Annotated in this window: 56 protein-coding genes and 2 pseudogenes (1 of these 58 running past the window's edge); 43 read left to right on the top strand and 15 right to left on the bottom strand. The window is 45.0% G+C overall.

What is annotated here, in order from left to right:
* From RID09_RS30655 to RID09_RS30630, 6 genes are all read left to right on the top strand, one after another.
* Nucleotides 1–2,680 carry the 3' portion of a hypothetical protein gene (locus tag RID09_RS30655; protein ID WP_446339683.1) on the top strand. Its footprint begins 2,042 nt before the window's first position, so the window shows 2,680 of its 4,722 coding nt (coding positions 2,043–4,722); its start codon lies off the left edge, out of view; the stop codon is at nt 2,678–2,680.
* Nucleotides 2,681–2,842: 162 nt separating this feature from the next.
* Nucleotides 2,843–3,103 carry a hypothetical protein gene (locus RID09_RS30650; protein ID WP_446339682.1) on the top strand — a complete coding sequence of 87 codons (261 nt, stop codon included), beginning with the start codon at nt 2,843–2,845 and terminating at the stop codon, nt 3,101–3,103.
* Between the two features lie 85 nt (nt 3,104–3,188).
* Nucleotides 3,189–3,656: a YbjN domain-containing protein gene (locus RID09_RS30645; RefSeq protein ID WP_446339681.1), complete on the top strand. Its 468-nt coding sequence runs from the start codon at nt 3,189–3,191 to the stop codon at nt 3,654–3,656.
* 351 nt (nt 3,657–4,007) lie between these two features.
* Nucleotides 4,008–4,268 (top strand): hypothetical protein, encoded by a 261-nt coding sequence (locus RID09_RS30640; RefSeq protein WP_446339680.1) that lies wholly within the window; start codon nt 4,008–4,010, stop codon nt 4,266–4,268.
* Nucleotides 4,261–4,680 (top strand): hypothetical protein, encoded by a 420-nt coding sequence (locus tag RID09_RS30635; protein ID WP_446339679.1) that lies wholly within the window; start codon nt 4,261–4,263, stop codon nt 4,678–4,680. The genes RID09_RS30640 and RID09_RS30635 overlap by 8 nt, the downstream gene beginning before the upstream one ends.
* A 354-nt stretch (nt 4,681–5,034) precedes the next feature.
* A complete protein-coding gene (locus RID09_RS30630) occupies nt 5,035–10,278 on the top strand; it encodes a CHAT domain-containing protein (RefSeq protein ID WP_446339678.1) in 5,244 nt (1,747 codons plus the stop codon).
* Between the two features lie 249 nt (nt 10,279–10,527).
* On the opposite strand, the gene RID09_RS30625 is transcribed toward RID09_RS30630, so the two are convergent.
* Nucleotides 10,528–11,049, bottom strand: coding sequence for a hypothetical protein (locus RID09_RS30625; protein WP_446339677.1), 522 nt, complete (start codon nt 11,047–11,049; stop codon nt 10,528–10,530).
* Between the two features lie 283 nt (nt 11,050–11,332).
* Here RID09_RS30625 and RID09_RS30620 point away from each other — a divergent pair, with 283 nt between their 5' ends.
* The 7 genes from RID09_RS30620 to RID09_RS30590 all read left to right on the top strand — a co-directional run bounded on the left by RID09_RS30620 (nt 11,333) and on the right by RID09_RS30590 (nt 17,371).
* A complete protein-coding gene (locus tag RID09_RS30620) occupies nt 11,333–11,797 on the top strand; it encodes a hypothetical protein (protein WP_446339676.1) in 465 nt (154 codons plus the stop codon).
* Between the two features lie 175 nt (nt 11,798–11,972).
* The gene (locus RID09_RS30615) at nt 11,973–12,983 is read left to right on the top strand and encodes a hypothetical protein (RefSeq protein ID WP_446339675.1); all 1,011 of its coding nucleotides are present in this window, start codon (nt 11,973–11,975) and stop codon (nt 12,981–12,983) included.
* 69 nt (nt 12,984–13,052) lie between these two features.
* A complete protein-coding gene (locus RID09_RS30610; RefSeq protein ID WP_446339674.1) occupies nt 13,053–13,283 on the top strand; it encodes a hypothetical protein in 231 nt (76 codons plus the stop codon).
* Nucleotides 13,284–13,470: 187 nt separating this feature from the next.
* A complete protein-coding gene (locus RID09_RS30605) occupies nt 13,471–14,733 on the top strand; it encodes an RNA-guided endonuclease InsQ/TnpB family protein (protein ID WP_446339673.1) in 1,263 nt (420 codons plus the stop codon).
* Nucleotides 14,734–14,747: 14 nt separating this feature from the next.
* Nucleotides 14,748–16,340, top strand: coding sequence for a polyamine aminopropyltransferase (locus RID09_RS30600; RefSeq protein ID WP_446339672.1), 1,593 nt, complete (start codon nt 14,748–14,750; stop codon nt 16,338–16,340).
* A gap of 28 nt (nt 16,341–16,368) precedes the next feature.
* Nucleotides 16,369–16,959: a DUF4178 domain-containing protein gene (locus RID09_RS30595; RefSeq protein WP_446339694.1), complete on the top strand. Its 591-nt coding sequence runs from the start codon at nt 16,369–16,371 to the stop codon at nt 16,957–16,959.
* Between the two features lie 208 nt (nt 16,960–17,167).
* Nucleotides 17,168–17,371, top strand: a complete 204-nt coding sequence (locus RID09_RS30590) for a DUF2949 domain-containing protein (RefSeq protein WP_446339671.1) — start codon at nt 17,168–17,170, stop codon at nt 17,369–17,371.
* A gap of 102 nt (nt 17,372–17,473) precedes the next feature.
* On the opposite strand, the gene RID09_RS30585 is transcribed toward RID09_RS30590, so the two are convergent.
* From RID09_RS30585 to RID09_RS30575, 3 genes and pseudogenes are all read right to left on the bottom strand, one after another.
* Complete coding sequence (locus RID09_RS30585) at nt 17,474–17,677, bottom strand: hypothetical protein (protein ID WP_446339670.1); 204 nt, start codon at nt 17,675–17,677, stop codon at nt 17,474–17,476.
* Nucleotides 17,678–17,679: 2 nt separating this feature from the next.
* Nucleotides 17,680–17,970, bottom strand: a pseudogene (locus tag RID09_RS30580) (Uma2 family endonuclease); the annotation flags it as partial.
* Nucleotides 17,971–18,094: 124 nt separating this feature from the next.
* Complete coding sequence (locus RID09_RS30575) at nt 18,095–18,565, bottom strand: hypothetical protein (RefSeq protein ID WP_446339669.1); 471 nt, start codon at nt 18,563–18,565, stop codon at nt 18,095–18,097.
* A 120-nt stretch (nt 18,566–18,685) separates the two neighbouring features.
* Between RID09_RS30575 and RID09_RS30570 the strand changes: the two genes are divergently transcribed.
* The 4 genes from RID09_RS30570 to RID09_RS30555 all read left to right on the top strand — a co-directional run bounded on the left by RID09_RS30570 (nt 18,686) and on the right by RID09_RS30555 (nt 22,128).
* Nucleotides 18,686–18,898 carry a helix-turn-helix domain-containing protein gene (locus tag RID09_RS30570; RefSeq protein ID WP_446339693.1) on the top strand — a complete coding sequence of 71 codons (213 nt, stop codon included), beginning with the start codon at nt 18,686–18,688 and terminating at the stop codon, nt 18,896–18,898.
* Nucleotides 18,899–19,029: 131 nt separating this feature from the next.
* The gene (locus RID09_RS30565) at nt 19,030–20,055 is read left to right on the top strand and encodes a serine/threonine protein kinase (RefSeq protein ID WP_446339668.1); all 1,026 of its coding nucleotides are present in this window, start codon (nt 19,030–19,032) and stop codon (nt 20,053–20,055) included.
* Nucleotides 20,056–20,393: 338 nt separating this feature from the next.
* On the top strand, nt 20,394–20,669 hold the full coding sequence (locus RID09_RS30560; RefSeq protein ID WP_446339667.1) for a hypothetical protein: 276 nt from the start codon (nt 20,394–20,396) through the stop codon (nt 20,667–20,669).
* A gap of 364 nt (nt 20,670–21,033) precedes the next feature.
* Nucleotides 21,034–22,128, top strand: a complete 1,095-nt coding sequence (locus RID09_RS30555) for a DUF362 domain-containing protein (RefSeq protein ID WP_446339666.1) — start codon at nt 21,034–21,036, stop codon at nt 22,126–22,128.
* Here RID09_RS30555 and tsaD read toward each other — a convergent pair.
* Nucleotides 22,125–23,183: a tRNA (adenosine(37)-N6)-threonylcarbamoyltransferase complex transferase subunit TsaD gene (tsaD, locus tag RID09_RS30550; RefSeq protein WP_446339665.1), complete on the bottom strand. Its 1,059-nt coding sequence runs from the start codon at nt 23,181–23,183 to the stop codon at nt 22,125–22,127. The two genes, RID09_RS30555 and tsaD, sit on opposite strands and share 4 nt — an antisense overlap.
* 153 nt (nt 23,184–23,336) lie before the next feature.
* Between tsaD and RID09_RS30545 the strand changes: the two genes are divergently transcribed.
* The 3 genes from RID09_RS30545 to purH all read left to right on the top strand — a co-directional run bounded on the left by RID09_RS30545 (nt 23,337) and on the right by purH (nt 26,070).
* Nucleotides 23,337–23,831, top strand: a complete 495-nt coding sequence (locus RID09_RS30545; protein WP_446339664.1) for a Photosystem I reaction center subunit III — start codon at nt 23,337–23,339, stop codon at nt 23,829–23,831.
* 146 nt (nt 23,832–23,977) lie between these two features.
* The gene (gene psaJ, locus RID09_RS30540; RefSeq protein ID WP_446339663.1) at nt 23,978–24,106 is read left to right on the top strand and encodes a photosystem I reaction center subunit IX; all 129 of its coding nucleotides are present in this window, start codon (nt 23,978–23,980) and stop codon (nt 24,104–24,106) included.
* A gap of 401 nt (nt 24,107–24,507) precedes the next feature.
* Nucleotides 24,508–26,070 (top strand): bifunctional phosphoribosylaminoimidazolecarboxamide formyltransferase/IMP cyclohydrolase, encoded by a 1,563-nt coding sequence (purH, locus tag RID09_RS30535; RefSeq protein WP_446339662.1) that lies wholly within the window; start codon nt 24,508–24,510, stop codon nt 26,068–26,070.
* Nucleotides 26,071–26,439: 369 nt separating this feature from the next.
* Here purH and RID09_RS30530 read toward each other — a convergent pair whose 3' ends face one another.
* The 3 genes from RID09_RS30530 to psbN all read right to left on the bottom strand — a co-directional run bounded on the left by RID09_RS30530 (nt 26,440) and on the right by psbN (nt 27,808).
* A complete protein-coding gene (locus RID09_RS30530) occupies nt 26,440–27,072 on the bottom strand; it encodes a hypothetical protein (protein WP_446339661.1) in 633 nt (210 codons plus the stop codon).
* A 219-nt stretch (nt 27,073–27,291) separates the two neighbouring features.
* Nucleotides 27,292–27,522, bottom strand: coding sequence for a DNA-directed RNA polymerase subunit omega (locus tag RID09_RS30525; protein WP_446339660.1), 231 nt, complete (start codon nt 27,520–27,522; stop codon nt 27,292–27,294).
* A gap of 154 nt (nt 27,523–27,676) precedes the next feature.
* The gene (gene psbN, locus RID09_RS30520; protein ID WP_446339659.1) at nt 27,677–27,808 is read right to left on the bottom strand and encodes a photosystem II reaction center protein PsbN; all 132 of its coding nucleotides are present in this window, start codon (nt 27,806–27,808) and stop codon (nt 27,677–27,679) included.
* Between the two features lie 84 nt (nt 27,809–27,892).
* Between psbN and psbH the strand changes: the two genes are divergently transcribed.
* Together psbH and RID09_RS30510 are read left to right on the top strand one after the other, a co-directional pair.
* Nucleotides 27,893–28,096 (top strand): photosystem II reaction center phosphoprotein PsbH, encoded by a 204-nt coding sequence (psbH, locus tag RID09_RS30515; RefSeq protein ID WP_446339658.1) that lies wholly within the window; start codon nt 27,893–27,895, stop codon nt 28,094–28,096.
* Nucleotides 28,097–28,345: 249 nt separating this feature from the next.
* Entirely contained in the window at nt 28,346–28,633 is a 288-nt protein-coding gene (locus RID09_RS30510) for a TatA/E family twin arginine-targeting protein translocase (RefSeq protein WP_446339657.1), read from the top strand.
* Between the two features lie 340 nt (nt 28,634–28,973).
* On the opposite strand, the gene RID09_RS30505 is transcribed toward RID09_RS30510, so the two are convergent.
* Nucleotides 28,974–29,702 (bottom strand): response regulator transcription factor, encoded by a 729-nt coding sequence (locus RID09_RS30505; protein ID WP_446339656.1) that lies wholly within the window; start codon nt 29,700–29,702, stop codon nt 28,974–28,976.
* A gap of 485 nt (nt 29,703–30,187) precedes the next feature.
* On the opposite strand from RID09_RS30505, the gene RID09_RS30500 reads away from it, so the two are divergent.
* Both RID09_RS30500 and RID09_RS30495 read left to right on the top strand, forming a co-directional pair.
* The gene (locus RID09_RS30500; RefSeq protein ID WP_446339655.1) at nt 30,188–30,409 is read left to right on the top strand and encodes a hypothetical protein; all 222 of its coding nucleotides are present in this window, start codon (nt 30,188–30,190) and stop codon (nt 30,407–30,409) included.
* Nucleotides 30,410–30,522: 113 nt separating this feature from the next.
* Nucleotides 30,523–31,149 carry a CPP1-like family protein gene (locus RID09_RS30495; RefSeq protein WP_446339654.1) on the top strand — a complete coding sequence of 209 codons (627 nt, stop codon included), beginning with the start codon at nt 30,523–30,525 and terminating at the stop codon, nt 31,147–31,149.
* 89 nt (nt 31,150–31,238) lie between these two features.
* Here RID09_RS30495 and hppD read toward each other — a convergent pair whose 3' ends face one another.
* Nucleotides 31,239–32,378 (bottom strand): 4-hydroxyphenylpyruvate dioxygenase, encoded by a 1,140-nt coding sequence (gene hppD / locus RID09_RS30490; RefSeq protein WP_446339653.1) that lies wholly within the window; start codon nt 32,376–32,378, stop codon nt 31,239–31,241.
* Between the two features lie 175 nt (nt 32,379–32,553).
* Nucleotides 32,554–33,270, bottom strand: a complete 717-nt coding sequence (locus tag RID09_RS30485) for an SDR family oxidoreductase (RefSeq protein ID WP_446339652.1) — start codon at nt 33,268–33,270, stop codon at nt 32,554–32,556.
* 89 nt (nt 33,271–33,359) lie between these two features.
* Here RID09_RS30485 and crtI point away from each other — a divergent pair.
* The 9 genes and pseudogenes from crtI to RID09_RS30440 all read left to right on the top strand — a co-directional run bounded on the left by crtI (nt 33,360) and on the right by RID09_RS30440 (nt 42,492).
* Nucleotides 33,360–34,593 (top strand): annotated as a pseudogene (crtI, locus tag RID09_RS30480) (phytoene desaturase family protein).
* A gap of 273 nt (nt 34,594–34,866) precedes the next feature.
* A complete protein-coding gene (locus RID09_RS30475) occupies nt 34,867–35,685 on the top strand; it encodes a pentapeptide repeat-containing protein (protein ID WP_446339651.1) in 819 nt (272 codons plus the stop codon).
* Between the two features lie 460 nt (nt 35,686–36,145).
* The gene (locus RID09_RS30470; RefSeq protein WP_446339650.1) at nt 36,146–36,955 is read left to right on the top strand and encodes a DUF1838 domain-containing protein; all 810 of its coding nucleotides are present in this window, start codon (nt 36,146–36,148) and stop codon (nt 36,953–36,955) included.
* Nucleotides 36,956–37,058: 103 nt separating this feature from the next.
* Nucleotides 37,059–38,924 (top strand): ABC transporter ATP-binding protein, encoded by a 1,866-nt coding sequence (locus RID09_RS30465; RefSeq protein WP_446339649.1) that lies wholly within the window; start codon nt 37,059–37,061, stop codon nt 38,922–38,924.
* A 57-nt stretch (nt 38,925–38,981) separates the two neighbouring features.
* A complete protein-coding gene (locus RID09_RS30460; protein ID WP_446339648.1) occupies nt 38,982–39,581 on the top strand; it encodes a DUF4352 domain-containing protein in 600 nt (199 codons plus the stop codon).
* Nucleotides 39,582–39,607: 26 nt separating this feature from the next.
* The gene (locus RID09_RS30455) at nt 39,608–40,141 is read left to right on the top strand and encodes a hypothetical protein (RefSeq protein ID WP_446339647.1); all 534 of its coding nucleotides are present in this window, start codon (nt 39,608–39,610) and stop codon (nt 40,139–40,141) included.
* Nucleotides 40,119–40,697 carry a PIN domain-containing protein gene (locus RID09_RS30450; protein WP_446339646.1) on the top strand — a complete coding sequence of 193 codons (579 nt, stop codon included), beginning with the start codon at nt 40,119–40,121 and terminating at the stop codon, nt 40,695–40,697. Before RID09_RS30455 ends, RID09_RS30450 begins: the two co-directional genes overlap by 23 nt.
* Before the next feature lie 473 nt (nt 40,698–41,170).
* Nucleotides 41,171–41,863, top strand: coding sequence for a hypothetical protein (locus RID09_RS30445; RefSeq protein WP_446339645.1), 693 nt, complete (start codon nt 41,171–41,173; stop codon nt 41,861–41,863).
* 62 nt (nt 41,864–41,925) lie between these two features.
* Nucleotides 41,926–42,492, top strand: coding sequence for a hypothetical protein (locus RID09_RS30440; RefSeq protein ID WP_446339644.1), 567 nt, complete (start codon nt 41,926–41,928; stop codon nt 42,490–42,492).
* Between the two features lie 168 nt (nt 42,493–42,660).
* Here the strand turns inward: RID09_RS30440 and RID09_RS30435 are convergent, their stop codons facing one another.
* Nucleotides 42,661–44,238 carry a 4Fe-4S binding protein gene (locus RID09_RS30435; RefSeq protein ID WP_446339643.1) on the bottom strand — a complete coding sequence of 526 codons (1,578 nt, stop codon included), beginning with the start codon at nt 44,236–44,238 and terminating at the stop codon, nt 42,661–42,663.
* Nucleotides 44,239–45,440: 1,202 nt separating this feature from the next.
* A complete protein-coding gene (locus RID09_RS30430; RefSeq protein WP_446339642.1) occupies nt 45,441–46,190 on the bottom strand; it encodes a DUF561 domain-containing protein in 750 nt (249 codons plus the stop codon).
* 200 nt (nt 46,191–46,390) lie between these two features.
* Between RID09_RS30430 and RID09_RS30425 the strand changes: the two genes are divergently transcribed.
* From RID09_RS30425 to RID09_RS30410, 4 genes are all read left to right on the top strand, one after another.
* A complete protein-coding gene (locus RID09_RS30425) occupies nt 46,391–47,482 on the top strand; it encodes a protein kinase domain-containing protein (protein ID WP_446339641.1) in 1,092 nt (363 codons plus the stop codon).
* A 6-nt stretch (nt 47,483–47,488) separates the two neighbouring features.
* Nucleotides 47,489–47,899 (top strand): acyl-CoA thioesterase, encoded by a 411-nt coding sequence (locus RID09_RS30420; RefSeq protein ID WP_446339640.1) that lies wholly within the window; start codon nt 47,489–47,491, stop codon nt 47,897–47,899.
* A complete protein-coding gene (locus RID09_RS30415) occupies nt 47,896–48,045 on the top strand; it encodes a hypothetical protein (protein ID WP_446339639.1) in 150 nt (49 codons plus the stop codon). The genes RID09_RS30420 and RID09_RS30415 overlap by 4 nt, the downstream gene beginning before the upstream one ends.
* 645 nt (nt 48,046–48,690) lie before the next feature.
* A complete protein-coding gene (locus tag RID09_RS30410) occupies nt 48,691–48,879 on the top strand; it encodes a hypothetical protein (protein WP_446339638.1) in 189 nt (62 codons plus the stop codon).
* Nucleotides 48,880–49,045: 166 nt separating this feature from the next.
* On the opposite strand, the gene RID09_RS30405 is transcribed toward RID09_RS30410, so the two are convergent.
* Nucleotides 49,046–50,716 carry a dynamin family protein gene (locus RID09_RS30405; RefSeq protein ID WP_446339637.1) on the bottom strand — a complete coding sequence of 557 codons (1,671 nt, stop codon included), beginning with the start codon at nt 50,714–50,716 and terminating at the stop codon, nt 49,046–49,048.
* 266 nt (nt 50,717–50,982) lie between these two features.
* Here RID09_RS30405 and ahr point away from each other — a divergent pair, with 266 nt between their 5' ends.
* On the top strand, nt 50,983–51,984 hold the full coding sequence (gene ahr / locus RID09_RS30400; RefSeq protein WP_446339636.1) for an NADPH-dependent aldehyde reductase Ahr: 1,002 nt from the start codon (nt 50,983–50,985) through the stop codon (nt 51,982–51,984).
* Nucleotides 51,985–52,305: 321 nt separating this feature from the next.
* Here ahr and RID09_RS30395 read toward each other — a convergent pair whose 3' ends face one another.
* A complete protein-coding gene (locus RID09_RS30395; RefSeq protein WP_446339635.1) occupies nt 52,306–53,040 on the bottom strand; it encodes a LuxR C-terminal-related transcriptional regulator in 735 nt (244 codons plus the stop codon).
* 369 nt (nt 53,041–53,409) lie between these two features.
* On the opposite strand from RID09_RS30395, the gene RID09_RS30390 reads away from it, so the two are divergent.
* From RID09_RS30390 to RID09_RS30370, 5 genes are all read left to right on the top strand, one after another.
* Complete coding sequence (locus tag RID09_RS30390; RefSeq protein ID WP_446339634.1) at nt 53,410–53,649, top strand: hypothetical protein; 240 nt, start codon at nt 53,410–53,412, stop codon at nt 53,647–53,649.
* A gap of 118 nt (nt 53,650–53,767) precedes the next feature.
* The gene (locus tag RID09_RS30385; RefSeq protein WP_446339633.1) at nt 53,768–54,889 is read left to right on the top strand and encodes a DUF1611 domain-containing protein; all 1,122 of its coding nucleotides are present in this window, start codon (nt 53,768–53,770) and stop codon (nt 54,887–54,889) included.
* Nucleotides 54,890–54,912: 23 nt separating this feature from the next.
* Nucleotides 54,913–56,034: an alanine/ornithine racemase family PLP-dependent enzyme gene (locus RID09_RS30380; protein WP_446339632.1), complete on the top strand. Its 1,122-nt coding sequence runs from the start codon at nt 54,913–54,915 to the stop codon at nt 56,032–56,034.
* 188 nt (nt 56,035–56,222) lie between these two features.
* On the top strand, nt 56,223–56,864 hold the full coding sequence (locus tag RID09_RS30375; RefSeq protein ID WP_446339631.1) for a DUF3386 domain-containing protein: 642 nt from the start codon (nt 56,223–56,225) through the stop codon (nt 56,862–56,864).
* A gap of 228 nt (nt 56,865–57,092) precedes the next feature.
* Nucleotides 57,093–57,494 (top strand): SDR family NAD(P)-dependent oxidoreductase, encoded by a 402-nt coding sequence (locus tag RID09_RS30370; RefSeq protein ID WP_446339630.1) that lies wholly within the window; start codon nt 57,093–57,095, stop codon nt 57,492–57,494.
* Nucleotides 57,495–57,671: the final 177 nt, after the last annotated feature.

Below are 57,671 nucleotides of genomic sequence, written 5' to 3'. Positions count from 1 at the left end.
TAATGTAACCGTTAAGCCAGTTGATGAACAACAAGTAAAATCCGGTCAAGTTGTTCAAGGTGATTTACTGGAAAATCCCTTTGATTGGGCAAAAGGTATTTTTGATTCCCTTAAAGGTGATGCTGCTGGGAAGAAGAGTGAGGTACAAAGTGAGTACGATAATAAGCAATCTCAAGTTGATGCGACAAAACAAGAGCAAGGGAATCAGTTAGATAATGACAAGCAAACCAAGGGTAGTGAGCTGGATGCAGACAAGGATACCAAAGGTAATGAGCTAGATACCGACAAAGATACCAAAGGCAATGAGTTAGAAGCTGATAAAAACACGAAAGGAAATGAATTAGATAGCGCTAAAAACGCTAAAGGGAATGAATTAGAAGCCGATAAACAAGCTAAAGCCGCTGAACTCGAAGCTGATAAACAAGCTAAAGGGAATGAATTAGAAGCCGACAAACAAGCTAAAGCCGCTGAACTCGAAGCTGATAAACAAACCAAAGGAACTGAACTTCAGTCAGAAGTCAAAGCCAAAGGAACTGAAGTCGAAGCCGAGAGTCAAGCTAAAGGCACAGAACTCCAAACCGATGCCCAAACTCAAGCTTCTGAGTTACAAGGGGAAGAAACTGGCTTAAAACAAGAAACGACGGCTAAAGAGCAACAAGTCGAAACGGAAGTTGCTGATAAAGTTACTAATTTAGAAAATAAAGCCGTTGAAGGCAAAGGTGAACTTGAGAGTAATTGGACTGAGCTAGAAAATAGTGCCAAAACGGAAATGACTGCTGTAGAAACAGAAGCCCAGCAGTTTTCCCAGACATACATGGCGAAAGCTCAAAACTTTATCGCTAAACTTAATGGAGCTTCCGCCGGAGCAAAACAATCAGAAGCACAAGGGAATAGTCAAGCTCTACAAGCTAAAGTTGATGACACTTCCGCCGGAGTCAAACCAGCAGCAGGACAAGAAAACGGTCAAGCTTTACAAGCCGAATGGCAAGCTCTCAAAACAGAAGTTGAATCCACTTGGTCTGGTATTGAAAGCAAAGTAGCTCCAGTCACGCAAAGAGTTGAACAGGGATGGCAAGGAATTAGCCAAAAAGCCCAGGATGTTAGTACACAACTGCAACAACAGGGAGAACAAGTTAAGACATCGGTTGACCAGTCTGTTACCAGTGCCGGGGATTATCTAAATGAGAAATGGACAACCCTAACAGGTAAAGCCTCAGAAGGCTGGACAAGCTTCCAGGGGAAAGTTGGGGAAGCTAAATCTTGGGTGGGAGAAAAGGTTAATAATGCCACCAGTTTTGCCACTGAAAAAGCTGGAGCCGCAACGAATTGGTTATCGGAAAAAGCCAATAGTGCGGGGACATGGATTGATGAGAAAACCGGAGGAGCCTTTAGTTGGCTGGGAGAAAAGGTTAATGGTGCTAGTTCTTGGATAGGTGAAAAAGCCAACAGCGCCACGTCTTGGATGGGTGAAAAAGTCAGTAGCGCCGAAATATTTGTGGCTGATAAGGCGAATAACGCAACATCTTGGCTGACTGAAAAAGGAACCAGTGCATTTAACTGGGTGCAAGAAAAAGGTGAGACGGCTAAAAATTGGCTCACCGAAAAGGGAAACAGTGCGGTTAACGCCGTTGGGGAAAAAGCAGGTTCTTTTGTTAGTGGGTTAGAGGCAAAAGGACAAAGTGCTGTTTCAACTATTCAGTCTAAAGGCAGCTCGATTTTAGAATGGCTCGGTGGTCAAGTCAGTTCGCTGGTTTCCGGTGTTCAAGGCAAAGCTACTAATGTTGTTTCGTGGTTGGGGGATAAGGTTTCTGGTGCGAAGAATTGGGTACAACAAAAGAGTTCGGGTGCATTCAGTTGGTTATCAGACAAGGCTGCGGGTGCTGGGAATTTTGTTAAGGATACAGGGTCTCAAGGTTTAAATTTGCTACAACAGACAGGTGCGGCTGTTGGTAGTTTTGTCAAGGAGAAAGGGTCTCAAGGTTTAAATTTGCTACAACAGACAGGTGCGGCTGTTGGTAGTTTTGTCAAAGATAAAGGCTCTCAAGGCTTAAATTTGCTACAACAGACAGGTGTGGCTGTTGGTAACTTTGTCAAGGATACAGGGGGTCAAGCTTGGAATGGCATCCAACAACTAGGAGAGTTAGGGAGTGATGTTCTCCAATGGGCTGGTGACGAGATTAAAGCGGGTTGGGAATGGACGAAGAATAAGGTCGGTGAAGTTGGTAATTGGGCTAGTGAGAAAGCATCACAAGGTTTAGCTTGGGCTGGAGAACAAGTCAGTCAAGGTTGGAATTGGGTACAGGAGCGGTGGAGTGATCTAAGTCAATGGATCAGTGAAAGCTATTCAGCTATCAGTGAAATTCCTTCAGCTATCAACATTTTTAAAAATAACTATTTTGATATGCGTGAGGCAAATTGGATTGGTGCAGATAAGTATTTCCATTGCAAGGCAAATTGTGAAGCAGCCCAGCTAGGCTCTTATGGTGAGAGTACGGCGGAATTTATAAGCGATATTAGAGAGGAGTTTGATCAAAAGTGGAAGGGAGACTCACCTGAAGCCAGCGAGGAAGATCAGAAAGCTAACAACTATGGTCGGGAACAAGGCAGTAGTGAACCTGACGGATCGTGTAAAAATATGTGTGAAAAGTATCGTCCAGAAAACTTACCTGATGAATATTGATAATTATGAAAATTTGGGTTGTAATTGGGATTGTTGTAGTTTTTATAATAGTGTTGGCATTTGTACAATGGACTAGAAATTTTTTTGCTATCGATGATTGTCTAGATCAAGGAGGTCGTTGGAATAAAGCAACCCTAAAATGCGAATTATACTGAACACACCATGGAAAACATCAACATTCAAAATTCAACAGACCAAAACCAAATCTCCACTCCTCCTAAAACCCTACAACAAGAATACCAAGAAGCCTTGTTAAAATCTGGTATTCAAGCCGCTAAACTACTCAATGAGTTAATCGAGTTAAAATTAATGCCAGATCCCCGCGCTAAAGAAATGGTGGATGTCGCTTTAGAGGTGATAAAAATAATTCATTCAGCCCCTGAAGAAATTGTTAACTTTAAAGAAAACAATGAGCAGCCTTAAGGATTATCTGTAAACTAAGTAAATTAGCAATCCATCAACCCTTGTATTAGTCTTTTGGCGATACGATGACAGGAAAACTCCCAATGTGACACCTGAAGACATTCCCTCAACACAACCCATTTTTGACGCCATCGTCAATTTCTTCACAGAAGACAATTGGCACTATGCCCAGCTAGCAAAACAATCAGCCTTACGCCTAGCATTTAAGGGCAAAAATGACCAATACAACTGTTATGCTCAAGCGCTAGAATCACAGCAGCAGTTTATCTTCTACTGCTTATGCCCAATTAAAATTCCCAAGTCTAAGCGTCGAGCGGTAGGAGAGTTTCTATCCAGAGCCAACTATGGCATGATTATCGGCAATTTTGAGTTAAATTTCGATGATGGGGAGATTCGTTACAAGACTAGCACCAATGTCAAAAATCACTCTCTTGATTTAGACACTATCAAACAGTTGGTTTACACCAATGTGAAAATGATGGATGAATACCTCCCTGGCATCATCGCTGTCAAGAGTGGAGTGTCGCCAGCCGATGCGATTTCTGACGTTTGAAGGGGAAATTCCAACCTCATAAGAATGGCATTGAATTAAGCTGTTCGGCATTTAAACCATAATGTCAAGAATGGCAAAATCGTTGTAGTGCGAGCATCTTGCTCGCTACCCATTCCCAATTTAAATGCGTGACAGATTAAGACAAATGGCACTTTAGAGTTTGTAGTAAGTGCTGTCTTCACTTCTGGCACGCTTCGTGCCTACTACGAACCCAGCTTAAGTCAGCGACATTCAGCTTAAGATTGGTGGGCAATGCCCACCCTACGGTATATCAAACTAAGATATGTCAATATCGCTCTTTGGTTACTTTCAACTAGACTAGAACTGTATTGAACCTCTCAGATAAGCAATATGTCTCTTAGCGAACTTTTACCCACTGTTAGTCAACTCTCTCATCAAGATAAACTTCGACTTATCCACTTTCTGCTTCTTGCCGTTGCTAAAGAGGAAGGATGCAGCCTAGAACCTGTAGGCAATAGTGATTCAGCTAATGCACTTTTGAATCAATTGGCATCAACAGAAGCCGTTGTCTGGTCTCCTCAAGCAGATCAGGCAAGTGTTCAAGCCTTGTCGGATCTTTTGGTGGCGGCGCGGAGAGAAACTAATGCTTAATGGTCAACGATTCCCGTTCATTGAGCGCATAAATAGCCTTGGACTTTCGAGTGTCATGCCATATTTGCCTATCACTCTTGTCAATGGAAGCTGCACTGTCGAGGTAATGGCACTTGTAGATACGGGTGCAAGTGTCAATGTTCTACCTTACGAGATTGGTGTACAGTTAGGGGCAGTCTGGGAAGAGCAAACTGTTCCGATTCAGTTAAGTGGAAATTTAGCTGATCACGAAGCACGAGGCTTGGTGGTATCGGGTATCGTTGTGCCGTTTTCGCCTGTCTTATTGGCATTTGCTTGGACTCAATCAAGAGATGCGCCTGTAATCCTGGGACATACAAACTTTTTGGCGGAATTTAATGTGTGTTTTTATCGCCATGAGTTAGCTTTTGAGGTTTGTCCAATAGACAAATGAACACAACAGATGTTCAAGTTTTGGGGCGCAAGCCTTCATTGGTGTCAACTTAAGGTGAAGAGCCAGGAGAGCGGGGGGTGTAGGGGCGGGTTTTACAGATAACTTATGACACCCAACTGATAACTTGACTAAACCCGCCCTTCTCCCATAGCCGGGGAGCGGAAACCCCATAGCTGAAAATTAGAATGGGTAAGGGTTATGGCTTAAGTTGACACGGGCGCACGTCGGTGCGCCCCTACAATTCCAATCCACCAATTAAGGTGTGCCACGCCACTACGGTGAAAAGGCGCAGTCTATTTACAGCCGCCAAGTATTTATGCTTAAATACTCTTAGATATGCATCTGCTATACCCCATGAATATTTTTACTCAAGGACAGGGGCGGCTGTTGGCAGGATTAGCATTAACCGTTACGTTTGCTGCTATAGAACCTGCTTACTCCCAACCCATTACCCCCGCCGCCGATGGTACAGAAACCACGGTTACTTCTGAGGGGAACCGCTACGATATCCAAGGGGGTAAGGTTTCCGGGGATGGGGTGAATCTGTTTCATAGTTTTGAGCAGTTTGGACTCGATACAAACCAAATTGCTAACTTTTTGTCTAATCCAGAGATTCAGAATATTTTAGGGCGGGTGGTGAATGGTGAACCGTCGCTGATTAATGGGTTGATTCAGGTAACAGGGGGACAATCTAATCTATTTTTAATGAATCCGGCGGGGATTATTTTTGGTGAAAATGCTCGACTGAATGTTACGGGTGATTTTACCGCAACCACAGCGACGGGGATTGGTTTTGAGGGGGGATGGTTTGAGGCGTTTGGTAGCAATAGTTACAGCAATTTAGTCAGCAATCCGAATGGATTTAAGTTTGAGACGTTGCAGCCCGGAGCGATTATTAATGCAGGTGATTTAGAGGTATCCGAGGGACAGAATCTTTCGCTGATTGGTGGTGAGGTGCTGAGTACAGGGAGTTTGACAGCACCAGAGGGTAATATTTCGGTGATGACAGTACCGGGAACGAGTCGGGTACGGTTGACTCAGGAGGGACAACTGCTGAGTTTGGAGGTTGAATTACCGACGGATAATCAGGGGAATTTGTTGGCGATTGAACCGTTAATGTTACCGGAATTGTTGACGAATGAGGGTGTGGTTGAAGCGACGGGAATCACGGCGGCTGATGTGGAAGCTGAAGCTGGAGATATTGTTGTTAATCAGGTAACAGCATACACAGCAACGTTATCGGCTGAAGGGGATTTAACCTTAGTTCCGATTGGGGAAGGCGTTGCACCCTCTTTGGTAACAACCGGGGATTTAAATCTATTGGCGAAGGATACGGTATGGGTAAGAGATAACCAAACCAGTCCTTTTTTAGCCCAAGCGGGGGGAAATCTTTATATTCAGGGGAATAATGGAATTGATATTCTGGCGCTGAACCATCCAGAAACCCCGTTTGTGAGTGGGGGAAATATGAGTTTAGTCAGTGATGGGATTATTTCTGGCGATGCTCACTTTACCAGTGGTGGTGATTTTTCACTGCTCAATTTAGCTGGAGAACCTGGAACATTTAGAAGTATCAATGACCCCATTATTCGGGCAATTGGGGATGTTGAATTCGGTGATTATGAAGGTGTAGCACTAAAAGTCGAAGCGACAGGGAGTATTAGAGGTGGAGATATTACAATCACTGGACCTGACCTCAATATTCCAGGGGATGATCCAGATGCAAACATTTTAACCACTAGCCGCGCTCTAATTTTAAGAGCAGGAGTGGATACAATCAATCCTTTGAATTTTCCCCTTACAGGTGTACCAACATTAGGAACAAACTTCGATACACCAGCTACATCATTACTACCAGTAGGAAGTATTCAGGTCGGAAACATTAGTACGGTTTCGGGAACTGACGGTGTAGATAGTGGTCCGGTAACTTTGAACGCTTTAGGCAATATTATTACAGGTGATGTATTTTCTCGCACGTCAGGAGGTGTGTTCAATAGTCAAAACAATGCTGGTGATATTACTCTGATCAGTAGAGGAGGCTCAATAGATACTAGTGCTGGTTTAATAGATGCTGGAGCCAGTCTTGGTTCGGGTGGGACAATCACTATAATGGCTCAAAAAGATATTATTACTGCTACCCTCTTTTCTTATGTAATAAATTCAGATGGTGGCAACGCTGGCAATATTAGCATGACAAGTACAGAGGGTTCTATCAATACCAGTGCTGGTCAGATACTTGCTACTACTCCTGCTGATAAGGGTGGTCAAGTTTCCCTCATAGCTCCCGGTGATATCATTACTGCTAGAATAAGTGCTAGCGGCAATCAGAGTGCCGGAAATATCAACCTTACAAGCACCGCAGGCAGTATCGACACTAGCGCTGGAGATCTATCTGCATCCTCTGATAATGGTGATGGTGGCTCTGTAACGTTAGAGGCTGGAGGTGACATTTTCACAGATAGTATTTCTGCTATAGCAGCCAACCTGAATGGTGATGGTGGTGAAATTAGCCTAACCGCAGGTGGTAGCATTACTTTTACAGGAGATGGTGGTGTGGTTTCCGCTAACTCCAGCGCTGCCAATGGTAACGGTGGTAATATTACTCTGGAAGCAGATGGAAATATTGAAGTAATTGATATCTTTGCCATTTCCGACAGTGGTAATGGTGGTAATATCACTATTCAGGCTGGTGGAAATCTGAAATCAGATGACATACAATCGTTTGGCGCTATAGATGGTGGGGATGTCAATCTTACTATTGGCGGTACATTTGACGCCTTGGATAATGATCCTGTAAACAACACTATAGGTGGAATACTGTCTTGCTCCAGCTTAAATGATCAGTGTGTTCAAGGGAATGGCACGGGAGGTACTATTACCGTTAACGTTACTGATAATATCATCATCGGTTATGTTGATTCATCGGGTCAATTAGGCGGTGGAGATATTAACTTGACTAGCCGTGATGGAAGTATTGATACCAATGCTGGCGATTTAAATGATGGCAGAATAATAACTACTTCAGATAATGGTACAGGAGGTGCGATCGCAGTTAAAGCGGCTGGTGATATTACAACTTCTGATATTATCTCAATGGGCGCACAGAGCGGGGGAGATATTAATATCAGCGGTAACAGTATTGATACTAGCGCCGGAACCCTTAACTCATCCTCAGAAAATGGCGCGAGTGGCGCAATTATTCTTGACGCGGCTGACGAGATTAACGCCAGTGAAATTGATTCGAGTTCTACCAATGGGAGTGGCGGTAAAATTGACCTCTCGGCTGGAAATCGTATCAATATTAGTGACGCGATACGATTCGGTTCAACTGATAACGGTGGCGATAGTCTAACTCTGAATACTCCGGGAGAAATCACCCTCCCCGAAACCCTTTCTATCGGCGGTGCGGATATTATCGCGGGAAATATTAATCCTCTGAGTAATCTTGTTTTCTCCTCAGATGACAGTATCAACACCGAGGGAGGAAGTCTTTCCTTCACCTTCGCCGATAGTTTCAGCTTAAATAACGCCATCTCCACCACAGGCGGGAATTTCAGCCTAACGGGAAGAGGCGTGATCGCACTCCAATCTCCCATAGATACCGATGGCGGTACGATTACTATAACCGGAAATACCATCGACGCGATCGCAGCCACTCTCGATTCCTCTTCTACCACTGGCGCAGGGGGTACGATTTCCCTGATGGCGGAGAATAACCTATTGGCGGGAACCCTCGACGCTGCAAGTAATATCAGTAGTGGCGGTAATATTAGCCTGGAAAGTCAAACAGGTGCAGTGGAAAGCGGCGACTTAATCGCGACGGGAGAAACAGGGGGTGGAGACGTTACAGTTACAGCACGCGATCGCATCATTACCCAAGAAATCGATACCAGTTCAATATCAGGAAATGGCGGAAATGTCAAGTTAGACCCCGAAAATGGGATTCAAGTTACCCTAATTAACGCCCAAGGGGGTACAGAAGGAACAGGCGGAACCGTTGACATTACCACAGAACAATTCTTCCAAGCTACTGGCACATTTACCGACCAAAATAACATCATTGCCAGCATTTCTACGGCGGGTGGTGCTGGTGAGGGGACAATTATTATTCGCCACGATGGTGGAGCCAGAGGAATTTCCTTTGATGTCGGTGATGCTACGATAAACGGTACGGCGGGAGCCTTAACAACCAGCGCCAATAACTCAATCTTACCCTTCCAATCTTTTTTAGGTCCCTATAGCCAAGGCGCTATTTCAATTATTACCGCTCCAGACTTCCTGCAACAATTACAACGGGTATTGCCCGAAGCTGATCCTCCCTCATCCCTAACAGTTAGACTCTTAAGCCGAGGTTTCCCTTTAGAAGAATTATTTACCCGTGAATTTGAGAAATATCTAGGATTCTTCAATCCTGCCATTAATACATTAGAGCAAATTCGGATAACCTTGAGCGATATTGAATCCGCCACAGGTCAAAAACCCGCTCTGATTTATACCGTATTTTACCCCACCAGAATTACGCCAGATTCCGGTTCTTTAACCAATCCCATTCCCCAAGATAATGACCAATTGCAACTGGTTGTAGTTACACCAACCGGGGAACCGATTTTTATGCCGATTCCCGGTGCAACTCGCGCTACTGTTTTAGCTGAAGCCCAAAAATTACGCCGTGCGATTACTAATCCAATTACACGTAGTACCGACCGTTATTTAGCCCCAGCCCAACAACTGTATCAATGGATAATTGCCCCAATTGAAGACCAATTACAAACCCAAGGAATTCAGAATCTCAGCTTTATCATGGATGGAGGATTGCGTTCCATTCCCTTACTGGCTCTCCACGATGGCGAACAATTCCTAATTGAAAAATACAGTGCGGGTTTAATGCCCAGTATCAGCTTAACCGATACTCGCTATCGCGATATTAATGACTTCCAAGTTTTGGCAATGGGGGCGTCTGAATTTACCGACGCCAACCCCTTAAAAGCTGTCCCGGTTGAATTAGCCGCAATTACCCAAGAAATATGGCAAGGAGAATCCTTCCTCAACCAAGAGTTTACTCTGGAGAACCTAAAAACCCAACGTCAATTACAACCCTTTGGAATTGTCCACTTAGCCACTCATGGTGAATTTAAATCGGGACGCATGGAAAATTCTTATATTCAGCTATGGGATACTAAACTACGCCTCGACCAACTGCGTGAGTTAAAGTTGTATGAACCCACAGTAGAATTATTAGTCCTGAGTGCTTGTCGCACCGCTGTGGGGGATGAGGAAGCTGAGTTAGGCTTTGCCGGGTTAGCGGTACAAGCTGGGGTAAAATCGGCACTGGGAAGTCTCTGGTATGTCAGTGATGAAGCAACGTTGGGACTAATGACCGAATTTTACCGTCAGTTAGAGACAGCACCGATTAAATCAGAAGCGCTGCGACAGGCGCAACTTTTGATGATTCGGGGAGAGGTGCGGTTAGAAGAGGGGAAATTATTGGGGAGTGGGGAAAGTATTACGTTACCTCCAGAGTTAGCACAAATAGGAGATAAAGATTTGTCTCATCCCTATTTTTGGTCAGCATTTACGATGATTGGTAGTCCATGGTAAATCTTACTTTTCACGGGAGCTGGAAAACCTCTCTCCAAACCTCTCTCCATCCCCCCTTACCCCCCTTTGAAAGGGGGTAAGAGAGAGAAGGCTTTGAATTCTCCCCCTTCCCTGCGAGGGAAGGGGGCTGGGGGGTTAGGTCTAATGTTGATTTTTCTAAATGGCGTGAAAAGTCAGATGGTAAATAAGTAGGGGCTGCTGAATAAGTCTTGTGGGAGGGTAGGGAGCTCTTGAAGCTGGGGGAGGATTTTACACTCCCCACCAGATAAGTCCACCCACTAATACGGCAATAACAACCAGAGCCACCCAGATAAATTGATTATCTTTGGTATTAACCGTACTCAGATCGATCGCATCCGATTCAATTTGTCTTTTCAAACTGGGATTGCTTCTAGTCACCCCGCTACCCCGACGATCTATGGGATCACTTTCAGAAATAGCACCTAAATCGGGAATCTTGGTCATCCATTCCTCAGGTCGCTTGAGCTGGGGGGCTTGTAGGATGTAGAGTAAGCTGGTAGACTGTTTGCGAATATCCAGGTCAGGATGCTTTGTCAGTTGCTGACCTAACGCGATCGCGTCAGTTTGTTGTCCGGCTGCATCATAAGCTGTAACAAGCCACATTTGCGCCTCTCCCCCTAAACGAGAATTGCGGTTAATCAAAGCGCAGGCTTTTTCGAGGTGCTTCACCGCAGCGCGATAGTCACCCCGCTCAAAGGTAGCTTTTCCAGTTTGGTATTCGATGCGGAATTGTTCTTTGTCATTGGTCATTGGTCATTGATCAAAAACTTGACATCATCGAGACACTGATTCGTGCCATTGGGTGAAGTTAGATCTGGCTCTAGGCTTATACCTTGAAATTACACGAAAACCTGAAGGAATTAAAGCGCTAAGGAACTAACAAGTCAATCCGACCTTCACTTAAGCTGGGACTGACAGCCGGATTCAGTGGGATAGTTACACTGGTAAGGGAACAGGATCGCCGGATACAAGATAAATTTTTGCGCTTCACTGAATCGCTTAATGGCTACGTAACATATTTTGAGGTGAAACGATGCTGAAATTTTCTCTCCTACAACGCCGTTGGCTGAACATCATGCTCACGCCTTTAACCGTGGGAGTGGCTTGGATGATAGTGGGGGATAGCGCAGTAGAGGCTAGACCGATTCAGTCATCGCGCTGTACTTCGGTGATTTACGGTAGCCCCATTCCATCACCAATACCCATGAATCGGGTCACAGGTCAACCTTGTGCCTTTTCCTCTGAAGGTTCATCCTATAGCAACTATCGCGATCGCGACTATACTCGGTATCAAGAGCCGATTCGGGGAACCATTCGTGATTCTACGCTAATTAACCCCACAATTATCAATTCGACTATTTCGGATTCTATCTTGGTTGATCCTGTGATTATTGATACAACTCGGTCTGCCAGACACCGATCTCGCTCAGGTAGAGTCCGCATCCACAGCTCAGATGTGATTGATCGCTCTTCGGGAATCCGAATTCGTATTCGTTGACGCCTCCCGCAGACTCTAGCCTGTGGAATTGCTCGGGTAATCCTAACGTAACGATAAAATTAGAATTAATACCGGGTTATTCGATAGACAGTTTCTCGGATCAAACACAGAGAGAATAATGGACTGAGACAACTTGTTTCAGTTCCCTGGAAAATTTGAATTGAACTTCAAGCCAATGCCAGTCACTACCCAAACTCAGCGAACCGGTCGTTTTGTCGATCTCTGGTCTTACATTGCTCTGGGAACAGCAGGGTTAGTGCTACTAGCGTTTGTTGTGGCTCAGTTTTTCCATAAAAGGTTGATGTCACAGACAGTATACGTTGAGCCAGAGGAATCAGTCCAACTGGAGTCGATACAACTCCAGCCTCAGCTTATCGGTGCTTTGCGAATTGATGTGGAGGCTTGGCTGTCAACGAATCAGTGGGTGATCTACGAAATTCAAATTCTTGACCAAAATGGGCAAGTGATCGCCTCAGCGATGAAAGAAGCCTGGAGTGAGTCGGGGACGTGGTACGAAGATGGTGAATCGGGTAGTTGGTATGAGTCGGATTTGCAGGGAGGACTCGACGTTCAGGCAAAGAAAAATGAGAAAATAACCGTGGCAATTGCTGTGTTGGACTATGGCAATACCTCTGGACAAGAACTCGAACAACCCGTGGGATTTAAGGTGAGAGTGGAAAATGGGGTTGTTGATACGCGCTATTTGTGGTCAGGTTTAATTGGTTCGACAATTCTAGGGATTATGGCGATCATTGCCACACCCTTTTCTGGGAAAGTCGCGATCGCGAAAACAATTCAAGATAGCGATCCCAGTGGACGCGCTACGGTAGGAGGGGCTGATCAGCTGGTGCGGGTCAAGATCAATGTGAAATCTGACGAAACCTCACCGCGACAGCTAAACGCACGTCTGGTGATTAATGATGCTTATGGAGAACAAGTTTATGCCGGTGCTTTGCCTATCCCTCTAAGCTTTAAAGAAGAAGATGGCAAGGTGGAATCGGCGAAGGGTCAAGTCCAATGTTTTTTCACCTTAGAACCTCGCAGTTCCTACGGTTTTCATCTGGATGTGATGCCAGATGCACCCGTGGATCAGACGACGCTGACAGTGCGCGATCGCAACCGCACTCTCGTTCCCGTTGAGGTTGTTCACATTCGCCCATCTCCTTTAACGGTATCTGATCAGTAGGTAGGTCAGTCGAAATAAAACTCCCTCCAACCCTTACTAATGACTCTGTTCATCCTAGGAGTTTAACCGATGTTAACTAAGATTTTTGCTGGGGCTGCGATCGCGATCGCCCTCTTGACAATTACGGCAGGTTATACACAGCGTTCTGCCCTCGTCCTGCGAGCCGATAAACAGGACAACTATTGGCCCCGACATGGAACAGGATTATCGGGCGGTTATCGCGGTGGAACATGGATTCTTTTACCCAATCGCTCGTCTTATGGAGGGTTTCGTGGCGGCGGTCCGAGTGCAGGAAAATAGGGCTTTCTTAATCCTGCGCTAGGGTAGGGGCTCTTTCATTGCCGTGCCCTTATGGTTATGGTTGATCCGCTTTGAACGTAATTGCGGCATTCCCCGACTTCAACGACAGTAAGTTGGGGAAGGATAGCAGACAAACTAGGAATTAAATATTCCGCAGGTTGTCAAATTTTTATGGTAAAATATAGGCATGAAAATACGTAGAGCAACCTATAGAATTTATCCAAATAAGGCTCAATGTAACAAGCTTCATTGGGCTAGAAAAATGCACTGTGAACTCTATAACGCGGCAATTGCTAACCGGAGGACGCAGTACAAGCGCTTTGGTCATTCTGTTGATTATTTTGAGCAACAGAATTGTTTGCCTGAATTTAAAGAAGTTTGGATTGAGTATGCCGAATTAGGTTCTCATACGTTGCAAGCTACATTAAAGCGGGTTGATTTTAGCTATAAACGATTTTTCAAAGGATTGGGTAAGTACCCCAGGTTCAAAGCAAAGCGGCGGTATAGTGGCTGGACATATCCAGACAAAGCAGGTTGGAAAGTTTTGTCTAATGGTAACAACGGTTACTTGGAACTGAGAGACCTTGGTTTAAAGATTCAAATGCGGGGTCAAGCTAGAACTTGGGGAACTCCAACAACCTGTACAATCTTTTTTAGGAACGGTAAGTGGTATGCGTCAATTACCGTGCAGTGCAATCCGACTCGCCAAACAGGTACAGGTTCAATTGGAATAGACTTAGGTTGCCAAGACGCGGTAACGCTTTCAACTAGCGAGAAAATTGCTAAACCAGATTTTATTAAGGAAGGATACAAGAAAGTTAAGGTAGCCTCAAAGCGGTTAAGACGCAAGAGACAACCTAATAGGAACAAAAAAGTTTTGGGTTCAAGACGATGGAAAAAAGAACGAAAACGGATTTCTAAACTTCAGAGCAAGATATTCCGACAACGAGAAGATTGGCTGCACAAAACAACCAGCGAGATAATTAGCAGTAATAGCCTAATTGCTGGAGAGCAGTTAAACGTCAATGGTATGACCCGAAAAGCAAAGAAGGGCAAGCGCAAGAAACAAAAAGCCGGGTTAAATCGGTCTATTCTCGACGTTGGGTTTGGCATAATCGGTGATTTGTTAACCTACAAAGCTGCTGAAGCTGGTGGGTTTTATGTCGAGTCACCAACTAGAACGCTCAAACCAACTCAACGGTGTGCTAAATGTTGGGAATTAACGCCTAAGACTTTGGCTGATAGAGTTCATGTTTGCTCTAATCCCGACTGTAATCATGTTGAGGATAGAGATATTAATGCCGCTCAAGTCAACGAAATTTGGGCAAGGGGCTTGGAACGAGCCTCTTTAGACGTGGAGTCGCCTAGCTCTACTGATTGCGGAAGCATGAAGCAGCTAGGGGCGAAGAAACGTCAGAAACGACGACTTCAACGAAGTAAGTCGTCGTAGTTCATTAAAAATCCATGGCACAGCAAAACGTTTCCACAGACAACTCTAATGTTGAACCCGTAACTCAACCCCCAGTTGCATCATTAAATCGCCATCAACGTCGGCTACTCTTAGCGGCGGCGGCGGTATCCTCTAGCTGTGGGCTGGCGGTTGAACTGTTGCTCGGAACCCTGGCTAGCTATTTAGTGGGCAATCAGGCGCTGTCTTTTGGAGTAGCTATCGGCGGCTTTTTGGCAGCCATGGGGATTGGCTCTTACTTAAGTCAATTTATCGCGCCCAAGTCCCCGCCGTGGCTCCAACAACGCCAACTGATTGTGGCATTTCTTCAGGTTGAACTGCTAATGGCTCCCCTGACGGCATTATTACCCTTAGGATTATTTGCCCTATTTGTCGTCAACGGTTTCCTCTGGTTGGGATTATTTCTGGTAACTGTGTTGCTGGGAATTTTGGCAGGTTTAGAAGTCCCCCTGCTGACACGAGTGCTGGAACTAGAGGAGGGAGTGCGGGAAGCGCTGGCTGGGGTTTTGGCGCTGGATTATGTGGGAGCGTTGTTAGGTTCGTTACTGTTTCCAGTATTGCTCCTACCCTTAATTGGCTTATTTCCCGCCGCCTTTGTGCTGGGCGCATTACCCGCCTTTATGGTGTTTGCCATTGGACAGCAGTTTCCTCGGCTGCGCCGTTGGGGATATCTAGGTTTAGGTTTAGGTGTCTTGCTGACGCTATCCGCACCCGCCGCGATTCCCATCAGTAATCGGTTGGAAAATACCCTGTATCAAGCCCCCGTAATTACCCGAATTCAATCCCCCTATCAACGGATTGTCTTGACGCGCCGGGGACAAGATTTGCGACTATTTTTAGATGGGGATTTACAACTATCTACCTTGGATGAATACCGCTACCATGAAGCATTAGTACATCCGGCAATGAGTGCGAGTCAGAACAGGCGTCATGTGCTAGTCATGGGTGCAGGGGATGGGATGGCGGTGCGGGAAGTGTTGAAGTGGCAAGACGTGGAACGAGTGGTGCTGATTGAGTTAGACGCTGAAGTAGTCAAATTAGCCAAGTCTCATCCCCAGTTGGTGCGGTTAAATGGGGGGGCGTTAACTGATCCTCGTGTTCAGGTGATTAACGCCGATGCCTTTGTTACAGCACCTGCCTTAAATGAAACCTTTGATATTATTATTGCGGATTTTCCTGACCCTGACCGAGAAGTGCTTGCCAAGCTCTATGCGGAAGGGTTTTACCAGCGTTTATTACCGCGATTGGCAGAGAATGGCGTTTTTGTCACCCAAGCATCGAGTCCTTTTTTTGCTCCAAATGTTCTAAGCTGTATTGTGGCAACGCTATCGGATGTGGGATTATCGACTCATCCTTATGTGGTGGACGTTCCCAGTTTTGGACCCTGGGGTTTTGTCTTGGCGTCGCGGCACTCGATTCAAGCGGATAAGCTGACATTATCGGTGTCAACTCGTTATCTGACTGAGCCGATTTTGCACCATTTATTTGAGTTACCTGGGGATGTCCAGTTAGGAAATGTGCAGGTGAATCGCCTCTCTCATCCTGTGATTGTGCGTTATCAGTCTGACCCCCGTTGGACAGCGTATTAGTAATAACTAATAAGTTATAAGTCAGATGATGGTATTTGTTTGGATTGGAATTATTGTGATTATTGCTACTGCTGCTGTTTTGCTAGTTCTTCAGCAACGGGGACTTTTATCAGGACTCGGTGAAAGTCGGCGTTTACCTCTGGAAGAACGTACCGTTTTTACCCTGGAAGTTGGTGATATTGTCCAATACATGGGGACAGATTGGGTGGTGGAAGGGCAACTGACTTATAATGTAGGCGACTATGCTTGGTATGAGTATTTATTGCAAGATGGAGAGCGTATTTGTTGGCTTTCTGTGGATGAAGATGACCGAGTAGAAGTGGCATTATTAGAACCAACGCAGCAGTTGGAGGTGAGTGGAGAACCCCCCAAGCAGCTAACCTTTGACGGTGACATCTATCGCTGTGTGGAATCTGGCGTGGCTCAAATGACGCGCACGGGTACAACGTTGCGCCGCACAGCAGAACGTTGTCGATATTTTGATTATGAAGGAGCGGATAATCAGGTTCTCTCGATTGAAGAATGGGATGGTAGGATTGAAGTCACCGTGGGAGAGCGTATTAATCCGAGAATGCTGAGTCTTCTTCCGGGGACAGGTCAACGGTTGTATGGTAGTTAAGCGTTTGTAGTCATCGATTCTTCAGTCAGGTAGGAGACTATCTCTCAACCTCTAATCAAACTCAGGCAGATCAAATGAGTTAAGTTTTATTGCAGCAAAAAAATTAACGAATTGTGACTCCTAAGAATAGCTCTAATGGGTGAGGCTTTTTGATCCCCGTTAAGTGTACCTTACTACTACCGACGCCAAGTACCCCACACCCAAAACCATGAAATCTACCGCACTCGACAAGTTTATTAACTTCTTGCGAGAGGAGTTAGCGATTCCATCGGCAGCCATTTCCTTAGCCTTACGCCATCAGGAAGAGAGTCCTAATTTATTACCGATGACGTTGTGGCAGTACGGACTCATTTCATTGGATCAATTAGACCGAATTTTTGATTGGTTGGAAACGGCACAGCTTACTCTGTAAGTCCTCTTTAGATTTTAACCTGCCTTGATACTGCTATGTTAATTAAGGATTGATTGGTGCGTCACGCTTCGCTAACGCACCCTAAAATTTGGCTGTAAATACTTATAACTGGGGATTAGGTTTTTTTAACGGCTTTGGCAATGGCACGTCTGGAGAATGCTGTGCTTGATCAAGCTTATAGCCTTCAACTTGAAGTTGTTGCACGAATTGGGTTGACTCAAAGTTGATTGGTTGTGTTGACGTTGGCAACTGTTTTTGTCCTTGACTTTGGCGTCGAAGTTGTTTTAGTTTCGCTTTTCGTCCCATGATTACTCCCTCGATAAGGACTCAACAAACATCTGATGTTCTGCTGTGGCTATCCCCTGTTGGATGATCTCCAATACCTTGGCTAAATTTCCAGCGAGTAAGGCGGATTGTTTTAACCACAAGCCAGGAAAGATTTCACCACAAATAATACCATTTTCATTGGGTTTTAGCTGGATATACTCACCCTCTTGTAACCTAAACCAATCGAATTGCTCATCGTACACTCGCCACACTAAATACTCTTGTACCTGATTGCGCCGATAAACGTTAAGTTTGTCATGTAAATCGATAGAGGCGCTCAAATTCGATGCGGGTAAGTTTATCGCCATTTTCCAGGGGAGGAAGGGTTAAAGTTGACGCGATCGCAGATTGATCTATCATGGTTTTGTTCTCCTTGAGTTGAGCCAGATTCAGCCATCAAAAGTGACGCCACCAATATTGTTCTAGCTGGTAGACTTGGCGCAAGTGTTGTAGGGCGGCTGTTGATAGCAACCCTTTGACAATGCCAACGAATTGTCCCCAAGCTAGCAACTGCGATTCACTCGTTGCTCTGTTGAACTGATATCTATAGAATGTTGTCCAAAATTCAGGGGCAATTCGAGATTTCCAGCGCTTGCGCCAACGCACCATATCTTGAGGGGTGGGAGGTTCGGCTTCCAGAATTGGCGGAAAATCGGCGTAGCTGACAAATCGGCTCAACCCTTTACCGTGAACATAAACAATATGTTGCCAGCATTCGATGCGATAAATCTCGTCGGGAGAGCGGTTAAACAGCAAGGAAACTGTCTCGACGGTGACAAATCGTGCTAAGGGGTGACGGTTGGAGGATTTGTAATTTAGTTTTGACTCTTCAAAGGTGGGCGTTTTTGTGGTATGTGTTGGTAACATAGAAATTACTTCCCATTTAATGGGACATTGGTGCGATCGCTCTTAAGTTTGCGAGACAGAAAGAGCGATCGCTTTTTCAGGTTCTCTCATTAAACGATGCAACTGCATCATTTGTCAAGGATGGGGTTAGTTAGGCTAAAGATTCGAGAACTTGCACAAGAGAAGGGATGGACGTTGAAGGAAGTGTCCGACCGTTCTGGTGTAATTTACAGTACGGTGAGAAGTTATGCCCGTCGTTCCGAGTTGTCAATGGTAGATTATACTGCCCTCTATAAGTTAGCTCGCACGTTTGATGTGATGATTGAGGATTTGGTTGAGATTTTAGAGGAGTAGAAACAAGCCGTTTTGGATCGCTGCAACCGTTGATATACCGTAGGGTGGGCATTGCCCACCAACCTGAAGTCAGTGCCATTCCTCCTAACATACTGTGTCAAAATTAACCTAAGTTTTCAGAAGGGCAAACCATGGTTTGGGCGACAGGGGATGCACTTTATAACGGTAAGTACATCTTAGAGAGACAACTAGGACAAGGGCGTTTGGGGATTACCTATCTGGTAAAGGATAGAGACGATTGTCGCTGGGTGATCAAAACCTTGAATGATGCACTCCTCAATTCCCTCACCCCACAAGAACAAAACCGACTGGAAACCAAGTTTTGTCAGGAAGCGGTAAAACTCAATGGTTGTAATCATCCTCATATTGTCAAAGTCCGAGAACTTTTTAAAGACGGGAAACGGTGGTGCATTGTCATGGATTATGTGGATGGGTTGAGTTTAGCCTACCGCGCCCAGAAAATGCTCCCAGAAGCGGAAGCCCTCAATTATATTCAGCAAATTGGTGAGGCGCTGATTGAGGTGCATGGGAATGGTTTGATTCATCGGGATGTGAAACCGGGTAATATTATTGTCCATGTTCGCGACGGAAAAGCGGAAGCTGTTTTAATTGATTTTGATTTAGCGCTGGAGTTTGACTGTGAGGTAACTTCAGTGCGGACAAAGGAAGCCTCAGACGGGTTTGCGCCAATGGAACTGTATTCCCGACTGGCTGAGAAACCGGGAGAATATACGGATGTTTATTCCTTAGCGGCGACATTGTATGAACTGTTAACCGGACACAAACCTGTGAGCGCAATTAAGCGTAAGCTAGACCGTGAGCAGTTAGAACCACCAAAAAAGTATAACGAGCAGATTAGCGATCGCACAAATCGGCTGATTCTCCAGGGTATGAAGTTAGAACCCAAGCAGCGCCCCCAGTCGATGCGAGAATGGTTAGATTCTCTGGGGTTGATCAGTGAAGCCTCTCCCCCTGCACCCACACCACCGCCTGCGAAGAGAGGATTAAGCTTAGAGCAAAAACTTGCGATCGCGGGGTTGATTGTAACGATGCTAGGTGTAATTGTGGCATTCTTCGGACCTTTGTCAGACTGGATGGATCGATTAAAACCTCAGTCACCCACCTCTCCTACTCCATCATCGACGATTTCGCCATAGACAATTCTAGAATTACCTCAAAATAGCCATGGTTTGGGCAACAGGGCAACGATTACAAGACGGTAAATATGTGATTCAAGGAGTTCTGGGACAAGGTGGTTTCGGAATCACTTATAAGGCGCGGCACGTATCCCTTAATCATCACGTTGTCATTAAAACGCCTAACGAATATCTGCAATACGAGCCAGACTACAGCGTTTTCAGACTCGATGTGATACACCTAAACAAGAGCAGAACAGAGCTGTCCTAGAGTTACTGTACTACACTGTGTTAGAAAGTGCTGTATCACAAATATGTGGCTCGATTTATTGAAGAAGCACAGATATTAAGCTGGGGCTTTGGTTGGGAGTTTTGCTGGGGCTGGGGCTGTGGCTGGGGCTTGGGCTGCGTTTATAGCTTTGGCTATGGCTGGTTTAGCTGGGGCTGTAGCTGGGACTGTGGATGGGACTGTTGCTGTGGTTGTGGCTGAGGCTGCGGGTGCGGATATGTTGGCGGTTCTGGCTGGAGAAAAGTTACAAAAATCCTTCAGCAAGTTTCACACCTTTCTAATTTGGCTGGGAACATCTTGGTTAGGACTTGGATTAGGATGGCTTTTGGGTTCAATATTCCGGTGAGTACGTTGGCAACTATAGCACCAATCGCCTTGGGTTTAAACCCAAGGCTAAAAGCGAAAGTCGTCTAAAGACGACTGTAAAATATTATGTCTGGTTGAATACTTACATTGTGGTGAAGGCAAGGCATAGGGTAAAAATCCGATGAAATAAGTAAAATATAAAAATAGCAAGATAGACGATAATAATAATGGTTTAGGTAGACATGATACACGAGTTTAAGTCCACTTTAGTGGACTTAAGCTGTTAGCCAAGAACTTGAGTTCTTGGCTAATGTGCGGACTGATTTAAAATGGTACAAGATATCAACAGGTTTTAGCTCTGAGCCAATTTAATTCAGGACTGTTTTTTTTGAACTTAAGCCACCATGCAACCCAATCACTCCACTCGCAAATACAAACGACGCCGTGTTCTGCGTTTAGCCGCATTAGCTGCGGGAACCTCAATTCTACCTGCGGCTTGCAGAACTGGGAATTCCACGTCACCAACACCTGATGCAGCCGTTGATGCAACCGTTCCCACCACCACAGCCACCCCTATCGCCCAGTCTCCATCCGGTAATGTGAGTAAAGTGGTTCTGGTGCGTACTGATGACCGAGTTGCAGGAACTCAAAAAGCACTGGATTTGCTACAACCTGAAGGACTTTCCGATCGCACTATATTTCTTAAGCCTAACTATAACACCGGAGATCCTGCTCCAGCCGCTACGGATACTCAACTCCTGGAAGCGCTGGTGCAAGAGTTACAGACGGCTGGAAGCCAAGAAATTACGATAGGCGATCGCTCCGGGATGGCAAATACTCGTCAAGCCATGGAACAAAAACAGGTGTTTCAATTGGCAGATCGCTATGGCTTAGAAACGATTGTTTTTGATGAGATGGATGCCGATCAATGGCAGTATATTTCCGCCGAGGGAACCCACTGGCAAAAAGGCTTTGCCTTTGCTCGTCCGATTTTAGATGCAGGGGCGATTGTTAATACCTGTTGCTTGAAAACTCATCGTTTTGGCGGTCATTTTACCCTGTCGCTGAAGAATTCCGTGGGGATGGTTGCCAAATATGTGCCTGGAGATTCGTTTAATTATATGCAGGATTTACATTCCTCCCCTCACCAACGAGTCATGATTGCTGAAATTAACCAAGCCTACAAACCCGCGCTGATTCTATTAGATGGGGTAGACGCTTTTGTCAATGGTGGGCCCGCCTCTGGGAAGAAGGTAAAAGCCGAGGTAATGCTAGCGGGAACCGATCGCGTAGCCGTTGATGCTGTCGCCATTGCCATCTTGCGATCGCTTGGCACCACTGATGCGGTTTCTGGTGGTTCAATTTGGCAGTTAGAACAAATTCAACGAGCCGTAGAACTAGGATTAGGTGCTAGCAGTGCTGAACAAATTGAACTGGTAACGGCGGATAGCGCTAGCCAAACCCTGGCAGATCAAATCCGTCAACTCTTAACGATTTAGCGATCGCCTGTTGACTGTGGATACAATTCCATAACCTTGGTAATCGGTAGCCGTGACTGTACGCCAATGGTTAAAGGAGAGGTATGTCCCCGATTCAGATGATCCGCCGCCGCACAACCAATCATGGCGGCGTTATCTGTACAATATTTAATCGGTGGGAAAAGAACGCGCAACTTGTGAGATGACGCCGCCGCTTGTAGGTGCTCTCTCAAGCCACTATTTGCTGCAACACCACCCCCAACGGCAATGGTGGTTAACCCATAATCGATCGCGCAATTAACCGCCCGTTTAGTTAGCGATCGCGCCACGGTTTCCTGGAAAGAAGCCGCAATATCCTTAACAGGTAATTCATCCCCTTCTTGCTCTAATTGTTGCACTAATCGCAAGACAGCCGTCTTCAACCCACTAAAACTGGAATCATAAGGGTGATACCCTCCACTCGGACGAGATATCTTCCCTTCGGGTAACCCAAAGGCGTGAGGATTTCCTTCCTTGGCTAACCGATCAATCGCCGGACCTCCAGGATAGCCCAGGTGCAACAATCGTGCTACCTTATCAAACGCCTCACCCGCCGCATCATCACGAGTTGAACCCAACATTTCATAGACGCCACAGTCCTTAACATAAATTAAACTGGTATGACCCCCAGACACCAACAAACACAAAAATGGGGGTGCGAGTTCAGGTTCAATCAGATACGTGGCGTAAATATGCCCTTCTAAGTGATGCACTCCCAGAAACGGCTTATTATGAACCATTGCCAGGGTTTTTGCCGCCGTTAAACCCACCAACAGCGAACCCACCAAACCGGGCGCACAGGTAGCGGCGATCCCATCAATCGCCTCCCAGCCCAGATTAGCTTCCGCCAAGGCTTGGGCGATCGCGGTATTGATCATTTCCAGATGCGATCGCGACGCTACTTCCGGCACAATCCCACCATAAGGCTGATGCACCGGAATCTGAGATGCCACAACATTACTACAACAGGTGCGATCCTCCACCACCGCCACGGCGGTTTCGTCACAACTGGTTTCTATGGCTAAAACACGAGCCATTTGCCCATAACCTGAATGAAAAACTCAATTTACATTTTAATTAACTTAACTTTACTCTGTTCAACCTGTCAGAGTAATATTGCTGGAGTGTACAAATCGCTTTTGTGTTTTGTACATAAAACTTTTGATTTCGTAACAAAAGGAAACAATTCTATGCGACGATTGTTGGCTCTACTTTTCGCCGTTACCCTCTGGTTTAGCTTTGTCACCCCAGCCTTGGCTGATTTTGACCATCTCACACGCTGTAGTGAATCACCCGCATTTCAGCAACGAGCGAAGAATGCCCGTGCGACCACCGATGACCCCAATTCCGGGCAAAAACGCTTTGAGCGTTATTCTCAAGCCCTCTGCGGTGATGATGGACTGCCCCACTTGATTGCGGATGGTCGCTGGAGTCGAGCAGGTGATTTTCTCATTCCTAGCATTCTCTTTTTGTATATGGCTGGCTGGATTGGTTGGGTTGGTCGCTCCTATTTACAAGCGATTCAAGCCGATAAGAATCCCGAAGAAAAAGAAGTTATCATCGACGTGCCTTTGGCAATTAATAAAATGCTCTTTGGTTTTGCTTGGCCCCTAGCCGCCCTGCAAGAAGCCCTCTCTGGCAAATTGTATGCCAAGGATGAGGAGATTCCTGTATCCCCTCGCTAATCTAGAAATTGGCAACTGGAGATAGGAGCTAGCTGATGGGTGTAGAATTTTCCGTCATTTCGGGGGACTAACATCCTAGCTGTCCAAATCTCTAGTTACACAATTGATCGACTTACCTATCCACTATCACGTTCAGGAGAAGTTTGATGCAGTATTTTCTCAAGTATCTTTCCTTAGCCCCGGTGTTAATTGCTGTTTGGTTAACCATTACAGCCGGAGTTTTGATTGAATTTAACCGCTTTTTCCCTGATTTACTATTTCATCCGATGCCGTAAGCTGAGTGGTTGGTATAGATTGAGGAGAGAATTTGTTAATATCGTTATTTGCTAACTCCCTCCTGACAAAATTACCACCACAAGCTATCTAAACAGTCCTAGATAAGGATTACTTGTACCAGGGAAACTCGCTATTGCTTCATCGTAATTTTGCGTTTCCCCAAATAACCCTGTCCCCCTGATTTGCGAGGACGGGGTTTTTGATGAGGGAACTGGGGGAGTTATCAGTTATCAGTTATCAGTTATCAGGAGCTGGGGGAGCTGGGGGAGAGAATGACAAATGACGTAGCTTGCTTCTCGATGAAAGCGAGTATGACGAATGACAAATGACGAATAACGAAACTCAAAACTTCCCAAATCCCATATATCCTGGATAAGGTTGTAGTCAAGGGAGAAGAAAAATGGCACGTTTAGCCCTGCTGAGTGTATCCGATAAAACCGGACTGGTTGAGTTTGCCCGTAAGCTGGTTACAGAATTTGACTTTGCCTTAATGAGTAGTGGGGGAACCGCAAAAGCCCTGCAAGAGGCTGATTTACCCGTAACTAAAGTATCTGACTATACAGAATTTCCCGAAATTTTAGGAGGTAGAGTAAAAACTCTGCATCCCCGGATTCATGGCGGTATTCTGGGACGGCGGGATGTGGCGGAAGATGTGGAACAAATGGTAGCCCATCAGATTCTACCCATTGATTTGGTGGTAGTGAATTTGTATCCCTTTGAGGAAACGATCGCAAAAGCCAATGTGACGTTATCAGAGGCGATCGAGAATATCGATATTGGGGGACCTGCGATGCTACGGGCGTCAGCAAAGAATTTTGCCCATCTAACGGTTTTGTGTAAGCCCAGCCAGTATGAAACCTATCTAGAACAATTACGCCAGCATGAGCATCAACCGTCCCTAGAATTCCGCCAAGCCTGTGCAATACAGGCATTTTCTCATACAGGTGATTACGATCGCGCGATCGCGTCCTACCTAGGCAAAACCCAGGAACCCCTCGACGCAGCCCCGGAAGCACCATCCCTTCCCCAAGATTTTGTCCTCTCTGGAAAGCAACTGCAATCCCTACGCTACGGAGAAAATCCTCATCAATCAGCAACCTGGTATCAAACTGGAACCACTCCCACCGGATGGACGGCTGCAACTAAGCTGCAAGGAAAAGAACTCAGTTACAATAACTTGGTGGATTTAGAAGCCGCACGGCGGATTATTACTGAATTTACAGATTTACCCGCCGCAGCTGTGCTTAAGCATACAAATCCCTGTGGTGTGGCGTTGGGAGGTACGCTGTTTGAAGCTTACGAAAAAGCCTTACACGCTGATCCCGTTTCTGCCTTTGGCGGTATTGTTGCATTGAACCATCCGATTGATATGTCTACAGCCGGGGCGTTAACCCAAACCTTTTTAGAATGTGTCGTCGCGCCAGAGTGTGATCCCGACGCCAAAGAGATTCTGGCTAAAAAATCAAAATTACGAATTTTACTGCTACCTGAGTTACAAAATGGTCCCAAGCAAACCGCAAAAGTTATTGCTGGTGGGTTACTGGTGCAAGCGTCGGATGATGCAGTCGATACCCCCGACGACTGGCAAATTGTCACCGAAAAGCAACCGACTCCTGATCAACTAGAGGAATTATTATTTGCCTGGAAGGTGTGTAAACACGTTAAATCTAATGCCATTGTCGTAACTCGCGATCGCACCACCTTAGGAATTGGCGCCGGTCAAATGAATCGGGTAGGCGCGGTGAAAATTGCCTTAGAACAAGCTGGGGAAAAAGCGAAAGGAGGTATTCTCGCTAGTGATGGATTCTTCCCCTTTGATGACTCAGTACGCACAGCGGCTGATGCTGGAATAGACGCGATCGTACAACCTGGGGGAAGTTTACGGGATAAAGATTCGATTCAGGCGGCGAATGAATTGGGTTTAGTGATGGTACTTACAGGTATACGTCACTTTTTGCATTAACTAACAAAAAAGGGTGTAATGACGTGGCACACCTAATTGGATGGATTAGAATTAGGCAAAAGAAAAGGTAGGGGCATGTAGGGGCGCAAGGCTTGCGCCCGATTCAAAAGATTTTTTCCACCATTTTATCTGTGTCACGGTAGGGTGCGTTAGCGTTCGCGAAGCGTTCCCGTTCGCGCAGCGTTCCCGAAGGGTAGGGTAGCGTAACGCGCCGTTGCGCTAATTATTTCACACAAAAAAGGCGATTCAATTCCTTAAATTTAGGCATAAAATTGCTCAATATAACAAAAATTGGCTACAAAATATAAGAACCTATAATCTAATAGATAATAACCATGCCGATTATCAAAAGCACGAGTGAGGCTGATGTCAAAAATTGATGTTCAGTAAATCAGCGTCCCCAGGTTGAGGTAATCGTGGCTTAGAGGGGCGAGTAGGAGTGGAGGGTGGCGACGGCTGCTGGCTAGGTGTTGAAATTTGGGTATCGGGACGATTGGGATTATAAATGCTAACTAAAACCTCAATCAAATCCTCTCGCTGCTGGCGAGTCAGCTTTTCTATCGCCGCGCGATCGCCTGCCATCGGATTTTCCCTTAACGTGTTACTACTGGGATACACAGATTCATTTATATACTCATTAGCCCCAAGATAGTCAGCAAGGGTCAGCTTCCAATCAAAACGGTAATTAGGAAGGCGTCTTTTCACGTACAGGTGATAACGAATCAGACGACTTGCCAGTGTAGTCTCTAAATTTACTTCGCCCGTTTCATTACTGACATACTGGTTCTCTTTGGGGAAATCGGGCAATCGCTCGTAAACTTGACGCCAAGTATCCTGAGATCTAATTAATTGGGCGCTGGCGGGTTGGGAGCCTAAAATTGGCAAAACAGGGATAGTCCTAACTCCCGCTTTGCCCCAGCACAAGCCGATACTCATTACAAAGGTAAGGGTAAACAGCACAACGAAGCCTGTCGCCTTACCTTTGTGTTTCAGTTGGATCATAGTGAATAGGGATGATATCTGACTTTCACGGTATGTGGCGCAAAGTGAGTGTGAATTCTCTCCGGGGCGGGTTTCACCACTATCTTTTTGGTTGCAACCTGATGTAACTAAACCCGCCCCGACTCAGGTTTTTAGACTTCCCGTGAAAAGTCAGGGATGATATAGCTGTCGCCATAAAAGTTACTCCCCCAGCTTCCCCAGCTTTCCTGGCGCCCGCCTTTAATCCCCAATTATTTCCGGTTGGGTTAGTTCATCAGACATCTCAATAATTGCCCGCAGTACAGGCTTCATCATTGGGTCGTCGAGATTTTCAAAATCTTCGTAGCGACGGCGCTTTGCCCGATTTGCCACTTGCACCGTAATCCGATAGCGATTAGAAGCCGCGTTGACTAGCTCCTCTGCTCGGTGCATAATTTGACTGTAATCCAACTGGTAACGCCGATGCAGCATAGATTTTTATTCCGTTTCTTATCCTAAAGTCGCAAGTTATAAGTCTAGCATTCTTGACCCATGACTGCCTGTGTGAGCGCAGCAGGGCGAAGCCCAGCCAGAATGCCCCCATCTTCTAATCCCAGTGGGCAACCCAAGCAAGGATTGTCAACGCTTAGTCCTCGTGATCTTCAAAGGGATCACTCAATTGAGCCGAAGGCGGACCAAACGCTGTGTAGATTGAGAAGGCGGTGACGACGATCAGAATTACAGCGACTGAAATGCTAAGAACTATTGCAGGTTCCATGGTGGGTCTCTATAGATTAGTCTTCTTCCTCTATAATATTACAGAACATTACAAAACGTGATCGAAATTAATCATAGGTGACCCATGGCACAACGGACGTGGTTAGGAGATATTCTCAAACCCCTGAACTCTGAATATGGTAAAGTGGCTCCCGGTTGGGGAACAACGCCTTTGATGGCGGTGTTCATGCTCTTATTCTTCGTTTTCTTGCTAATTATCTTGCAGTTATACAACTCCTCGCTGTTGCTGGAGAACATCAATGTGGATTGGAAAAGCTTAGGTCAATAGGTCTGTTGGTGTTGATTGTACTCTTTCTCCCCCAACTTTCTCTTTCTCCTCCAAGCCAGCGACATGGTATTTGCGAAGCACCAAACAAGCTATAGGGTTCATAGCCATAAACTTTTCTCTAATCAGATATGAACCATTGAGACCCTCTCCCTCTGTGCTTTTCAGTGGGGAGAGGGTTATCTGTGAAGCGTTAGACTTTAAATTTGAGACACAATAGACACAGGTCTCGGTACATCAGGAGGTTATGAAATGAACGTTTTTGGGATTGGTTTACCGGAAATGGCGCTGATTTTGATTGTGGCGCTATTAGTATTCGGACCGAAAAAGTTGCCGGAGATTGGTCGGAGTCTAGGGAAAGCCATTCGCGGCTTTCAAGATGCATCTAGAGAATTTGAATCGGAATTTAAGCGTGAGGCTCAACAGTTAGAACAAGCGACAAAAACACCAGCACTGTCTGAAACTCAGCAGAAAGCTACTCCTGAAACTGATTCAACAGATAACGATAATCACGCCGCGACTCCGTCTCAAGCTGGCTAACAATTATTTTTCACTGAACGTTTTCGCTGAACGTGAAGACGGAGTGTTAGTCTTGACTGACTGATGTTTCCCTAGCGGTGTCCATTTTTCATTACCTAAAATGCCACAAAATGTCAGGACAGCCATTTGTCCTAACGGTGGCACTTACCCTGAAAGAGGGAGGAATACGGCGACCAATATCAGATGGGTAAGCGCTCAAAATTCTATCGGTCTTGGGCATCCGGACGGCTGCGGAGAGAAGGGTAGGTAGCTGTCGGACCTAATCGTGGGTAGTCCATGATCAAGTAATTCCTGATGAAGCCAAAAGCTGACACCATGGCGCGAGCTTGGTGTCAGTTGTTCATAAAGACCGTTGCCCATTATTTTGCTCAGTGTTGGGTGCCTCAAACTTGTACCCAACTCCCCGAATCGTTTGGATTAATTTTGGGTCACTCGCATCAATTTCGATCTTTTTGCGAATTTGCCCAATATGAACGTCAACAACTCGTTGGTCTCCAACATAGTCGTATTCCCACACTTCCTGAATCAATTCAGAGCGGCGCAGGACTTGACCCGGATGAGACGCTAAGAAATGTAACAAATCGAACTCTAGAGCGGTCAAAGGGACGAGTTGCTCGTGAAGGGTCACCTCCCGACGTGTGGGATCAATCGTCAAGTGATTGTAAACGAGGCGCTGCTGGTCGGTCGGCGTAATTTCTCGCTTACGTCTCAAAATCGCCCCCACTCGATTTTCGAGTTCCATTAAATCGAAGGGCTTAGTGAGATAGTCATCACCACCTTGTTTGAACCCTTGGTTTTTGTCAGCGGGTTCACCGCGACTAGTGAGAAACAGAACAAAAACATCATTGATGTTTTGCATGTCCCGGCAAAGGTTGTAGCCAAGGGTATCCGGCAAATTTACATCCAGAATCACTAAGTCTGGGTTGAATTGTTTAAATGCGGCTAAAGCCGTCTTACCATCCTGCGCCGACTCCATTTGATAGTTCTTTTTGCTCAAAAAGCGAATGATTAAATTGCGGATTGCCGGGTCGTCGTCCACGACAAGAATTTTGGCGGAGACCATGGTCATAAATTTCCACGGAGAACTAATTTCAGGGATTGAGATAAGATGCACACTTATTCACCACTAGGATGTCTTGAGCATTTTAGTCAATACTCTTCTAGCGTAACTGGATCAGGAATCAGGGTATAGATTTTTGTGACATCAATAGCGTAGTCAGCCTTTAAGTCAATTATCGCCAGAGAACTCAGGGATGCCAATAGCGTCTGGCATCGTTACCCAAGTGGGAAAATAGGGCAGCCGCCCAATAGCATAACCGCTTTTGGCAGATCTGGCATCACTTGGGCTGGACTCAACAAATTTTTCTGTCCAGAGGACTTGTTTGCAAAGAACAGGCTACACTAGCTTGCAAGGGAGTTAGCATGACACTCGGTATCTAACCAGACTGTTACCTGTTGGGTGCAGCCCGGTTAAGAGCATCGATGTTTATCATAATAACCAGTGTAGAGTCTTAACAAAATCGGCGGAAGTCCCCATCTGTCTTCACGGTGGGAATGGATAGCCTCACCCTAGCTGATAAGCTAAAAACATTGGTTGGAACTCCAACTAAAAACCGCGACCAAGGGACAAAACAAAATTACTGCCTGTGGAAGACGGGCGGCTGCCTGTGGACGCTGAGTAAGACCATCACCGGATTCAGTTCTGGACTTTCTGCGCTTTTGAAAGTACCCAACGTGGCATCGGCGGATGAGACGGGAAATCTCGAAGACGAATAAGACCGTCACTGTTTTAGCTAATGTGAGGGCGTTAGAAGCCCCAACAAAAGCGAAGCAGGTTGGGGTACTTCACGATATACCAGTGAAAAAAAGGGATATCTCGGAGGTTTTGAATGAGCGATCAAAATCCCTACGAAAAACTTGGGGTCACAGAAGATGCTTCCTTTGATGAAATTCAGGATGCTAAAGGACGCTTGATGCAACAGCATCGCGGCGAACCTAAGCTCATAGAGTCGGTAGAGGCGGCTTATGATGCGATTATTATGGATCGCCTCAGAATGCGCCAAGAAGGAAAAATCAAAGTTCCAGAACGCATTCGTTTTCCGGAACGGGAAAAAGTCCCACAAACCTCTTTGGGTTTCAGCCCACCCTCAGGCAATTCCTCTCCGGCTTGGCTACAACGACTTTTAGACACCCCGACGAGGAGTGATCTTGTTGCACCAACGGTTGTGTTCTTGGTATTGAGTGGTCTGACTTTGTTTTATCCGGAAGCGTCAATTCTTACCTTGGCTGTCGCCTTGGGGTTTGGCGGTACAATTTATTTCCTCAATCGCAAAGAACAACAATTTGGTCGGGCTGTCTTACTGACCCTAGTCGGTTTGCTGCTCGGTGTAGCATTAGGAACAGTTCTGGGAGGAGCGTTGGAGTCACTGCTTATCGACATGGGTTTGACCATTGAGAAATTTGCCTCATTGGTAACCTTTGTCTTGTTCTGGCTGATTAGCAGCTTTCTGCGATGAAAGGGGGAATAGGAGAAGACAAGGTAGAGATTCAGCAACTCCCTTGTCCTCAATTTCCTTATTCCCTGTTCCTGATTAAAAAATACTGATCAACTCTTTTCAATCGACAAACAACCCCGTTTCATCTGCTCCCTCTCTATCGCCTCAAACAAAGCGCGGAAATTCCCCTCACCAAAGCCTTTTGCCCCCCATCGCCGTTCTATGAACTCAAAAAAGAAGGTGGGTTCGGCGAAAATAGGTTGGGTAAAGGTTTGCAGAAGCAACGCTTGAGGGGATTTGGCTTGCCAATCTACTAAAATTTGCTGCTGGGCGATCGCGTCCCATTCCGCCATCGAGAAATTATAGCCCGGATTGCGATCGCGGACTATCCTGTAATAACTGGGGGGAACGTTGATGAAGGACATACCTTGGCGGCGTCGTTGCGCGATCGCACCTACAATATCTCTCGTAGCTAAGGCAATATGCTGGACTCCGGCTCCTCCATTCACATCCAGAAATTCCTGAATTTGAGAATTCGCTGATGTCGGTTCATTAATGGGCAATTGTGTCCCTGTCACCGGATGCACCATAACCTGAGAGCATAAGCCAGATTTTTCCGTCTGGATAGTAAACACCTGCTGTGGTTGGAAGTCCAACACCTGCTGATACCACTCAACCGCTTTCGCCAAATCCCCAGCCGCCACATTCAGGACAACGTGATCGATATGGGTAAACTCCTCAATTGGGGAAGTGTTGATTGTTGAGTGTTGAGTTTGTACAGATGCGCCCTGGCGCGTCTGATTGTTGGGTGTTGAACTCAGCCAGTCTACCTGTACAGGAAAGTAGGGAATGGAATGAAAACTATGGCGTTCAACCAGAGTATGAGTCATATCGCCCCAGGCGGCGACTTTACCCCATTTTATGCATCCATCCTCATAGTTGTGAATTTGAAGGGGTTGTAAGACCTTAGCGCCGCGTTTGAGCAGTCGTTCCATAACATATTCCATGTCGGAAACGTTAAAGGCAATATCAGCAACACCTGGAGGATGCTGGTGCAGAAACTGGGCAACGGGACTGTTCGGCGCGATCGCAGACGACAGGACAAAATAAATTGCCCCACTCTTCACCACTGTCGTGCGTGTGTGACAACTCGCCCCCGATGCCACAGATTGAAAGCCCATCTGCTCGACAAACCAAGCGCGGGAGGCTAGCGCATCTTTAACGTAAAAGTGAATGTGATCGATTCTCATGGCTTATCCCATCCGGCAGCTTACCTGGTTGTCAATTTTGCCGTTTTTTGCGGAATTTCAGGTCATTCTTAAGGGAGAGCCATTGGTCATTTGTCATTTGTCATTCGTTTACTCTCCCATCTTCCCTATCTTCTGTTACCTCCCCTCGCCACAATACTTCTTCAGCACGCCCTCGTTAAAAGAATAGATGGCTTTCCGGCTGAATGTTGATTTCCATCGGTACTGCTTGCTCTTCAGCGTTCAGGGCAAACAGAACGGCATTAGCGGCTGTTTCCGGCGTGAGCATCTTCTTGCGATCCACTTTTAAGCTGACATTATCCCAGAAGGGTGAATCCACACCGCCAAAGTAAAAGAGTGTAAACTTAATCCCAAAACGCTTTAATTCATCTGCCATACATTTGCTAAACCCGACAACGCCAAACTTTGAGGCGCAGTACGCTGATGCCATTGCCATGGAATGTTTGCCCAAAATGCCGACGATATTACAGATATGACCGGATTTTTGACTTTTCATCACTTCGGCGGCGGCTTGACAGGTATAGAAGCTACCTTTGAGATTTAAGTCCAGCATCGCGTCTAGGTCAGCCGATGTAATTTTGTTGTACTGTTTAAGAATTCCTGCCCCCGCCGCATTGACGAGTACGTCAATCTGACCAAACTTGTCAACCGCCTTGTGCATAAGCGTTTCCACCTGGGCTGGATCGGTGATATCGGTTGGTACATTTAAGACTTGCTCTAAATTAGTCATGGGGAGTTGGGACACTAAAGCGGCTAAGCGATCGCTCTGTCTGGCGGCGAGGACTAAATTTGCTCCCTCTTTTGCTAATTGGTGGGTTACAGCCGAGCCAATACCCCCTGTGGCACCAACGACCACAATAACTTTATCTGGCATATAATTTTACATTTCTTTACACTTTATTCATACTATAGCGATTTGTGATGTCCGACTCGCGAAGTAAAGGGTCAAAACTCAAAACTCAGATGGATATCGTAGTCATTGGTAGCGGATTTGGGGGTCTATCGGCGGCGATTCGGTTAAGTGCTGGGGGTCATCGAGTGACGATTGTGGAAAAGCGCGATCGCGCCGGGGGGCGTGCGTATGTTTATCAACAGCAGGGGTTTACCTTTGATGGGGGTCCCACGATTATTACCGTGCCCCATTTAATCGATGAGTTATTTGCCCTAGCTGGAAAGAAAACTGCCGATTATGTCAAACTTGTCCCCCTTGAACCCTTCTATAACGTCCGCTTTCCTGATAGGTCAGTCTTTCACTACAATAATTCCACCGACGCCCTAATTGAACAAATTCGCGCTTTTAATCCAGCCGATGTCGCCGGATATCAACGCTTTGCCAAAGCAGCAAACGCCATATTTGAGAAAGGATTGCCGTTAATGGAGCAGTCGTTTAGTCGCTTTACGGATATGCTAAACGTGGCTCCGGATTTGATTCGTTTACAGACGTATAAATCAGTCGCTGGGTTTGTTAATCAGTACATTCAAGATGAACGATTGCGGCAAGTTTTTAGTTTTCATCCCCTATTAATTGGTGGAAATCCGTTTCAGAGTACGGCTATTTACGCCATGATTCACAAGTTAGAACAGGCGTTTGGGATTTGGTTCCCTATGGGAGGAACGGGCGCATTAGTCCAGGCGCTGGTGCAATTATTTCAGGAACTTGGGGGTCAACTGTTGCTAAATCAATCGGTATCGGGAATTGATGCGGGATATATTTGGGCGTCAACAGCTTGCGGAAGATTTTGCGTTGTATTTGCATCATCCTACGGCGACTGATCCATCTTTAGCCCCACCGGGATGTGATTGTTGGTATGTGTTATCGCCTGTTCCCCATTTGGGGAGTCAAACAGACTGGAGGGTGATGGCGAAACCGTATCGGGATAGGATTATTGACTATTTGGAACAGCATTATTTACCCGATTTATCCAAGCATATTGTTACAGAACATTATATTGATCCGTTGCATTTTCGCGATACATTAAATAGTTATTTAGGGAGTGCCTTTTCCGTGGAACCGACTCTCACACAGTCGGCTTGGTTTCGTCCTCATAATCAGAGTGAGGATATCCCTAATCTCTATTTTGTGGGTGCGGGAACGCATCCGGGTGCGGGATTACCAGGGGTGATGAGTTCAGGAAAAATTGCAGCGCGGCTGATTGAAGAAACGGCAAGCCAAATTGTAGTGGCGTGGCACAGCTAAAATGGTGGAATAGATTTGACTGGTTTTCTGGGCGCACCATCCGTGGGCGCACCATCCGTGTGCCCCTACAAGGTAATCAATCAATTTAGGTGTGCCGCGCCGTTATCGTGAGGAGAGCGAATCGGAACACACCTGCTAACCCAGCCTAAACAAAGCCTATGACAACTGGTGCAAGATCTCAGTATGACCCGACAGAATATAGAAGGAGCGATCTCATTCACTGTGATCTGTTCTCCAACCTTGTGCTAACGGCTCAACAGGCGCTAAACCGCAATGTCATCTAACAATTTAGACCACTACTACAGAATACTGGGACTAGAACCCGGAGCCTCCCTAGAAGAAGTGAACCAAGCCTACAAAGACTTGGCATTTATTTGGCATCCGGATCGGGTACCGGAGGAGAATCAGCGCTTGCGCCAGAAAGCTGAGGACAAACTCAAAGAAATAAACCAAGCGCGAGACGAACTGCGATCGCACAAACCCAAAACGCCCAAAACCCCATCCTCACCGCCACGCAAACCTGCGGCAAATACCTATTATTACCGTGCGCGATCGCCCCGAGAAGAACCGACTCAATCGCGGCGTTACTCTCAATCAACAGAACCGAAGCAACCACCCTCCTCATCTAGGAGTTACTCTCAATCAACAGAACCGAAGCAACCACCCTCACCAGCTAGGAATGACTACCAACCCAGAACGCGATCGCAATCCCAGCGCCCGCGATCGCATCCCGATCTCAGTGGTGCTAATTTTCAGGGAGTTGATCTCAAAGAAAAAGATCTATCTGGACGCAATCTTAGTAATGCCAATCTCAGTCAGGCTAACCTGACGGATGCTTTTTTACATAATGTAAATTTCAGTGGTGCAAATTTAGAAGGAGCCAATCTTTTTCGCGCTAACTTATTTCAAGCCTGTTTAGTTCAGGCAAATTTACGAGATGCTAATTTAATTGGTGCGGATTTAAGTGGTGCAGATTTAAGTGGTGCAGATTTGCGGGGCGCTAAAGTGGGGACAGCCGACCGATTGCTCGTTAAATTAACGGGAGCTATTTTATCGGGGACTATTTTACCCGATGGGCGGATTCACGAGTAATCAAACCCATGAAAATTTATCTAACTATCTGTTTGTGCCGAATACTCCATTTTCATTCACTTTCATCTTTATCAGTAAACCCCGACACCCGCCAAGAACTCCAGTTCTTGGCTTATAGCTAAAGTCCATTAAAATGGACTAAAAATTTTATGCACTCGTCTTTAGACGACTTGAGCTTGGGTTCTTTGGGTTGAAACCCAAGGCGGTTTAACTCGTCCAGAATCTGCCCAGATAGGTTAACCTGTATGCTAGATCAAGAGGGTTCTCCATACCCACACCTTGAACAGTTATAGCAACTGCCATAGCGGTTAGGACACATCTTATGGTAGAGACTCCTCCGGCGGAACGTCTGGAACAACAGTTCGCTTGTCCTAATCAATGTGTCTACTGCTATAACAATCGTCCGACTGTCAATGTTCTAGTTTTGTCAATCATTTGTAAGGGATGAGTAAAACGTTATATGAGTAGTTCAATCCAAGAATTTGATGTTAAATATTTTGTGAAACTGCGGAGTTCTCTAGATGGAGAACAAAGCTTTCTCAGTTGGTCAGGTTCTATCTATGCCTTTATTCCCGGAGAACGACGAAAAAAATTGTTTAATATGCTGGGAATGAGTGTCAGCCGCTGTATTCCCGCCGATGAAGAAAGTTGGAATTTTACTTCACGAGAACTTACCTATTATCTTGACCCCGAAACCGGAGATATCCTGCATCAGTGGGACAATCCTTGGACGGGAGAAACCTTAACCGTTGTTCATGTGGCAAATAATCCGGTACAAGGTTATCTAAAAGGTAAATTTCCGGCGGAGGTAAATAAGGATATGACAACCTTCTGGTTTGATTTATTTCCCAATTACCCCAACCCTTTAGCCAACGAGCCTCAATTTGCCGCATACAGTCCCCAAGAAACCTATCAAGCGGCTGAACTGTTTAAACTTACGGTTCCTACAGAGGATTTACATGATCCAGACTTAAAGTCCGTTTCTAAACTCTTTCTCAGTTGGGATAGAATCGGACCTTGGGTACCTTGGATGAAAATGGGTGATCAACGTGGACAGCTTATCTATAGTGGTCGAGGGGTTAAAGTGAATGATTTTACGGAATTACCCGAATTACTCCAAAATGAAATTAATACTCGCGTTCCTGTCTATAAAAATGCTCCTCAGCCGCCATTAGATGAGGATGCTGATATGACATCTTGGACGTATTTCCAAAAGCATTTTCAGGCATATCTATCGGGAGAGCGATTTCCAATTGTGGAAACAGAATAATATCATGCTGAAAGCATTCGCGACGAAAATTTAACGGTAGACCCGAACAATCCGCAATGCTTCTCTCCTAGGAATTTATCACTTCTTCAAACCAGGGTTTAATATGACTAAGGTATCATCATCAACACGAGGCGATCGCACTTCATCTAGAGGCGCTAACCGACGGGAGGAAACCGATTGGCGACTTTTCCTGAGATTGGTTCCTTATGCACTCACCAAAAAACGCCTACTGATCACAGCGATTATTTTACTCGTTCCCGTATCTATTCTGGGTGCTATTCAACCCTTAATTATTGGGCAAGCTGTTTCTTTAATTCGTCAAGAAGAAACCTGGTGGTTTCTTGAGAATCGTTCCTTGTCAGAAGGTATCAATATCTTAGCGATTTTCTTGTTACTGAGTATCATTATCCGATTAATCTGTAGCATTTTTCAGAAATTCCTGGAAGAAAACTTGGGTCAGCAAATTACCGCCGGGATTCGCAATGATTTATTTGACCATATTACCTCCCTGGCGGTGCGATTTTTTGACCGCACCCCTGTGGGGAAACTGATTACTCGCATCACCAGTGATGTGGAAGCATTAGGATTAGTCTTTTCTAGTGGTGCAATTGGTATTCTTAATGACCTATTCTCAATGCTGGTTATTGCCATTTTTATGTTTTCCCTGCAATGGCAACTGGCGCTCATTCTGATATTAATGCTGTTTCCAGTTACGGGGTTGATTGTCTATTTTCAGCAGCAATATCGGAAAGCTAATTATACAGCCAGAGAAGAACTCTCTACACTCAACTCAATGCTGCAAGAAAATATCGCTGGGATTAATATTGTCCAGCTATTTCGTCGGGAACAAGTGAATGCTGAGATGTTTCGGGCGGTGAACCAGCGCTATGTCGCGGAAGTTGATAAAACCATCTTTCATGATTCCGCTGTATCCGCCACATTAGAGTGGATTTCCTTAATTGCGATCGCGGCTGTATTATGGTTAGGAGGCTGGTTAATCCTGCAAGATAATCTCAGTTTTGGTGTCTTATCTGCCTTTATTCTTTACGCGCAGCGTCTATTTAATCCTTTGCGTCAGTTTGCTGACAAGTTTACCATGTTCCAAGCGGGATTCACGGCACTTGAACGGGTGAGTGATATTATGCATGAGCCGATTGAAATTCGTGATCCAGAGTTAGCGCATTCGGCGTTAATTTCAGAACAACCGAGGACAAATGGTAAGGGAGAAGTAACAGCGCATCGAGGTGAAATTCGCTTTGAACATGTCTGGTTTGCTTATAAAGAAGATGACTATGTTCTTAAAGACTTAGATTTTACCATTCGCCCCGGACAAAAAGTGGCGTTAGTTGGTCCCACTGGTGCGGGAAAGAGTTCGATTATTCGCTTGCTGTGTCGCCTCTATGAAGCCACAAAGGGACGCATTTTAGTAGATGGGATTGATATTCGGGATTTGCCGCAATCTGAATTACGGCGTCAGATGGCGGTTATTTTGCAAGAGGGGTTTTTGTTTGCTGGGGATGTTAAAAGTAATATTACCTTGGGAGAAGACTACTCGATTGAACAAGTGAAAGCGGCGGCGGAAGCTACAAATGTTGCTCAATTTATCGAACGACTTCCTCAAGGCTATGATACCCAACTCCGGGAGAGGGGAACCAATCTTTCTGGGGGTCAAAAGCAGTTATTGGCATTTGCCCGGGCGGCGATTCGTAATCCCCAAATTTTGGTATTAGATGAAGCGACGGCGAGTTTAGATGTGGGAACCGAAGCGTTAATTCAACAAGCCCTTGATCATTTATTGGAAAAACGCACGGCAATTATTATTGCCCACCGTCTGTCAACTATTCGCAATGTAGACCGAATTTTGGTGCTTAAGCGGGGTGAGTTGGTGGAATCCGGTTCTCATGAACAACTGTTGCAACAGGATGGTTTGTATGCGGCTTTGTATAAGTTGCAGATGTTGGGAACTTAGGGTATTTGTCATTTGTCTGTTTATTTTTGTTTTTCCTGTTGACACAAATAGATAATTATGTATAAAAAAAGTAGAATAATAATTGGTGCGATCACGTCGATCTGTCTCCTCACTATAATCCTAGGATGTTCTCCTAATGAACAAAACTCGGAAACAGTGCAAAGTCGCGATCGCCCGTTTGTAGAAACGGCTGAATCTCCTGCAACCAAGCCCATTTCAGCACCAATTCATTCCCTCGGTGACGTCATTTCCATCACCCAAAAAAATCTCAATCTCCAATTTACTGTTAACAGCACCAAGGTGCATCCGGGAAAAGGCGTGATTCAACCAAATAAAGGGAATCAATGGGTAGTAGTCGATACCACCATTGTCAATCAAGGACAACAACCGCAAACCTTTTCCGTGGTTTCCTTTGAAGTTATCGATGGAAACAATAAAACCTACGAAGTAGCACTTTTGGCTAGTGCATTGGAGGATATTGAGACGCCAACAGGTGAAATTAGTCCGGGTGATCAACGACAGGGACAGCTTGTGTTTGAAGTTCCTGAAGATACTAGCAATTTAAAACTGTTATTTCAGCCGAATCCGATTGAGTGTGAAGAAAAATCAACAGCAGCCAAAGGATTAAATTGTCAACCCATTATTGTTAAACTATAACCAATCACCCATCATCCATCAACCCTATGGAAACCGCCAATCCTATATTTCGTCATCAAATCTCTGCTGATGTAATTGCCTTAGACAAACAGGGACAAGTTATTCTAGTTGCTGATGTCAGAGGTAGCCATGTGGTTAAGCTTAACCTCTCTCAATTTACCTCCTACCTAAAAGCCACACAAACTGTCGTTCCATTCGCCATGCTAGTTGACCCCGAAACGATTCAAATTGTTCAATGGGATGACGTCAAGTGGTCAGAGGCTATCTGTTCCCTAAAGACGACGGATATGGTAAAACCATATATTAGAGACTTTGATAGTTATAAGCGTGACTATCAGCATCAACAAATAACTGGAGGTTACTTAGAAATATTACTCTTAGCATGGCTGGACGATTTAGCCTTCCACTGGAAGTTAGAAACACCGCCAGCATTAGAAGAATTAGAAGCCATTGGTTTATTAGAACGACTAGACGAGGGTAGCACCAAACGTGAGGTAGAAATTTCAGGTGATACTATACTTAGAGACGAACTTTCTCATGAGTATTTGTACTGGGCGTGATTCCTTAGCGACTACATTGCTGCAAAATACGCCATCATCGGTGCAGCTAGTTCTGCCAAATATTTGTTTAATGGAATCCTTATCAGCGTTAGAAAATGAACAAAAATACCGCCGACGTTTTGAAAATGAACTAAATTTGCAAATTAGTCAGTTACGACGAGATTTAACCTCATCTCATGCGAGGTCGATGTTGGCGCTTTTAATGGAGTATAAAACTGAAAATGAGCAGCTACTTGCAGAGATTAAAATGCGTCTGTTTCAAGCGATTAACCAGATATCTGAAAAAGCCGAACTCATTGCTTTAACGCCGCCAATGATCCAAGATGGTTTAACTATTCCTTTAATTGATAGAGATTATACAGATAATCTAATTCTTCATTGTATTCTACATCAGGCTCATTCATACCCGACGGAAACTCAAGTATTTTTGAGTAGTAATGAACGGGACTTTGGTACACCCGAAGTTCAATCCGCGTTACGAAATGTTGGGATTGCAAATTATTTTAGTAGCACTCAAGTATTGCTCAATTGGCTACAGTCCCAACAATCGGAGTAAGCAACAGAAATGATCAAGGTATTGGCTAGTCCTAACATAAGGCGTCTAGGGTTCGCTGCAATCCTCCCCTTCTGTTGTGCGATCGCGTTCTCCTCCTGCAACCTAGTTAAATCCCCCAGCCAAGCTGCATCCACGTCAAATTTTCCGTCTTAGGGGAAGTATTCGGGAATATTTATGAACTCAAACTGGCGGCGGAGGACATTTAGTTCGTTCGTAGTAGGTGCTGTCTTCGCCATCAACGCTTGCATCAAACCCTTCAATCAAAAGGTTGATTTGTAGGGGCGGGTTTTACTCTTAGCTGCGGCGATATCTTACCAAGTGAATAAACCCGCCCTGACCCTAAGTGCAATTTTTGTTCAATTCAGCGTTTCTTTAGGTTAATTTAATCAATGGCTAATCCAGTATAAATTTGGGACTAAGTGAGATATAATAAATTCAACCATCATCCCGTTGCCGACGACTAGAGCAATCATGTGCATTCCCTAGAAATCAAAGCTCAACTCAAATCCCTAATGAAAGAGGCATCATCGATAGAACCCTGTTTAGCGAAACGGTTAGATGAGATTAACCGCTGGGTGAAAGACATAAAACCAGGTTCGCTTACGGCTAAAAAATTTGTCATGGCGTTTTTGTTAGAGGTGATTCAAGATGCTAAGGTTTGGCTAGCTATCAAAGCCTTATCCTCTCCAGAGTTGCAGGAATCTGCCTTTGAGCAAATGACGCCAACGGAACGATATTGGTATCATTATCTTTTCCCCAAATGGCTAAATAGCAATGATCCAAAATTTTACATTTGGAAACAAAAGTTGATGTCAAGTGAGTTGACTCAAGCAGACGATGATATCCTTAAATCTATAGCTCAGACAATTGTCAGCCGAGGGGGTACAGTTTGGCGATGCTATATCACAGATTTTTCTATGGCAACAGATTTGATTGTTAGTTATCGTCAAAGAAAGCCCCTGTGCCTACAGGTGACTAGCGTGAGTAATGACTATTCTCAAGAAAAATATGAAAATTGGCAAAATACTCTCCAGATGTGGGTAATCGATAGAGGGCTTTTCCTAAGTTATAACCCTGGAAAACCCGATTTTTTGGATCAGTTAGTAACAATAACACTTCATAACAGTGACTTTCTTCCCTTGGGACGTTATCTTAAATTTTCCTAACTGAGAAGATTAGTCATGACGACCGAAATCTTTTAGCCCAAACGGAATTTCCTATCTAAGTTATGGTCACCAAACAACAAAATTACAGTCATGATGACTTAGGCGCGTTTTCGGAAGCGCTGGAAAAATCCCGGAAAATGCAGCAGGATTGGCTGACGCATGGACTTGATTTTGTGAATTTGTATATTGAGGATATAGAAGAAAATTGGCTAGACAGGTGGGATGATGATGAAGTAACGGTAGAGAGTTCTGTCACCTTAGCATCAGAACAGACGTTTATTGAACCCTCAGTTGTCGAATTTATGAGTGCTTTTTTGGCGAGTGATTATCCCGCCGCAGTTTGGGCGCGAGAAAGTGATCATCCCTTAGCGATGCGAGTACAGCAGCAAATGGAAACTGAAGGATTAGCTCAAATTATTGCCCGGTTGGGAGACTGTTTGAGTATTGCTGACGAATCGGATAGGCTTCATGAAGCGACTATGATTTTGGCAGGTGGGGTTACGGTTGGAGAGATAACCCGCGATTCTGGTGATGAAGAGGATGAGTTTAAGTTATTTGATTTAGCCGAAAGTTTGTTGGAAAAATTAGCGCAACTTAAAGCAACAGAATGGAGGATTATGGGGAATTGAGGTGGATAAGTAAGAGAAGATTACAGGTTGGTCATTGGTGCAAACTTAAATAGAATACCGTCTGTTGGTGCTTTAATTAGGGTTTGGCTGAGGTCAATTTATGAATTATGAATCATAGCTATCAAAATAGTAGAGACGTTCCATGCAACGTCTCTACAAGGTTTTGGCTTAACTTTGCTGTAGGGAAACAAATTCAGTTGGTTGATGGGGATATAAAAGATGAGAATGCTCACCACCCAGCTCAGTCAAAACCCGATAATGATCCTCATCGCTTAATCCCAGTTGATGGCGAATGGCTTGGAGTGGCTCTAGACTTTGGGACGACTGAAAACGCCCCTCTTCTAATCCATCCTGCAAGACTCCTTTGTAAAGGGAAAAGCGGTACTGTTGGCTAAAATTAGGCAGAACTTTTGCCAGAACATAGAGTTCATCAGCTTTTAATTGCTCCAGAGAACGCCCCTCCAAAACCTGAGAAAAATCTACCGGAATCTTTTGCAATTGACGGCGGAAACTATGGGTGAGACTTTCCCGGTTATACTGCTCGGCGCTGCGATTCCAAGTGCGGTAAAGCCAAAGACTACTCACCACAGCAACAAACCCATCAAATAGAAATTGTACCGAGACGGGTAAGCGGAGAATTTCTGGACGTCCCCCATAGACAAAGAAAATGTTAAACGCCAAAAAGGTACAAATCGAAAAGACTCGGTGCAGAACCTGTTCCCGGCTGATACTGGAGTGACGCCGTCTTAGAGAAGCGCGGTATGCCTTTTCTAATTTCGTACAAATCAGACAACTCATCACCACACAAACCCCCAGCGTTAAAGGACAAGCTACCAGTTTAGGAATAGGAATTGGATGATTGAACAGATAAAAACCCGGTTGCCAAAGCGTGGCTAATTGATTAGGTTCATGCGCCCAATTCCCAGAAAAGTAATAATCGAAATTACCCGCATATAATCCGTAATAAATGAAGTACCCAATCACTAAGCCCAAATAACCGTATTGCACGAGTTTTCGTCCCGGATGGCTGAGATAGTGCCAGTACGATTTCTCGGCATCTTTATCAATACAAGTAGACTTGCAACCGATACAGGCACTTTTTTCTTTGCCTTTTGTCTTATCAAACGTGCGGCACTCAGATTGGGGAATGCTACGACGTTCTACTGTATGCGCTTGGGAGCTTAATAATCCCCGTGGACCCGTAAAAACAGTTTGCACGATGCCAAAGGGGCAAACATAATGACACCAACTCCGTCCTCCATACAGGAAAACTACTGTAATTGCACAGAGAATAGTCAGGATTAAAAACATCCCTAAAACCGTGCGAGTGGAATTAATAAATAGAATTCGGCAGTTCAAACCGATAAACAGAAGCGCAAATTGTAGATAGAGGTGGTTTTGTGCCAGCCAGGGATTTTTGCGAATATTAAGTCTGGGATTTAATCCCAAAGCCCGGGTAATTTGAGACAGAAAGTAGAGCGGACAAATACGCCGCCAGGTGTCATGACCGAAAACCAAGAGAATCATAATCGCACTGGGAACAATCATACCCCAGAAAATGCGTGTCCCCATGGGATATGCGGCTTGTTCCAGACATTTTCCTTGCACTAATACGCAATTGTTCGGATCGCGAAAAGGACTGAGGAGGTTATTGGGATCAGTTAGGTGATGGGAAATGGGGTCATAAAAGAGAGAGAAAATTAATACCAACCAACCGATTACCAGCACTAATCTGACGGTATGCATCTTTTTTTCGGAAACGTTATTAAGCACTTCGTTATTGCCTCCTACATTGGTAAAATGATTAATGCGAGATTAATCTCTCACTTCAATCAATTAGAAGAATGATCTGGAAAAAATTACGCCCACGTATCAAACATGGCGGTAGGCAAGATGCCGTAAGCTCGCTCTACAATAGTTAGGATCACAGCCGTGTTAATCACAGCTTGCTAAACTGTCCGATCCCACTTAACTGAAATGATGGGATATGGAGCGTTAACTGTAACCAGTTGAGTCTGGGAATTGAGGATTAATTCAACAGAAATGTTGAGATTGATTGAGTTTGCCATTACGTTCAGATCAGAAGTTGGAAATAAACTACGCTGGGGAGTCAAATTTAGCTCCTGTTTGTTTGTGGGCACTCCCGTCGCCGCAGGAGTGCGGCTTTATCACTGCTTAATCCGCTATATTTCTCAAGGCTGATTACCTATGCACATTTGCAGCATCCGTGATTTTGAGATTCTATTGATCTCTCAGGTTTCAGTTTTTTATTTTACGCAGAGAGGGTTGTTTTGTAACATTTATTCACAGAATTTAGATGGGACTCTATTAACAACTCATTGAAGCAGTCAACGTATACACATCAAGGTTCTGTGTAGCAAGATTCACAGACTCACAGGTTGTACACATCTGTGAAACTGGTGAGATGCCTCAGTTCAATAGAACCCGACTTTTGATTGATGCCTTTCAACTCCTACTATATTTTCTCAGTTGATAAAGAAGTTGAGGAAAATTGAGGATTTCTCAAACCAAGTATCGTTATCAGTACGGCGGACATACAATTAAAATAAATGACCCGCTTAACCCACGATGCCGGCGTGATACAGCTAAAATAGTGGAATAGATTTTACGGTTGATACCAAGTTGCGTTCTAATGTGTCGTTGAAGAGCGAAATTTTCGACAACCAGTTACGCTATCTTAGCGAGTTGGCAGGAAACTTACAAATTGACAATGGATAATGAACAATGGATAATGAACTCTCCTTAAAAGAAGAGGATTGAAATTAAGGAAAATCTTTTTTAATTTCTTCGTAAACGAAGAGGTCTTAGACCCAATTAATCAATTGTCAATTATCAATTATTAATTATCCATTGATCATGGGTAGGGGCGCACGCTCCGTGCGCCCTTCTTCATTAATGGCTAATAGACTTACCCAATGGAAATGGACTTAAACGCCCACTCGTGTCAGGTTAACCGTTGCCAAAGCTTCCACCAAACTGCGGACAGCCGCAACCATCGCCACTTCATTGTCTAACTGATTCACCGCCGAACCAACGCCAACGCCGGCGGCACCTGCGGCAATTGCCATAGGTACGGTGACACTGGATAAGCCAGAGGCACAGAGTACGGGAACGGATACCGCCCGGGAAATTTCTGATGCAGCGGCTAAGGTGGGGGCGGCTTTTTCAATCAAGCCCAATGTTCCAGCAGAACGAGGCTGACTGCTAGTACCGCCTTCAGTTTGGATAATATCTGCCCCGGTTTCCACCAGTTCTTGTGCCAATTCCACTTGCCGATCTAAAGTCAGAATGTGAGGAACGGTAACGGATAGGGTAATATCAGGCAAGAGCGATCGCGTCTGTTTGGTCAAGGCTAAAACCTCTTGCGCCTCGAACCGCCGTCCTTGAGCGTAGAAGCTATCGAAATTACCGATTTCAATTAAATCCGCCCCAGCTTCCACCGCACTGACAAATCGGTGGGGTTCAACGGCTGACACACAAATGGGTATATTTGTCAATCCTTTGACAAGGCGAATCAAATCAGGATCAGCGGCGATATCGACAAACGTCGCACCACCACGATCAGCCGCCTTAACGGTGGCACTTACCCGCTGAGAGTCAAAGTTATTCAAGCCACTAATAAGTTTGAGAACTCGGCGGTATTCAAAGGCTTTTTGTAGTTTTGGATGCATAGTCATTGTTGCACGTCTGCTCTATTATTACCGATCGGCGGTTTATTTTTGTCGAAGTTAATCGCTTCGGTCGCCTACATGAATTCATGAATAGGAAATATCTATTGTGCCACTTACTGAGGCGTCGTGTAAATTTGAAAAAATATAAGATCTTTGCCTAAACTAAGAAATAGGCTGGAGAGCTTGTATCATCTGATTCTGGAAAAATGAATTTTGTGCCGGGAAACGTGTCTTCCTTCCACTCGGAAATTCTACAGCAAACCCAACTTGGTCAGCTTTGCGGTCAAAATGAGCCATTTTGCGATCGCTATAAGATCTTGCGAATGCTGGGTCGCGGTGGGTTTGGCGTGACCTTTCTCGCCACAGATGCTGGGTTACCGGGTCAACCGCTGTGCGTGATTAAGCAACTTTGCCCCAAAGTTGATGACCCAAAAGCCTTGGAGAATGCTTGCCAGCGTTTTGAGAGAGAGGCAAAAATTCTCGGCAAACTGGGTAGCCACTCTCAGATTCCCATGTTACTCAATTACTTCGAGACTGGGGGAGAATTTTTTTTAGTTCAGGAATACGTCCGTGGTTCAACCTTAGCGCGGCTAGTCAGGCGCAGCGGATGTTTATCTGAGGTAGCCGCCAGACAGTTTTTGGCGGAAATGCTACCCCTACTCGACTACATTCACCGAAATAACGTCATTCACCGAGATATCAAGCCGCAAAACATTATCCGTTGTGAAGACGATGGTAGACTGGTGTTGATTGACTTCGGCGCGGTTAAGGAGAAATTGGTTCAAGCCCTAGACAGTAGCCTGAAACTCGCCTCAACTCATTTTATCGGCACCGTCGGGTTTGCACCACCGGAACAGTTTTCTCTGCGACCGGTATTTGCTAGTGATATCTACGCCCTAGGGATGACCTGTCTTTACCTGCTAACCGGAAAAGCGCCTCTAGATTTGGAGAGCGATCGCCAAACGGGTGCTTTATACTGGGAACGCTTGGTGCATGTCAGTCAGCCTTTTACTCAAGTGCTGCGGAAAATGACAAATGTATCCTTGACGAATCGCTATCATTCCGTTAAGCCGATTCTGCAAGACCTTAATTTTAAATCACCTTATGATGATCTGGCGCAGTATTTAGTCAGACAACCCCAACCGACAACTGACAAATCAGCCAATCAAGATGGAAGTAATCACAAGAGTTATCGCACTCCATCAGCCAAAACAGCGGTTGCGATTAGGAACTGGAAACAACGACGAGAAAAAAAGCGGCGGCGTCCAAGTCAACCTCCATTGGGGCATTCTAAATGAACTACCATGTCCTTTACCTATAACCGCACTGTCCGCTTTCAAGATACCGATGCTGCTGGTGTCGTTTACTTTGCCAATGTTTTGGTAATGTGTCACGAAGCCTATGAAGACTCTCTAGCCAAGGCGGGTATTAATCTCAAGACATTTTTTAGCCGCGCCGCTGTGGCTGTACCAATTATCCACAGTAGCGTAGACTTTTTTCAGCCCATGTTTTGTGGGGACAGGCTGCTGATTGAGGGGATACCTCAACGGTTAAGTGATAGCAAGTTTGAAATTAAGTATCACGTTGTTGATGCTGCTTCACCGCAACCGCACCGGGCAGATGCCTTAACTCGCCATGTTTGTATTGATACGAACACTCGCACTAAAATTCCCTTGCCAGACGCAATGATTAATTGGTTATATCATGTCCGGTGAATACTAAGACTACTAGAACACCGATCAAGTATTCCCAGAAACCGGGTTTCTCGCCAGGACAACAACTCTCATATCGGCATTTCACCAAAGAAACCGGGTTTCTTGACCGACGCCTAGCGGCGAGTTCTAATTTAATTTGGGCATAGGTATAAATGCTTCGCTTAACCCGAACAGCAACATGAGAAGCCTGGAGATTTTTGCCTACTCCTCCTGAAAGCCGTGCCAATTGCAAAACTGTACCTGTCCAGATGTTACTAAAGCTATAGATTGGGCGGGATGGATTGGTTATTTAATAGTCAATCGAAAGAGTTGCATATTATTCTCCCTAAACAAAAGTATATTTTTCTACTATTGAAGTATCGAAAGTAGGAAATTTAGTTATGGAATCTTTTCTGATTTTGGCACTCTTAGGTATTATATTCATGTTGGAAGTGTTAACCCGAAACGATCATGTTTAATTTGAGCTTTACTAGCAACTGAACGGTTAGGTTATTGTCAGCCCTATTTAGCTTAGTCCCTACTGCCGTGCATAAGTTACTCAAGCGAGCGGCAAAGTACCTATAATCTTTATCAAGTGTTTATTTTATAAAGATTTTTAGGTGGATATACGCGCAATGGCTGATAGGGCAAAAGCAAAATTTCCAGTAACTTTACTGAAGCTATTTAGGCGGGGTTTGGGTTTATGATTTTAATTGGTATGAAGTTTAATTCCGGTGATTTTTCATCACCCATTCATGGCTGAGTTTACCACTGGAGTCTTGCCAGTGATTGAGTAAGGTTATTTCAGGGCAATGTTTAACGTAAAATTTACTTGTAACTTAACCGCCACGGCATTAGTCTTGGCACTACTAAGTTTTAGCTTAACCTCCCTACAGGAGAGTTCAGCGCGATCCAGCAAACAACAGCGATTTACTCAAATTGAGAGTGGAATTAAATTAGTGGGTGTGGTTCGGGCGCAACAATGGCGTCATCAAAAGTAAGTAGTCGGACATTTCAATCGCCTCCTCTTGCAGGGGGGTAATAAAGGCGGATGTTGGGGCTTATACCTGCTATTACCTATTGCCTATTGCCTATTGCTTTTTCCCTACCCATAAAGGAGGTAGTTAACCCGGATTTGGTATGAGCCAGTATTTGAGTTCAGGGCGACTATCCAGCTAAATTTAACCTCACCCGCTCCAATTCTTGCTCCAAATTCTCTAAAATATTTTGCAGTAACTGTAACTGATGATGCTCAATTGTCAGTTTTAACGGTTCATTCGTCAGATTAACATTAATCACAGTTTCCGCCAATTTCTCATAGCCTTCCAATGCGGAAACCGCCTCCCGGTTCAAGCAAGTGAGGTACTCTGTCGCCGCATTGGTGTAAGCTTGAGTCACTTGTTCTAGGTATGACGCCGCAGATTTTGGCGGTGCAGAATCCCCGGAATTTTTATTCAACAAATACGTCGCCCCACCCGCCACCGCCGCGCCAACAGGTCCACCAAATACCCAACCCAATCCCGTCGCGATCGCAACTGGAGTAACGCCCTGAGTTCCCTTAGCTTGGGGTGGGGGTTCCGGAAGCTGGACTTCTGGGGGTTTGGGAAAGGAAATCGTCAAATCAGTCGGGGGTTGGCGATCAAAAAATTCACCCGCTTGATGTACCCATTTAACAATTCCCTGTTGATGCTCATGAATCGCCTCTTTAAAACCGCCTTGTTCCCACAGATTAAACGTACCCTGTTGGAGCGCTGAAACCAGTTCCGATTGATAGCGTTCTAAAAGTTTCGGTAAATACAGCCATCCTTGAAAATCAGAAACACTGGCGGCGAATCCTTTTTGGATCAGGTTCTGTGCTTTTTCTTTAATCTCTATTTTACTTTGATGCTTTTGTTGAGCCATCGTAATTTCAGCGGAAATGGCTTGCACTTTGACAGTTGCAGCCTGTTGGACTTGAGACGCGATCGCCTGCACACGGGGAAAGCGGATGGCGAGGCTCTCATGGCGAGTGGCGACAATGCTTTGCAGCGCCGATTCCAGCATATCTAAGCCCGTGGTTTGGGCGGCGGCGGTATCCCCTTTGAGTCGATAGCGTAAGGCGGGGAGAGCATCCACCCGATAGATATTACTGATATTATTCGGCAGTTGCGAACGGAAACTTTCCGCCACAAAAAGCAGCCGATTATACACTTGTTTTTGCTCGTCGGGTTCTAATAAATTTAGGAAATTAACCACAAAAATAACCGTAGTAATTCCCCGATCCAATAACCAATCTCGCAGGTGTTCTCGTTCCCCTAACGTCATCAATTTACGACCATCAAGCACCTGTACAATTAAATCAGCGGTGAGCAGTTGGTCACGAACTAAAGCGTCCTGGGCTTCGCGGTCATCCGTTCCCGGTAAATCCAGCAATTCTACCCCCGTTTTCAGGAAAGGATGGGGACAAAATACCTCAACATTGGTCACATCCTCCCGCATCCGCCGTTGGTCATCTAAAATGGCAAACTGTTTCAGGATATCCGTACCATTTTCACTAATTTGTTGACCATTGCTGAGGGTAATGCGCGTGTGTAACTCGTTCCCGTAGCAGATATGAATCGCTGCGCCTGTGGTGGGGATTAAATCGATGGGTAGGGTACGTTTCCCCAGTAAAGCATTGAGTAAGGTAGATTTCCCGTAATTAAACGGACCAAAAACAGCGATACGGAAAATCGGATTCTCCAGATAATCACACAGTGCGATCGCGTCTTGGCGGAGTTGGGCATTTTGTTCCCCATCCAGCAACCCAATCGCCGAGCGCAGCGTGTTAGCAAGTTCGCGGAAAACGTCCTGTTCCATTACTCTGAAGGGGACTTAGGGATTAATGGTAGTGAAATAAACATTAGGGAATCGCCGAAACCTTTGATATACCGTAGGGTGGGCATTGCCCACCAGCATACCAGTCAGTGACATTCGACTTAGGGATAAAGGGAAGAGACATCTCCAGGAAAATACTCAACTTATCCGTCTAGTATATCGTGACCGATTGAAATCCCTACATCCGTAACCTGGAACACAACCTCTCAGGCGTAAAATGATCAACAGTAACTATTACAGGTTTCACCATGATCAAAGCTTATGCCGCTCATGAACCCGGAGGAAAACTCCAACCCTTCGAGTACGATCCCGGTAGTCTCGGCGATGAAGAAGTAGAGATTAATGTCGAGTATTGTGGGATTTGTCACAGTGACTTGAGTATGCTGGACAACGAGTGGGGAATGACCGAGTACCCCTTTGTTCCGGGTCATGAGGTTGTGGGTACAATTGCCGCATTGGGCGATAAAGTAACCACCCTAAAGGTAGGACAACGGGTTGGATTAGGCTGGTTTTCGGGTTCCTGCATGACGTGCGAATGGTGTATGTCAGGGAATCACAACCTTTGCTCGAACGTAGAAGGAACGATTGTCAGTCGTCATGGTGGATTCGCGGATAAGGTTCGCGCTGATCAGAGTTGGGTGTTTCCCCTACCCGATGCAGTTAATCCCGCTACTGCAGGTCCCCTCTTCTGCGGCGGCGTCACCGTATTTAACCCCATTGTCCAGTTTGACATTAAACCGACGGATCGAGTTGGCGTGATTGGTATTGGCGGATTAGGTCATATCGCGCTGCGTTTCCTCCAGGCTTGGGGGTGTGAGATCACAGCATTTTCCAGTAGTCCTGAGAAAGAAGCAGAAGCACGGGAGTTGGGGGCAAATCATTTTATCAATTCTAGCGATCCCAAAGCATTGGAATCAGTGCAGAATTCCTTTGACTTTATTCTCTCCACGGCTAATGCTGACCTCAATTGGGACGCCTACATTGCCGCATTACGTCCCAAAGGTCGGTTACACTTCGTTGGAGTAATACCCAATCCCCTATCTACCCAGCTTTTCCCCATGATTGCTGGTCAAAAGTCGATTTCAGCTAGTCCAGTGGGGAGTCCAGCAACGATTTCTCAAATGATCGATTTCGCCGCACGACAGGGTGTTGAACCCATTACCGAAACCTTCAGCTTTGAGCAGGTTAATGAGGCGATGGAAAAGCTGCGCCATGGTAAACCTCGCTATCGCTTGGTTTTGAAGCATTAGAATAACCGCCGCGATCGCACCCCAATCAGGTAGGGGCGGGTTTAGGAATTAAATCTGTAGACAAACCTCAAATAAGACAACGAAACCCGCCCTCTTCTTAACCGTAAGGGATGGATTTTGAACTGAGGTTATCGGTTAGGTTCAATACCGTTGAAGGGCAGGTTTTGTATGAAATGTATTGATTTCCCCGTTCATTGAGTCCCTAAACCAGCCGCTACATTTTAATTTTCCTACTGATTTCCTTCTGGCAATATCTAGGGTTGTATGACATTATTGAACCCTTTTATTACACAATTTTTCCAGACGTTGCATGTAACGTCTCTACACAGTATCTTGCAATCGCGCCACTAACTCCGCACGCGCCGATACATTCAGCTTACGGAACATGCGTTTCAGCGCCTGTTTTACTGAATTTCGGGTAATCCAAAGTTCAGCACCAATTTCTGCATTTGTCAACCCCTTAGCAACTAAATCAGCAATTTCCCGTTCCCGTGGGGTAAGGCGATTGGCGACAAGAGACGGGGATTTTTTGGGTTGCGATCGCAAAGTAGCCAGACGTGAGGATAAATGTAGACATAATCCGGTTAAATCAGCCAAATCTTTATAATCAAATGCAGGTGCGTCACTCGCGCGGGCAAAATACACCCCACCCATCAAACGCCCCCCACTAACAATCGGACCCATCATCACATGCTCGTGATCGTAGCGAGCATAACAATTCTGGTACAGTTCAGATTGTTTCCAAACCTCTGGAGAGAATATCAGTTGTTCATGGGCGGGAGCATGGTGTTCGATGACATAGCGTAACACCGGATCGACCTTTCGCGCCAACTTATTGTAATCGGCGACAAACCCCTCCGTATCAGCTCCCCCTTGTATTTGCACCTCAGCCGCGTGAGAGTCTTCGTTGAGCAGACACAGCCCCCAATACTGCGCCTGAAAATGCTCCCCTAATTCGTCCATAATGTGCAGGCGAAGTTCCTGCTCATCACGAGCATCTGCGATCGCTTGGAAGAAACTGTGCAGAGAACGGTTCATTGTACTTGGCACGGTCATAATCTATCATTTTGAACGAATTATTAAATAAGTCAGCATGGTTTAACCTGAACGCTTAGGAGAGCCCATTTTTTTATCGGGGTGAACAGTAATTACAGTATAGCGACATTATCTTGACGATAAAATTTTGACTTTGATATAATTTACCATTTTTATATGCTACTCTGAAGAGGTACTACAACAGTAGAGTAGCTAGGAGCAATAAATCTACTCTTGATGATCTGACGGGCTTTGAACGATAAAAGCCGTAGCTAATCATGACACCTCCAAGACAATTAATGGTATCTCGGTTGAGTCGTACCGATAAACCTTTTTTCGTGCTGGATACGACTGACACAGCCAATTCATTGACCCAAAGGAGGAGTATTAATGAACATTAAAGCACTCGATATTAAAGTTGGCGATCGCATCATTGCCTACTGCAAGAATAAAATTCAACCCTGTACGGTGCAACGGTTACTGGATTCGACCCCCAACACGATCACACTAAAAGTATCCACCTGTACCCGTGTCCATTATCGGGAATCAGCCTCTTGTGTGATTCAGTTTCACCGAGAGGCTGTGGTTGAAATGGCTAGCTTAAACAGAAGTTTATCCAAGACGATTTAACAGGAAGCTTATCAGGAAAGGATTGCAAGCATGTAGATAAAATTATAAATTATCGAGAGGCTTGGCAATTACCAAAAAGTATCCTGATGAGTGAAAAAATTGAAATAAACTAATTGAAATGACAATCAAAAAAGAAACGGCTTTAATTTACTGCGAAAATCAATTTAGTTTAGCAGACGGAAAAACTGCCGCTGGGTTGGTTCGACACTCTGAACTGTATACAATTGTTGGGGTGATTGATAGTTCACGAGCGGGTAAAGACGCAGGGGAAGAATTAGGGCAAGAAAAGAATGGTATACCCATTTTTGCTAATTTAAATGAAGCATTAATTAACCTTTCAGAGGTTCCCAACTGTTACATTTATGGCAAAGCTCCTTTAGATGCCTTTATATCCCAGGCAGAACGGTTTCTTATCTTAGAAGCCATGGAAAAAGGAATGGATATCATTAACGGTCTTCATCAGTTTTTCTCTGAAGATCAAGAGTTTACCCAGATGGCTGCCCAAAATAATATCCAGATTAAAGATATCAGAAAACCTCCACAATTACAAGATTTGCACGTCTTTACGGGTCAACTCTCTAAAATTAATGTTCCTGTAATCGCCATATTAGGTACAGATTGTGCTTGCGGCAAAATGACAACCGCAATAGAACTCAACAAGTCCCTCAAGACTCTCGGCATAAAATCAGTATTGGTAGCGACGGGTCAAACTGGTTTGATGCAGGGAGCAATGTATGGCATATCGATTGATGCTCTGATTTCCCAATTTGTGATTGGTGAAATAGAAAACTCTATTATTCAAGCCTTTGAAAACGAACGTCCCGACATCATTTTAGTTGAGGGACAGAGTGCCGTTAGTCATCCCGCTTTTATGGGTTCTCTCGGCATCTTGAAAGGAAGTATGCCCGATGGTATTATCCTTCAACATCCACCAGCTAGGAAATTTCGGTGCGATTTTCCTCATTTGCCAATGCCAACTGTTGAGAGCGAAATTAAACTGATTGAAGCGATTTCTCAAGCTAAAGTTATGGCAATTGCATTAAGCCATGAAAACCTAGCAGATGAAGAAATTTTGACAATCATAGAGGATTATGAGAGGCAGTTTCAATTGCCGACAATGGATGTCTTGAATCATGGATGCCAAAAAATCATTCAAGCCTTAGGTGATCATTTTCCCAACCTGAATCAAATCATCAAGCGGAAGACTTTAGAAAAAATGCCTGTATTGGGAATGAGGTAGACGTAATCGTCTGGAAATAATCAATGAAATTGTTTATGCCAAGGATAGAAATTTCTCTATCTCAAATACGGGACAATGCCCGAATGCTATGTGAACTTTATGGGCAAAGAGGGATTTCATTGATGGGAGTTTCCAAAGCAGTGCTAGGAGAACCTTCTATTGTCGAGGCAATGATTCAAGGTGGAGTCAGATTTATTGCTGACTCTCGCATTGAAAACATTCAAAAAATGAAAAATGCTGGGATATCCACTCAGTTTGTGCTTCTACGCACTCCTTTAAGTCAGGCTGAAGCTGTAGTTACAAGTGTAGACATTAGTCTAAACACTGAAATCGAGACGATTAAGCAACTTTCCTATTATGCAAAACTACATAATAGAAATCATCAAATAATTGTGATGGTAGAGTTGGGAGATCTGCGGGAAGGGGTACTTCCTGGTGATCTTTCTCAATTTATCAGAAAAACTCTTTCTCTATCCCATATAAAAATTGTTGGTATTGGCTGCAATTTGGCTTGTTATGGTGGAGTAAAGCCAGACAATAAAAATATGCATAAATTGTCTGAACTGGTTAATGGCATCAAAAAAGAATTTCAGATTGATTTGGAAATAATATCCGGCGGTAATTCGGCTAATTATGAATGGTATAAATCTGCTCAATATATCGGCAATATCAACAATCTTCGCTTGGGTGAATCCATCTTTTTAGGGTGCGAAACTGTGAACCGGAAAGCGATTCCAGGTTTACACACAGAGGCATTCAAACTCGTTGCCGAAGTTATTGAGTCCAAGACAAAGCCCTCCATACCATTTGGCGAGATCTGTCAAGATGCTTTTGGAAACGTTCCTAGTTTCTCAGATCGAGGAATTAGCCAGAGAGTGATTATTGCTTTGGGAAGACAGGACGTTCTGGTATCTAGCTTGAAATCGAAGAAAAAGCTAGAAATACTAGGAGCTAGCAGTGATCATATTATTCTCGACGGCAAGAACCACAACTTACAAGTTGGAGATGAAGTGAATTTTAACCTGGATTACGGGGGTCTTCTGTCCGCGATGACTTCTCCTTTTATTAGAAAGCAATTTATCCTGACAACTGAAGCTATAATTCCTGTGGTTAAAACGTTAAAAGTTGTCTCACCTATAAATTAGAAGTTGTAAGTCAATAAACGGGGTTGATGTTAAAATCTTTGCCGTTTAACTCACATCTTGCACCACTCACTATTTTCCCCTGCTCCCCAGTGGCGTAGTTGACGCCGACTGTACCCACTTGGGGTCTATACAGGCTAGATAGTCCCGACTATGCTAGTTTACAGCAACTAAAATGATAGGAGAGGCAGATGGTTGGAGTTCAAACATCAGCTCGTGATTTTTTTCGGGCGGCGTATGAAAACCGCTACACCTGGGATAACAACTTCCCCGGTTATACCGCAGATGTGACATTTAAACAGGATGATCAGGTTGTTACAGGTAAGGTTCGGGTTAACTCGGATATGAAAGCAGAAGTCTTCGATGTTGAAGACGAACAAGCCAAGCAAGCGATTCACTCTCAACTCTGGGAAACCGCAATTCACCGGGTTCGCCGTTCCTTTGAAGACACCCACGGGAAGAACACCTTCTCCTTCGGGGATACCGATGAGACGGGTGCTGTGGAACTGTTAATGGGTGGTAAAGCAGAAGGCGATCGCTATAAAATCCGTGATAATGAAGTAACCCACGTCCACCGTCACATTCACGGTGTTGTCGTCACGATTAACACCTTTAGTTCCCACAACACAGGTGAAGGTTATCTTTCTCACAGTTATGATTCCGTCTACCATGACCCCAAAACTGGTGAACAAAAGGGCGGTAAAAGTGTGTTTGAAGATAATTACGAAAAAGTGGGCGACTATTGTATCCTAACCCAACGCATTATTCGCACAGAAACCGATGGAAAAGAGTCCGTTGAGGAGTTTAACTTCTCGAATGTCAAACTTCTGTAAATGGTGAATAATCCCCTAATTTTTCCTGAGTCCGCCTAGGCGGACTTTGTTTGTTTAGCCACGATTTTAGCCCTTCGAGTTACCGGTTCCCTCCCCTTCTCAAGGGGAGGGTTAGGGTGGGGTTCCGTCTCAATGCTTTGGAGATTTTTGAGCTAAACTTAGATAGGCATTCAATTTATCCAACCTCTATACAAAGATTTCAATAATATCAATAAAAAATGAGAAATTATGAATCAATGTAAGAAGCAGAAGGTCTGCATTGTCACCGGTGGGAACTCAGGTGTAGGCTTGATGAGTGCTGTTGGTCTCGCCCAATTCGGTCATCATGTATTTATCGCTTGTCGCTGTGCAAGCAAAGCCGAGAAAGCTGTCAATTATATTCGCTCCTCTACCGGAAATCTAAATGTTGAGTTTCTGCCACTCGATTTAGCATCCCTCGATTCGGTTCGCACATTTGCGAAACTTTTTCAGGAACGGAATCTGCCACTTCATGTATTAGTGAATAATGCGGGTGTATTCAACGCCAGAGGCACAACTAAAGAAGGGTTTGAACTCATTTTTGGGATTAACTATCTCGGACACTTTCTACTGACAAACGGTTCTTCAGGACTTATTATGCTAAAATGTTAGTTAATACCTGAATAAACACAGTCAAAAAATGAAGAGACAGCTTACTCAACTTCTTAGTTTGCAAGGCGTTATAGTTAAATCTAAAAAAAACCTTGAAAAAGCCTTAGTGTTAGAAGTTGAATCCCAATCGAAAACGCCAGCTTGTCCCACTTGTAAGAAACCTAGCCATCGTCTTCA

Source organism: Coleofasciculus sp. G1-WW12-02 (assembly GCF_040219735.1).
In the GTDB taxonomy this organism is placed as follows: domain Bacteria; phylum Cyanobacteriota; class Cyanobacteriia; order Cyanobacteriales; family Coleofasciculaceae; genus Coleofasciculus.
Note: the sequence above shows the minus strand (reverse complement) of the source record. Positions and strands in the feature narration are given on the sequence as shown.

Coding starts and splice junctions, on each gene's coding strand:
- RID09_RS30650 (WP_446339682.1), top strand. CDS start 2,843: ATGGAAAACATCAACATTCAAAATTCAACAGACCAAAACCAAATCTCC.
- RID09_RS30640 (WP_446339680.1), top strand. CDS start 4,008: ATGTCTCTTAGCGAACTTTTACCCACTGTTAGTCAACTCTCTCATCAA.
- RID09_RS30635 (WP_446339679.1), top strand. CDS start 4,261: ATGCTTAATGGTCAACGATTCCCGTTCATTGAGCGCATAAATAGCCTT.
- RID09_RS30630 (WP_446339678.1), top strand. CDS start 5,035: ATGAATATTTTTACTCAAGGACAGGGGCGGCTGTTGGCAGGATTAGCA.
- RID09_RS30625 (WP_446339677.1), bottom strand. CDS start 11,049: ATGACCAATGACAAAGAACAATTCCGCATCGAATACCAAACTGGAAAA.
- RID09_RS30620 (WP_446339676.1), top strand. CDS start 11,333: ATGCTGAAATTTTCTCTCCTACAACGCCGTTGGCTGAACATCATGCTC.
- RID09_RS30615 (WP_446339675.1), top strand. CDS start 11,973: ATGCCAGTCACTACCCAAACTCAGCGAACCGGTCGTTTTGTCGATCTC.
- RID09_RS30610 (WP_446339674.1), top strand. CDS start 13,053: ATGTTAACTAAGATTTTTGCTGGGGCTGCGATCGCGATCGCCCTCTTG.
- RID09_RS30605 (WP_446339673.1), top strand. CDS start 13,471: ATGAAAATACGTAGAGCAACCTATAGAATTTATCCAAATAAGGCTCAA.
- RID09_RS30600 (WP_446339672.1), top strand. CDS start 14,748: ATGGCACAGCAAAACGTTTCCACAGACAACTCTAATGTTGAACCCGTA.
- RID09_RS30595 (WP_446339694.1), top strand. CDS start 16,369: ATGGTATTTGTTTGGATTGGAATTATTGTGATTATTGCTACTGCTGCT.
- RID09_RS30590 (WP_446339671.1), top strand. CDS start 17,168: ATGAAATCTACCGCACTCGACAAGTTTATTAACTTCTTGCGAGAGGAG.
- RID09_RS30585 (WP_446339670.1), bottom strand. CDS start 17,677: ATGGGACGAAAAGCGAAACTAAAACAACTTCGACGCCAAAGTCAAGGA.
- RID09_RS30575 (WP_446339669.1), bottom strand. CDS start 18,565: ATGTTACCAACACATACCACAAAAACGCCCACCTTTGAAGAGTCAAAA.
- RID09_RS30570 (WP_446339693.1), top strand. CDS start 18,686: ATGGGGTTAGTTAGGCTAAAGATTCGAGAACTTGCACAAGAGAAGGGA.
- RID09_RS30565 (WP_446339668.1), top strand. CDS start 19,030: ATGGTTTGGGCGACAGGGGATGCACTTTATAACGGTAAGTACATCTTA.
- RID09_RS30555 (WP_446339666.1), top strand. CDS start 21,034: ATGCAACCCAATCACTCCACTCGCAAATACAAACGACGCCGTGTTCTG.
- tsaD (WP_446339665.1), bottom strand. CDS start 23,183: ATGGCTCGTGTTTTAGCCATAGAAACCAGTTGTGACGAAACCGCCGTG.
- RID09_RS30545 (WP_446339664.1), top strand. CDS start 23,337: ATGCGACGATTGTTGGCTCTACTTTTCGCCGTTACCCTCTGGTTTAGC.
- psaJ (WP_446339663.1), top strand. CDS start 23,978: ATGCAGTATTTTCTCAAGTATCTTTCCTTAGCCCCGGTGTTAATTGCT.
- purH (WP_446339662.1), top strand. CDS start 24,508: ATGGCACGTTTAGCCCTGCTGAGTGTATCCGATAAAACCGGACTGGTT.
- RID09_RS30530 (WP_446339661.1), bottom strand. CDS start 27,072: ATGATCCAACTGAAACACAAAGGTAAGGCGACAGGCTTCGTTGTGCTG.
- RID09_RS30525 (WP_446339660.1), bottom strand. CDS start 27,522: ATGCTGCATCGGCGTTACCAGTTGGATTACAGTCAAATTATGCACCGA.
- psbN (WP_446339659.1), bottom strand. CDS start 27,808: ATGGAACCTGCAATAGTTCTTAGCATTTCAGTCGCTGTAATTCTGATC.
- psbH (WP_446339658.1), top strand. CDS start 27,893: ATGGCACAACGGACGTGGTTAGGAGATATTCTCAAACCCCTGAACTCT.
- RID09_RS30510 (WP_446339657.1), top strand. CDS start 28,346: ATGAACGTTTTTGGGATTGGTTTACCGGAAATGGCGCTGATTTTGATT.
- RID09_RS30505 (WP_446339656.1), bottom strand. CDS start 29,702: ATGACCATGGTCTCCGCCAAAATTCTTGTCGTGGACGACGACCCGGCA.
- RID09_RS30500 (WP_446339655.1), top strand. CDS start 30,188: ATGGATAGCCTCACCCTAGCTGATAAGCTAAAAACATTGGTTGGAACT.
- RID09_RS30495 (WP_446339654.1), top strand. CDS start 30,523: ATGAGCGATCAAAATCCCTACGAAAAACTTGGGGTCACAGAAGATGCT.
- hppD (WP_446339653.1), bottom strand. CDS start 32,378: ATGAGAATCGATCACATTCACTTTTACGTTAAAGATGCGCTAGCCTCC.
- RID09_RS30485 (WP_446339652.1), bottom strand. CDS start 33,270: ATGCCAGATAAAGTTATTGTGGTCGTTGGTGCCACAGGGGGTATTGGC.
- RID09_RS30475 (WP_446339651.1), top strand. CDS start 34,867: ATGTCATCTAACAATTTAGACCACTACTACAGAATACTGGGACTAGAA.
- RID09_RS30470 (WP_446339650.1), top strand. CDS start 36,146: ATGAGTAGTTCAATCCAAGAATTTGATGTTAAATATTTTGTGAAACTG.
- RID09_RS30465 (WP_446339649.1), top strand. CDS start 37,059: ATGACTAAGGTATCATCATCAACACGAGGCGATCGCACTTCATCTAGA.
- RID09_RS30460 (WP_446339648.1), top strand. CDS start 38,982: ATGTATAAAAAAAGTAGAATAATAATTGGTGCGATCACGTCGATCTGT.
- RID09_RS30455 (WP_446339647.1), top strand. CDS start 39,608: ATGGAAACCGCCAATCCTATATTTCGTCATCAAATCTCTGCTGATGTA.
- RID09_RS30450 (WP_446339646.1), top strand. CDS start 40,119: ATGAGTATTTGTACTGGGCGTGATTCCTTAGCGACTACATTGCTGCAA.
- RID09_RS30440 (WP_446339644.1), top strand. CDS start 41,926: ATGGTCACCAAACAACAAAATTACAGTCATGATGACTTAGGCGCGTTT.
- RID09_RS30435 (WP_446339643.1), bottom strand. CDS start 44,238: ATGCATACCGTCAGATTAGTGCTGGTAATCGGTTGGTTGGTATTAATT.
- RID09_RS30430 (WP_446339642.1), bottom strand. CDS start 46,190: ATGACTATGCATCCAAAACTACAAAAAGCCTTTGAATACCGCCGAGTT.
- RID09_RS30425 (WP_446339641.1), top strand. CDS start 46,391: ATGAATTTTGTGCCGGGAAACGTGTCTTCCTTCCACTCGGAAATTCTA.
- RID09_RS30420 (WP_446339640.1), top strand. CDS start 47,489: ATGTCCTTTACCTATAACCGCACTGTCCGCTTTCAAGATACCGATGCT.
- RID09_RS30410 (WP_446339638.1), top strand. CDS start 48,691: ATGTTTAACGTAAAATTTACTTGTAACTTAACCGCCACGGCATTAGTC.
- RID09_RS30405 (WP_446339637.1), bottom strand. CDS start 50,716: ATGGAACAGGACGTTTTCCGCGAACTTGCTAACACGCTGCGCTCGGCG.
- ahr (WP_446339636.1), top strand. CDS start 50,983: ATGATCAAAGCTTATGCCGCTCATGAACCCGGAGGAAAACTCCAACCC.
- RID09_RS30395 (WP_446339635.1), bottom strand. CDS start 53,040: ATGACCGTGCCAAGTACAATGAACCGTTCTCTGCACAGTTTCTTCCAA.
- RID09_RS30390 (WP_446339634.1), top strand. CDS start 53,410: ATGAACATTAAAGCACTCGATATTAAAGTTGGCGATCGCATCATTGCC.
- RID09_RS30385 (WP_446339633.1), top strand. CDS start 53,768: ATGACAATCAAAAAAGAAACGGCTTTAATTTACTGCGAAAATCAATTT.
- RID09_RS30380 (WP_446339632.1), top strand. CDS start 54,913: ATGAAATTGTTTATGCCAAGGATAGAAATTTCTCTATCTCAAATACGG.
- RID09_RS30375 (WP_446339631.1), top strand. CDS start 56,223: ATGGTTGGAGTTCAAACATCAGCTCGTGATTTTTTTCGGGCGGCGTAT.
- RID09_RS30370 (WP_446339630.1), top strand. CDS start 57,093: ATGAATCAATGTAAGAAGCAGAAGGTCTGCATTGTCACCGGTGGGAAC.